Genomic DNA, 56533 nt, shown 5'->3' with positions numbered 1-56533 from the left:
CGGCGCCGTGGTGGTGGACCACCAGCTGCAGGAGGGGTCCGGCGAGGTCGCCGCCCGTACGGCCGAAGCATTGCAGGACCTGGGCCTGCAGCCGGTGGAAATCCGTACCGTTACGGTGGCCGGTGCCGGAATGGGCCCCGAGGCCGCCGCCCGCGAAGCCCGGCATGCCGCGCTGGAAGCCGCAGCCGGAGGGCAGGGTGCGCAGGCAGTGCTGCTGGGCCACACCCTGGACGACCAGGCCGAGCAAGTACTGTTGGGCCTGGCCCGCGGCTCCGGCACGCGGTCCCTGGCGGGTATGCGGCCGGCCCGTCCCGGGGCCGGAAATGCCGTTCTCCTGCGCCCCTTCCTGGAGCTCCGGCGGGCGGAGACGGAAGAAATCTGCGCAGTGGAGGAGCTGGATCCCTGGCACGATCCCACCAACTCCGACCCCTCCTTTGCCCGGTCGCGGACCCGGGTGGAAGTCCTGCCGCACCTTGAGGAAAAACTTGGTCCCGGCGTCGCCGAATCCCTTGCCCGGACCGCTGCCATCCTGCAGTTGGACGCCGACTACCTCGAGGATGTGGCGGAAAGCACCTATGCCTCCCTGGTGGTGCGTGATGGCAGGGACCTGAGCCTGCCGGAGGAGGAATTGCGCGCGCTGGCGCCTGCCATCAGGTTCCGCGTCATCGCCAAGGCAGCGGCCGACGCCGGCGGGCAGCAGCCCAGCTACCGGCGCCTTTTGGCGGCGGAGGCACTGCTGCGGCGGCAAGGTTCCGCCGGTCCCGTGGAGCTTCCGGGCGGGGTGGCGGTGTACAGGTTGTCGCTCGCGCAGCTGGAGGAATCGAAGGACGCTGCCGCAGCAGGGGCCCCGGACGGTACCGGTTCCGTTCCCCGCGAACCCGCGCGCTGTGGGAAGCTAGTATTCCGGCCTCAAAAACCGCCCGCAAAATAGTCGCACCCCGCATCTACACAGGAGCCATTGGTGGATTCAAACGACGTCCAGGCAGATCTCAAGCACGTTCTCTACACCAAGGAACAGATCCAGCAGCGGATCACCGAACTCGCCGCACAGATCGACAAGGACTACGAGGGACGCGAAATCCTCATTGTTGGGGTCCTCAAGGGTGCCGTCATGGTCATGGCCGACCTGGCCCGGGCGCTGCACAGCCACATCTCCATGGACTGGATGGCCGTGTCCTCCTACGGCTCCGGTACGCAGTCCTCCGGCGTGGTGCGGATCCTCAAGGACCTGGACACGGACCTGATGGGCAAGGACGTACTGATCGTCGAGGACATCATCGACTCCGGCCTGACCCTGTCCTGGCTCAAGACCAACCTGGAATCCCGCGGCACCGCCTCCGTGGAAATCTGCACTGCGTTCCGCAAGCCCACCGCGGCCAAGGTGCAGATCGACGTCAAGTACGTGGGCTACGACATCCCCAACGAGTTCGTGGTGGGCTACGGCCTGGATTACGCGGAAAAGTACCGCAACCTGGACTTCGTGGGCACCCTGGCCCCGCACGTTTACGAGTAGGCGCCGGCCGCGGAAAGCCCCGGCCCGCACCGCCCGGCGCACTCCCTTCCGTGTGCCATGCGGCGGAGCGCCGGGCCGATACGCCCACAGGGAACTTTTGCTTTTCGCTATGCGTGATGTACTCCGGACGGTGTATAGCTAGAAGCTGACGCAGCACCATCACGCGCGCAGACTACTCGCCGTGAAGCACTACCGGAAGGGACGGGGTCAGCCCCCGAACAGATGAAAGCTAAGAACTTCTTCAAAGGCCCGGGCATCTGGATCGTCGTTGTGGTCGGTCTGCTCCTAGTGGCTTTTGCAACGCTCGCCCCCGGCGGTGCGGCCCGGATCGACACGGACAAGGGCCTGGAACTGCTCTCCAGCAACAAGGTGGAGCAGGCCAAGATCTTCGACGGTGAAAACCGCGTTGACCTCACGCTGAAGGACAACCTGCAGGTGGACGGGCAGGACAAAGGCAAGAGCGTCCAGTTCTTCTTCGTGGATGCCCGCGCGCAGGACGTGGTGAAGGCTGTCACCGACGCCAAGCCGGCCCAGGGCTTCACGGACCAGCCGATTGAAAGCAACTGGTTCTCGGGCCTGCTTTCCCTCCTGATCCCCGTGATCCTGCTGGGCGCACTCTTCTGGTTCCTGATGACCCGCATGCAGGGCGGCGGCTCCAAAATCATGCAGTTCGGCAAGTCCAAGGCCAAGATGGTCAGCAAGGACATGCCGCAGGTGACCTTCGCTGACGTTGCAGGTGCGGATGAGGCCGTGGAGGAACTGCAGGAGATCAAGGAATTCCTGCAGGAACCGGCCAAGTTCCAGGCCGTCGGCGCCAAGATCCCCAAGGGCGTGCTGCTGTACGGCCCGCCAGGCACCGGTAAGACCCTGCTGGCCCGCGCCGTTGCAGGTGAGGCCGGCGTACCCTTCTTCTCCATTTCCGGCTCCGACTTCGTGGAAATGTTCGTCGGCGTCGGCGCGTCCCGTGTCCGCGACCTCTTCGAGCAGGCCAAAGCCAATTCGCCGGCCATCATCTTCGTGGATGAGATCGACGCCGTCGGCCGGCACCGCGGCGCCGGCATCGGCGGCGGCAACGACGAACGCGAGCAGACGCTCAACCAGCTCCTGGTGGAGATGGACGGCTTCGACGTCAAGACCAACGTGATCCTGATCGCCGCCACCAACCGGCCCGACGTCCTGGACCCGGCACTGCTGCGCCCCGGCCGCTTCGACCGCCAGGTATCCGTGGAAGCACCGGACCTGATCGGGCGCGACCAGATCCTGCAGGTGCATGCCAAGGGCAAACCGATGGCCCCCGGCGTTGACCTGAAGGCCGTGGCCAAGAAGACGCCCGGCTACACCGGTGCGGACCTGGCCAACGTCCTGAACGAGGCCGCGCTGCTCACGGCCCGCTCCAACGCCAACCTGATTGACGACCGCGCCCTGGACGAGGCCATCGACCGCGTCATGGCCGGCCCGCAGAAGCGCAGCCGCGTCATGAAGGAACACGAGCGTAAGATCACCGCCTACCACGAAGGCGGCCACGCCCTGGTGGCGGCAGCCCTGCGGAACTCGGCGCCGGTCACCAAGATCACCATCCTCCCGCGTGGCCGGGCCTTGGGCTACACCATGGTGGTTCCGGAGAACGACAAGTACTCCATCACCCGGAATGAGCTCCTGGACCAGATGGCCTACGCCATGGGTGGCCGCGTGGCGGAGGAGATCGTCTTCCATGATCCCTCCACCGGCGCTTCCAACGACATCGAAAAGGCCACCGGCACCGCACGCAAGATGGTCACCGAATACGGCATGAGCGAACGCGTGGGCGCTGTCCGCCTGGGCCAGGGCGGCGGTGAGCCGTTCCTGGGCCGCGATGCCGGCCACGAGCGCAACTACTCGGACCAGATCGCCTACGTCGTGGACGAGGAAGTGCGCCGCCTGATCGAGCAGGCACATGATGAGGCCTACGAAATCCTCACCGAGAACCGGGACATCCTGGACTTCCTCGCCCTGGAGCTGCTGGAGCGGGAAACCCTCAACCAGGCCGAGATTGCCGACATCTTCCGTGACGTCCGCAAGCGCGACTTCCGCGAAGTGTGGCTGTCCAAGGAGACCCGGCCGGTCCAGCAGGCCGGCCCCGTGGAAAGCCGCCAGGAGCGGGCTGAGCGCGAAGCGCAGGAGGAAGCCAAGAAGGCCCGGATGGATGAGCCGCTGGACGCCCAGCCGCCGCATTCGCAGGGCGTTCCAGAGGATGCTCCGTTTCATGGAGGAACCCCCGACTCGGGGCCTGACACCCTTCGCGGCTAAGCTTTCCCTGTGACTTCCTTCGACGACGACGACGTTTCCGCCTCCGCCGCCTACCCGGCGGAGGCCGGTTCCCACCACTCCAAGAGCGAAAAGGTGGACCGGCCACGGATTGAAGCGGCCGTCCGTGAGATCCTCCTTGCCATCGGCGAGGACCCGGACCGCGGCGGCCTGGTGGACACCCCCAAAAGGGTTGCAAAAGCCTATGCGGAGGTGTTTGCCGGGCTGCACCATGATCCGGCGGACGTCCTGTCCACCACCTTCGACCTGGACCATGAGGAATTGGTCCTGGTGAAGGACATCCCGTTCTACTCCACGTGTGAGCACCACCTGGTGCCGTTCCACGGGGTTGCCCACGTTGGGTACATTCCCTCGCATGACGGCAAGGTGACCGGACTGAGCAAGCTGGCCCGGCTGGTGGACATCTACGCCCGCCGCCCGCAAGTGCAGGAACGGCTGACCACCGAAATCGTCGAGGCGATGGTGCAGTACCTCAAACCCCGCGGTGCCATCGTCGTCGTCGAATGCGAACACATGTGCATGTCCATGCGCGGCATCCGCAAGCCCGGAGCGAAGACCGTCACCAGTGCGGTCCGCGGGCAGCTTCATGATCCGGCCACCCGTGCCGAAGCCATGAGCCTCATCCTCGGAAGGTAACCACAGACCATGGATACACTCGCTGCAGCCCCCGGAACGGGGCCCGCAACATCCCCGCTGCCCATCCTGCGCAAGCCGCGGCCGGCCGCGCGCTTCGAAGACCTGCCCACCGGCCGCACCCTGGTCATGGGCATCCTGAACGTCACCCCTGACTCCTTCAGCGACGGCGGCAAGCATGCGACGGCAGACACCGCCATCGCGGCCGGCCTGCGCATGTTTTACGCCGGCGCTGACATCATCGACGTTGGGGGCGAGTCCACCCGGCCGGGTGCCGACGACGTCACTCCGGACGAAGAGCAGCGCCGCGTGCTGCCCGTGATCGAAGCGCTGGTGAAGGCCGGCGCCCTGGTCAGCATCGACACCACGCACGCCTCCACGGCGGCCGCTGCCCTCAAAGCCGGCGCTGCCATCATCAACGACGTCTCCGGACTGACCATCGAACCCGAGATGGTGGAGCTTGTGGCAACCTCCAGGGTGCCCTATGTCCTCACCCACCGCCGGGGCGACGCCAGGACCATGAACTCGCTCGCCGAATATACGGACGTGGCCGGGGAAGTGGTGGCGGAGCTGGCAGGGGTGCGGGACAAGCTCTACGCTGCCGGCGTCAGCCAGGAACAGATCATCATCGATCCGGGCCTGGGGTTCGCCAAGAACGACGCCCAGAACTGGGAACTCCTGCAAAACCTGGACCAGCTGGACAGCCTGGGGCACAAGGTCCTGGTGGCCGCCTCCCGCAAGCGTTTCCTCGGCACCCTCCTTACCGTCGCCGGAAAGTCCGCCGCTCCGGACGAACGGGACGCTGCCACGGCCGCGATCACGGCGATCAGCGCCAGCCGCGGGGCATGGGCCGTGCGTGTGCACGACGTCGGGTCCAGCCTCGACGCGGTCAAGGTTGCGGCGCGCATGGCGGCGGCACCCTCGACACAAGCCGTACCTAAAACGCAATAGGGCCGGGGGACCCATGGACAGGATTACGCTGACCGGAGTGACGGCAGTCGGCCACCACGGTGTCTTCGATTTCGAACGCCGGGAAGGGCAGCCCTTTGTGGTGGACGCCGTGCTCTACCTGGACTTCACCGGAGCCGCGCAGTCCGACGATGTCCGGGACACCGCCCACTACGGTGAGGTGGCCCAGCGTATTACCGATTGGATCACCGGAGAGCCGCTCAACCTCATTGAGGCACTCGCGGTGCGGATCGCCGAAGGCCTCCTGTCCGAATTCGCCCTCCATGCCGTCGACATCACGGTCCATAAACCGCAGGCCCCCATTGAGGTTCCGTTCGGGGACGTGGCAGTGACGGTCCACCGGGATCGGGCCTCTGCCGTCCCTGCGCCGGCCGGGGCACAGGCATGAACGGAATCTACACCAAGGCCGTGCTGGCCCTGGGAAGCAACCTCGGGGAACGGAATGAGACCCTGACCGAGGCCGTGGCGGACCTCGTGGACCCGCCGGAGGTCCGGCTCCTCGCCGTCTCACCCATCGTCCAGACCAAGGCGGTGGGCGGACCCTCCGGCCAGCCCGACTTCCTGAACATGGTCATCACCGTGGAAACCATCCTCACCCCTGCGGAACTGCTGGAACACTGCCAGGCCGTGGAGAACAAGCACCTCCGGGTCCGCGAGGTCCACTGGGGACCGCGGACGCTCGACGTCGACATCATCACCTACGGAGAGCTCCGCAGCGACGATCCCGTCCTGACCATCCCGCACCCCCGCGCAGCGTCACGCGCGTTCGTCCTCTATCCGTGGTCCCTCATCGAACCCGGCGCCACGCTGAACGGCGAACGGATCAGCACCCTGGCAGTGCAGGCCGACGATTTCAAGGATCTTGCCCCGTTTGACGGTTACGGAGACTTTGACGGCCTGCCCACGGCGGGAGCTGTGGACGAGCGATGAAGCCCATCAACCCGCTGCGTTTGCTGCTGATCTGCGTCATTCTTGCCGTCGCTGGCTGGTCGGCCACGGTTGTCACCAGCCGCTACAGCATGGCCACGCCTGTCCTGCCCTCCACCGCGCTTGCCACCATGGGGGTCATCGTCGTCATCACCTTGATCCTGGGGATCCGGATCCTGAGATGGCGGAACAGCCACCAGCCCAACAGCAAGACGAAGAAAACGCAGCTGGACCCCCTGTTGGCCGCCCGGACCCTGGTCCTGGCGCAGGCGTGTGCGTACGCGGGAACGGTGCTGCTGGGCTGGCACGTGGGCATCTTCCTTGACCAGTTGCGGATCTGGAGCCTGCGTAGCGACCAGGGAATCACCTGGCTGGCCCTTGCCATGGCCGGCGGCGGCCTGGTGATGATCGTGGTGGGACTCCTCGTTGAGCGGTTTTGCAGGATTCCCCCGGAGGACGGCGACACCCCCGGTGCCGACGGGAAGAAGGGCCGCACCGCCCGCGGCGAGGCCGCCGGGGAAGGCGAGTATGCGTACCGAGGCGATTGACCCGCCCGGTATTGCCTGGCAGCGGGTTTCCCCCAAGTACGTGACCGTCCGGCTGGTGGAGTGGGCCCTGGCGAACGTCCTGGCGGTGCTGGTCCTGTCCGCGCCGCTGGTGCTCGTCCTCCTGGGGTGGTGGCGGTGGCCGCCGCTGTGGCTGGCCATCACCGTTCCGGCTGTCACCCTGCTGGTCGCCCTGTGGCGGCTGGTGCTCATCCCGCGGCAGGTCAGGGCCATCGGCTACGCCGAGCGCGACGACGACCTCCTGGTCAGGAGCGGCATCTTCTTCCAGCGCACCATGGCCGTCCCCTACGGCCGAATGCAGTACGTGGACATCGCAGTGGGCCCCGTGGAGCGCGGGCTGGGCCTGTGTACCGTAAAGCTCCATACGGCATCACCTGGCACCAACGCGCGCATTCCCGGCCTCCCGGCGGAGGAAGGGGCGCGGCTCCGCGAACAGCTGGCCGCGCGCGGCGAAGCCAGGCTGGCAGGACTGTGACCACTGACGGCCAGTTGCCCGGAGCGCCCGCGCTCCCACCTGCCGCGGTACCGGAAAGCTACGAAACGTCCGACGGCGATTGGTTGCGCGTGCATCCTGCCTCGCCTTTCGTCCGGGGCTGGGTTGCGCTGGCGGCCATTTTGTTCTTTTTTGGCCGCGACCTCTTTGAGCGGACGCTCCAGGGCCAACCGGTGTTCGAGGACGGGTTTGCCCGCCGTGCACCGTGGCTCCTGGGCGGCGGCGCGGCGGTGCTGGCCGTAGCAGTCCTCGGATTCGTCCTGACCTGGTACTTCACCAAGTACCAGGTCTCCGGCGGCTACGTCCGCGTCAACACTGGCCTCCTCTTCCGCCAACACCGGCAGGCGAGGCTGGACCGGGTCCAGGCAATCGACATCGTGCAGCCGCTGTTGGCCCGCATCTTCGGCCTGGCAGAACTCAAGTTCGAAGTGGCGGACGCCGGCGAATCGGCGGTGCGCCTTGCCTATTTGCGGATCGACGACGCCCGCCGGCTGCGCGCCACCATCCTTGCGCGGGCTTCCGGGGCTGAGGCGGATTCCGGTGCGGGGCCGGCCGCCGGCATCGACGGCGCGGCGCTTGCCGGTCCAGCCGGCCTATCCGCGGCTTCCTTTGGCCCGTACGCATCCGAGGCGCCCGAAATCCAGGTACTTCGCGTGCCGCCGTCGCGCCTTATCGGATCGCTCCTGCTGAGCGAGCAAAGCTTCTTCATTGTGGTGGGCGGCATCGTCTCGGTGCTCCTGTCCGCGCTGACGGACAACCGCGCTTTCTACTTCTACCTGGTGCCCGCCGGGCTGGGCCTCGCCGCAGGTTACTGGAACTTCTTCAACAAGGGCTACAACTTCACCGCCGCGGTCTCGCCGGACGGCATCCGGCTGCGGTACGGACTGCTCGATACGCAGGCGCAGACGCTTCCGCCCGGCCGGATCCAGGCAGTGAAGATCGCCCAGCCGCCGCTGTGGCGTCCCTTCGGCTGGTACCGGATGCAGGTGAACGTCGCCGGCTACGGGACCTCCGGCAACGCGGCCGAAGCGAACACCCGGACCATCCTCCTGCCCGTCGGGAAGTTCGCCGACGTCATGGCCATGCTTTCGCTGGTCCTCCCGGATCCGGGAACCGAACGCCCTGCCGAGGTGTTTGCCGCCGGCCTCGGTGGCACGGGTTCCGACGGCGGATTCACCACCACGCCGCGGCGGGCATGGCTGCTGGCGCCCCTTGCCTGGCGCCGGAACGGATTTGCCGCCACGGACACGGCGCTGCTGATCCGTTCCGGGCGCTGGTGGCGGGACCTTGTGCTGGTGCCCCACCAACGGACGCAGTCGCTGGCAATCCATCAGGGGCCCGTGGCACGCCTGTTCCGGGTGGCCGACCTGGTCCTGCACACGACGGCCGGCCCCGTGGCCCCGAGGCTGACCCAGGCGGGACTGGACGAGGCCCGGCAGCTCTTTGACGAGCAGTCCGCGCGGGCCCGGCTGGCCAGGAGGCGGCAAACCACCGAACAATGGTTGCGGCAGGTTGTTCCGGCAGCGGAACCTGCGGCCGTGCCGGGCACGCCGGTACCCGGGGCGCCGCATCCTGGGACACCGCATCACGGGACACCAGCCCGTGAAGCCCGCACCCACCACGAACAGGAAGGCCAGCAGCATGGCTAAGCCCGGACGCCTCGGCGTTGGAATCATCGGTGCCGGCAAGGTGGGCGCCGTGCTTGGTGCCGCCCTGCGCGCCGCCGAGCACGCCGTCGTGGGGGTCTCGGCCGTCTCCGACGCCAGCCGGGACAGGGCCGAGGCGCTGCTCCCCGGCGTGCCCATCCTGGAAGTGCAGGACATCGTGGAGCGTGCCGAACTGGTGCTGCTGGCGGTGCCCGACGACGCCCTCCCGAACCTGGTGGAAGGGCTGGCGAAGCTTGGCGCCTGGCAGCCGGGACAGCTCGTGGCCCATACCTCGGGCCGGTTCGGCGTGGGCGTGCTGCATCCGGTCCGTGCCGCCGGCGCGGTTCCACTGGCGCTGCACCCGGCCATGACCTTCACGGGCATGAGCCTTGACCTCACCCGGTTGCTTGACTGCACCTTCGGCGTGACGGCCGATGCCGCCATGCTCCCCATCGCGCAGGCCCTGGTGGTGGAGATGGGGGCGGAGCCCGTGGCCATCGCCGAGGCGGACCGGACGCTCTACCATGCAGCCTTGGCCCACGGTTCCAACCATTTGGTCACGCTGGTGGCACAGGCGTCGCAGCTCCTGCGCGAGGTGGGAGTGGAATCCCCCGAGCGGATGCTGGGGCCGCTGCTGCGGGCCACGCTGGAAAACGCGCTGGCCTCGGGGGAGTCCGCCCTGACCGGTCCGGTGGCCCGCGGGGACGTCGGCACGGTGCGTGCACACGCTGAGGCGTTGCGGGAGTACGACGGCGGGGGGCAGGGTGACGTGCTCGCCGCCTACCTCGCGATGGCCCGAGCCACCGCTTTGCGCGCCGAAGGCCGGGGGCTGCTGAAACCTGACCAGCTGAAGGGTCTGCACGAGGCCCTTGATCCGAAGGAAGACTGAATGCCGATTCAACTCGTCACCACGGTGGCCGGCCTGAAAGCCGAAAGTGACCGCCTGCTCACAGCGAAGCAAGGAGTTTCCCAAGGGCTGGTGCCAACCATGGGGGCACTCCACGAAGGCCATGCAACGCTGGCGCGCACCGCCGTCGAGCAGAACGATGTGGTGGTGGCCAGTATCTTCGTCAACCCCCTCCAGTTCGGCGACGCGGTTGACTTGGACCGCTACCCGCGGACGCTTGATGCGGATCTTGCCCTGCTTGAGGAGCAGGGCGTTGACCTGGCGTTCGCGCCCTCCGTGGAAGAGGTCTACCCCGGTGGCGAGCCCTTGGTGCGGATCACTTCGGGCCGCCTGGGGGATAAGTGGGAGGGCGCTTCGCGGCCCGGACACTTTGACGGTGCCCTGACCGTTGTGGCCAAACTGCTGCACTATGGCATGCCGGCGGCAGGTCTTCCGGCTGGCTCTGCAGGTTCCGGCGGGGGCAGCCTGCCGGCGTACCGTGCCTACTTCGGGCAGAAGGACGCCCAGCAGTTGGCCCTGGTCCGGCGGATGGTTGCCGACCTGAATTTCCCGGTGGAGATCGTGGGAGTGCCGACGGTCCGTGCCGAGGACGGCCTGGCGCTGTCCAGCCGGAACCGCTTCCTCTCCGAGGCAGAGCGGGACGCCGCGCTGGTCCTGTCCAGGGCGTTGCGGTTGCTGGAGGAGCGGGCCAAAGCCCACGAACCGCTGGGCATCGATTCCGCGCTGGCGATGGTGGAATCCCAGCCTTTGGTGGAACTGGACTATTTCGATGTGGTGGATCCGGGCACACTTGAACCGCTGGCCGAGAACTGCCGGGAAACACCTTTCCGTGGCGAGGGCCTGGCGCTCATCGCGGCCAAAGTGGGGCCGGTGCGCCTGATCGACAACGTGCCGCTCAGTTCATAGCAGCGGAGCGGAGTGCTGCGGTGCTGGATTTGCCCGGCAGCCCTGCGGGATTGCTTAGGAAACTGGATGGTCCCGGTTGATCATGAGCTGCTCGAGCAGCGCGCGTTCGGGCTGGCCCGGGTTCCTGGCGACGCACCGGCGGAGTCGGGCCCTGGCAAGCTCTTCACCCGGATCCTGGCCACCGAGCAGCTCGTCGATGATTTCCTGGGCCTGCCACCGGAGCGATTCGATGGCGAACTGCCGGACCTCGGCGGGCGTCTCGCCGGACATCCAGGGATCCGGGTCCGACGGGACACTTTGGAACATCCGCTCTGCTGACATTGGGGCCTCCTTGCTCCAAACCGGCGGACCCTTGGTGCGCCTGTGCGGTGTCCTTAAGAACTGCGCAGGGAAAACACTACAGCGGGAAAGACCAGTCTGTCTTCCTCTCGGATAGACTCCAAGTCCTATGAGCACAGAGGCGAAGGTCCCGATATCCGATGCTTCCTCCCCGGCGGGGCCGGAGGGCAGCAGCAATTCCGTGGAACGGATCCTTTCGGTGGCCTACGAACTGTTCTCGCGCAGGGGAATCCGGGACGTTGGCGTCAATGAGCTGATCGACAGGTCGGGGGTGGCAAAAGCCACGTTCTACCGGCATTTCCCGTCCAAGGATTCGCTGGTCCTGGCGTTCCTCGAGCAGCGGGACAAGCTGTGGACCGTGGAAGCGATCGTGTCCCAGGCCCGTCGCCGGGGGCAAACGCCGGTAGAGCGACTGCTGGCGATCTTCGACGTCCTGGGGGAATGGTTTCAGCGCGATGACTTTGAGGGGAGTAGCTTCACCCATGTCCTGCTGGAGATGGGGCCGTCGCACCCCTTGGGGCAGGCCAGCATCAACTACTTGGCGAAACTCCGGGGCCACGTCCAGGCGCTGGCCGAGGAAGCCGGGCTTGTGGACACCGATGGGTTTGCGCGCTCCTGGCAGATCCTGATGAAGGGCGCCATCATCTCGGCCACCGGCGGTGACCTTGACGCGGGGAAACGGGCCCGGCATATGGCGGCCTGGCTGATCGAGCATCACAAGCCGTAGTCGACAGGTGCTGCACGACGGGCTTCAGGACTCACTGCGGGAGCCTATGACCGGACGCCGATGGCGTCCGGGACAAGGGCAAATTGCGTGGCTAGGAATTCGGCCCAGAGTGGATCGTCGGCTGGCAAGTCGTTGAGGTCCACGTACCTGTCGTCGTCGGGTTCCCACTGCGGAGGGTTTTCGAGGCTGGCCTCCAGGCACTGGCATTTACCGGCAGCTTCCCGTTGCAGCCATGGTGGCAGGCTTTCCGGTGGCCAGTGGGTTGGTTCTGAATCCTGTCTTTCGGGTTTGTAGTGGCGTCCGGTGGGTGAGGTCCAGCCCGGTGGGTCTTTGCTCGTGGCCGGGCCGGGGGTCCATTGGCTGTGGTGTTTGAGCCGATGGTGCTTACGGCAGAGTTGTGCCAGGTTGCTGACGTTGGTGGTGCCGCCGTGTTGCCAGGCGGTGAGGTGGTCGGTTTCGTTGTCGGGGGTCTTGTTGGTGCAGCCGGGGAACGTGCATTGGGCATCGCGCAGCCTGATCCAGCGTTTGATGGCCCCCGTGAGCCGGTAGTTCTTCCTGCCGATCTCCAGGGGCGCCCCGTCCCGCGGGTCGACGAGGACCCGGTAGAACGACTCCGCCCCACCGGCGACGAGTTTCCGTGCCATGGACGCCGGAATCGGCCCGAAACCATCCAGGACTGCGGGTTCGTCAGTGAGGCCGAGAAGGGCGAACACGGGCACGGTGACCAGGACGTCGGCCCGCGGGGTGGGAATTTCAGCAAGGCCGGTGCCGGTTCCAGCCCCCAGCAACAGGGATGCGGCGATGTCGGGGCGGAGTTGCGTAAGCGTGCGGGGTTCGTTGGGGCCTTGGAGGCCGCGGGCGGTCGCGGTGGTCCGGTTCCAGATGGCGCACGCGGTATCGCCGGGGAGGTAGAGGGAGACCCAGGCCATGCCGTCCCGGTCGGGGGTGTATTCCATCCGACGATCCGCCACCCCCTTCGCATGGCGCTTTTGGATCGACTCCGGGTGGTGGCGTTCCCGCCAGGCCCGGATCTTGGCCCGGAACCGGGACGGAACCAGTTCAACGGGCGCGGCGCCACGGGCCGGATCGGGTGCGTCGGGGTCGAAGAAATGCGCCACCAGCCCGGCAGCCCCGACAGCGTCAAGGCTCTCGGTTTCGTCCGCGACGACGCGGGCGTGCTGCCAGGACATCACGCCCGCGGCCAAGGCGTTCATGACCAGCGGCAGGGAACAAATCCGGCGGGACTGCTCCACCAGCGCCCCGGCACCGGCGGAACTGATGGTGAGGACCCCTGCGATCTCCTCCACCACCGACATCTGCGCGTACGTGCGGTCCTGGACCGAGGCGTCCGGCGGGGTCATCGCCTCCTGGAACCCGACGGCGTCGGCCGCATCCTGCGCCTTCACCCCTGCAAGCTGCGCCTCCAGCCGGGACGCAACCTCCAGCCGCTCCAACCGGATCTCATACCGCCGCTGCAACACGTCCACACCAGCACCAACACTGGCACCGGCCGCCAGGGAAGCGTCCTCACGCTCCAGCGCATCCAGGGCAGCAACAGAGGCACGAACACCCTCCAACACCACCCCAACACCACCGCTGATTCCCATACCCACATCATCCAGCGACCCACTGACATTTGAAGTCGCCCCTGCTTAATGCGCCTGGCCGCCAACGCCACCCGCTGCCAAAGGTGCCTCGACCCTGCAAGCCCTGTGCCGGCGTCGTACGCCTACCCACGGGATAGCGCCCAAGACAGATAGTCAGCTTGCTTATTACTTTTCTCTTTCCTAGGCTGGAACACGTCAGGCAATCAACTCTCGAGCGGGACCCGACGCGCCCAGACGCTGCGCGGGCCGCTCCAGCGAGGAGGAAAAATGTCAGAGCACAGCATCGCAGGCAAGAAGGTGGCATTCCTGCTGACTGATGGAGTGGAACAGGTGGAACTCACCAGTCCCTGGCAGGCCGTAAAGGATGCCGGCGGCGAACCCACCCTCATCGCCCCGAAGAGCGGCAAGCTGCAGGGCTACGACGGAACGGAAAAGGGCGATACCTTTGACGTCGACCTCACTGTCGCGGACGCCAACGCCTCCGATTTCGACGCGCTGGTACTTCCGGGTGGCGTGGTGAACGCAGACCACCTCCGCGTCGACATGGACGCGCAGAGCTTCACCCGCAGCTTCTTCGAACAGCACAAACCGGTGGCATCGATCTGCCACGGACCGTGGCTGCTCATCGAGGCCGGAGTCATCCGGGGCCGGAACGTCACGTCCTACTTCACGCTCGAAACCGACCTGAAGAACGCCGGCGCCAACTGGACGGACCAGGAAGTTGTGGTTGACCAGGGCCTGGTGACCAGCCGCAACCCCGACGACCTTCCGGCGTTCAACAGCAAGCTGATTGAGGAAATCTCCGAAGGCCAGCACGCAGGGCAGACCGCCTAAAGGGAGGCCCTAATGTTCCCTCGGGGGTAGAAAGAACCCATGCGGAGGAATTACTCCAGCGGGTAGAGTGTTGGAATCTGCAGCGGCGCCGGCCGCGCATCACTCTTAAAACACCCCTGAGGGAACACCCATGTCTACCGAAGTCTCTCCGAACGCCAGCGGACAGTCCGCCCCTGACCAGGGACCCGGCGAAGGAATCCGCCAAGGAAACCCGTCCGCCGCACCGGAGAAGATGTCCCGGGAGTCCGTGACCATCATCAGCACGCTGCTGGTGGCGACGTTCGTGGTGATCCTCAACGAGACCATCATGAATGTCGCCCTGCAGCGGCTCATGGTGGACCTCCGGGTGGACGCGCCCACCGTCCAATGGCTGTCCACCGGATTCATGCTCACCATGGCCGTGGTCATCCCCACAACCGGCTTCATCCTCCAGCGCCTCTCCACCAGGGCGGTCTTCATGCTGGCCATGGGCCTGTTCGCCGGTGGAACGGCACTCGCTGCGGTGGCGCCGGGATTCGAAGTCCTGCTCCTGGCCCGCATCGTACAGGCCGGCGGCACCGCCATCATGCTGCCGCTGCTGATGACCACCATCCTCACCCTTGTCCCCCTTGCCAAGCGCGGTGCGGTCATGGGCAACGTCAGCATTGCCATCTCGGTGGCGCCGGCCATGGGCCCCACGGTCTCCGGGCTGATCCTTGAGCACTTCACCTGGCGCTTCATGTTCGTCTTCGTCCTGCCCGTGGCCCTCGCCGCGCTGGCCATCGGCGCCAAATACCTCACCAATGTGGGAGAAGTGGAGAAGGGAAAGCTCGACGTCCTGTCCGTGATCCTCACCGTCCCGGCCTTCGGTGGCCTGGTCTACGGGCTCAGCCAGATCGGCGGCGGCCATGGCGGCCAGGCCGGCCCCAGTGCCGGAGCCATCGCTGCCCTTGCGATTGGTGTCGCTGCGCTGACGGTGTTCGTGCTGCGCCAGGTCCGGCTCCAGAGGGCCGCCGCGCCGCTGCTGGACCTTCGCGCGTTCAACTTCCGGATGTTCACCGTCTCGGTCCTGCTGATGGTGGTGGCCATGATGGCGCTGTTCGGCGGCGTCATCCTGCTCCCGCTCTACCTGCAGGAAGTCCGTGGCCTGGGGTCGCTCGAGACTGGCTTGGCGCTGCTTCCCGGCGGCCTGGCCATGGGCCTGCTCGGCCCCGTCATCGGCCGGGCATTCGACAAGGTAGGCCCGCTGCCGCTCACCGTCACCGGTTCCATCCTCATGGTGGTGACGCTCTGGCAGTTTTCAATGGTCGACGCCGGCACGGCGGTTTGGTGGATCATCACCCTGCACGTCGGGCTGAGTTTCGGCCTGGCCCTGCTGTTCACCCCCGCCTTCACCACCGGGCTGAACCCACTTCCGCCGCACCTGTACTCCCACGGCTCGGCGATCATGAGCACCACCCAGCAGGTGGCCGGCGCCGCCGGCACGGCGCTGCTGGTGTCAATCTTCGCCGTGGTGAGTGCGACGTCGGGGCTCGTCGCCGGGATGAGCGCCGCCTTCATGACGGCAACGGTCATAGCCCTTGCCGCCCTCGTGCTGTCCGCGATGATGCGCAAGACTGAAGGTGCCGGACCGGGCCACGGGCCAGCACACTAGCCGGCGAAGAAGTCGCTCAGTTCCTTGATCAACTTGTCAGGGGCCTTGATGGCGCCGTCGTGGCCGAAGCCGGGCAGGATGGTGTAGCTGGAGCCGGAGAGGACATCGTGGATCTGGCCGCACGCGATGCCGAAGTAGGCCGGGCTCTTTTCGCCCACCACAATCAGCGTCTCCAAGGGGAGCGCCTGGAACGGTTCGGCCGGCATGTCGGCGGCGATGATCGCCTTGATTTCGCGGACGCCGGTGCGCATCAGCTCGCGCTGCTGCTTGCCCTCCGTGGTGCCCGCGGTCAGCTTGTTGGCCAGGGTCAGCATGGAGAGCGGCATTCTTGATGAGAAGGAGCCGCCGGCTTCCAGGCCGCGTTGGATGACGGCGAGGGCGCGGTCGTGGTCGCCTGCCGCGATTGCGCGCTCGTACTCCACAATCCAGTCCGCAGTGACGCTGCCGTTCACGGAGACCGCGGGGTCGTAGACCGCCAGACGTTCCACCGGAAGGGTCCGCGCGGCGTGCAGGGCAACGGCGCCGCCAAAGCTGTGGCCAAAGACATCCGTGCTGGAGGTGTGCTTCATGACGGTGTCCAGGTCACGGATATCCACGTCCAGCGTGTAATCCTCGGGCTGGGGGGACGACGATCCCCGGCCTCGCCGGTTGAACGTGTGCACCGGCCGGCCCAGGCCGGCGCTTAGTTTCTGGGCAAATTTGGTGTAGTCCGCGGCCGTGACCATTGAAGGCGGCACCACCACCACGCCCGACCCTGCCGAAGCCAGTTCCGCGCCGGTGGAGAAGAGCTCAATCGTGCCGCCGTCGGGGGTCCTGATGTTCTCTCGCGTCATGCTCCGAGCCTAGCCGAGCAAGTGGTTGCAGGCATCCCGGCCGGTTCGGCCGGAATCAGGCGAGCCGCCCGATCAGCTCCCTGCTGGCCGTGCGGATGGCCGGGAGCTCCGCGCCGAGTCCACAGAGGATGAGCCCGGCATCCGCCGCCTGCAGAGCCGATTCCGCGTTGGTGGCTCCATCGGCGCGAAGGTAGATCAGCGATTCGACCAGGCGGAAGGTGAAGTCGCCGCCGTCCGGTCCGGAGGCGGTGGCAGACAGGCCGTTGCCAAGTTCCCCGTATAGCCGCCGCAGTTCGTGCCGGTCGGCCAGGAACCGGGCAAAGCGGGTGCTCCTGACCTCGGGCAGGTGGTACAGCACGCCAAGGTTCCAGCGTGCGCTGCACAGCTGCGTGCCGTCATAAAGCGCGACGGCGTGCAGCCGGCTCCCGGCCGGGCTTTCGGTTCCTTCGCTGCCAGCGGGCAGCGCGGCCACGGCCCGGGCAAACTCCAGGCCGCCGGACACCGTTCCCTCGAGCAGGTCCTCAAGGATGTCGTCCTTGGTCTTGAAGTGGTGGTAGAGCGATGACTGCCGGATGCCGACGGCATCCGCGATGGACCGGGTGGAGGTGCTGGCGAAACCCTGGGTGGTGAACAGTTCCGCCGCGGCGTCGAGGATTTCGTCGCGAGCGGTGGCGCCTGGCCGTGATGGCTGTTGGTGGCGGGGGCGTCCCGGTCCGGCGTAAGTCACCGACTCATTCTTGCACCGCAAGGCGGCCTCGAAGGTGCCCTGCTGGAACGGTGAGGGGACGGAAATGTCCACGAAACAAGATGTCTATCCGCCTTTTACAGAGGTGAAACTGTTTGGGGACATCGCGCTGGAAAACTATCAAGTGACCGGTAATCCGCAGCCTTCGGCCGAGCGCTGCACTGCCGGAAGGCTTCGCCCCCAAGATCCCTTTCCAGCCCGGAGATTCCCATGACATCCACCGTTCTCCCCGCCGTCCACCAGGACGATGCAGACCTGACGTCCCTTGGCTACCAGCCCACCCTGCACCGAAAGCTCGGCCGCTACGCTTCCTTTGCCGCCGGTTTCTCCTTCGTCTCCATCCTCACCACCATCTTCCAGCTCTTCGCCTTCGGCTACTCCTTCGCTGGTCCCGCGTTCTTCTGGACCTGGCCGGTAGTGCTGGTGGGCCAGCTGCTCGTGGCCCTCAACTTTGCCGAACTCGCCGCCCGCTACCCGCTCTCCGGAGCCGTCTACCAGTGGGCGCGCCGCGTCGGCGGGGAAGCCGTGGGCTGGTTTGCCGGCTGGTTCATGGCCATCGCGCAGGTGGTCACCGCGGCAGCCGCAGCCATTGCCCTGCAGGTGGTCCTGCCCCAGCTGTGGGACGGATTCCAGGTGGTGGGCGGTGACCCGGCCCTCAACACCGTCACCGGGGCTTCCAACGCCGTGATCCTGGGCGCCGTCCTGCTGGTGGCCACCACCATCATCAACTCCCTGGGCGTCAAGCTCATGGCGCACGTGAACTCCGTCGGTGTCACCTGCGAAATCGTCGGCGTCGCAGCCGTGATCCTGGCCCTCATCAGCGCGGCCCAGCGAGGTCCGGACGTGGTGGCGGACACCACCGTCCTTGAGGGCTCGGACATCGGCGCCGTGGGAGCCTTCCTGGTCTCGGGGCTCATGGCCGCCTACGTCATGGTGGGCTTCAACTCGGCCGGGGAGCTCTCCGAGGAAACCAAGGACCCGCGCCGCACCGCCCCTCGGACCATCCTCTCCGCCCTGCTCATCTCCGGCATCGGGGGCGCCCTGATGATCATCACCGCCCTGATGGCCGCACCCAGCCTCGACGACGGCCGCCTTGCCACCGAAGGCCTGCCCTACGTCCTCACCGCAGTCCTGGGCACCTTCTGGGGCAAAGTGCTGCTGGTTGACGTTGCCATCGCCATCTTCGTCTGCACCCTGGCGATCCAGACCGCCGGTTCCCGGCTCGTTTTCTCGATGGCCCGCGACGGCAAGCTCCCGGCGTCGGCCCTGCTCTCCTCCGTCCACCCCACCCGTGGGACGCCCATGTGGCCTTCCATCGTGATCGGCGCCCTTGCAGTTGCCGTGCTGGCCATCAACGTCGGCAACGCCGCCCTGTTCACCACACTGTGCAGCGTCTGCATCGTGATGGTTTACATCGCCTACCTCCTGGTCACCGTCCCGCAGCTGGTCAGCCGCCTCCGCGGTGACTGGGGGCGGGTGGGCCAGACCATGCCGGCAGGCCTCTTCTCCCTGGGCCGCTGGGGCCTTCCGGTCAACATCCTCGCCGTCCTCTACGGAGGCATTATGGTGGTCAACCTCGCCTGGCCCCGGCCCGAGGTGTACGACCCCTCCGGCGACAACGGGCTGCTCCTGTGGTCCGCGCCGCTGATGGTCGCCGCCGTCCTGCTCCTGGGCGTCTGGGTCCGGCGCAGGAACCTCGCAGCCGCCAAAGCCTGACGCCCACGTCCCCCTATCGTTCCCGACCTAAACCAGGACTCGACCATGACACAGACCATCGAAACGGCAGCCACCGGCACCGCCACCACGGCCGGCGCCCGCGCCCACGCCAGGGACCAGCACGGCAAGACCGCCGAAACCATGCGCTTCGTCCCGCCTGCCTCCGCGCCAGGGCGCCTCCTGGCTGGAATGCCCGACGCCGAGTCCCCCTCATGGGCGGAGTCCGTCGCCTTTGGCCGCTACACCACCATGTCCCTGGCGCGCGGCACCCGGGTCCGGCTCACCGATACCGCCGGCGACGCCTGCGTGCACGCCCTCCTGTACCGCGCCGGTGCCACCCACGAACGATTGAACGTCGCCGACACCGTCAAGGTCCCGTGGCAGGCCTATCCCGCTGCCGGGCACCCGCTGCTGTCCGACGCCGGCCGGTTGATGGCCACCATCGTGGCCGATACCTCCTCCCGGCATGATGCCCTGACGGGTGCCACCACCCTCACCGGCAACACCGCGAAATACGGCGCCGGAGCAGTCCACAGCGCATCCCCGGCAGCGCGCGAACTGCTCACGCTGGGCGCCCTGAAAAACGGGATGGGTCCGCGGGACGTCGCTCCCTCGCTGTCCCTCTTCAAGGGGATCGCCGTTGACCCGGCCGGCAGCATCACCTTCACCGGCAGCGCCGGCCCGGGTGCCGCCGTCGAACTCCTTCTCCACCTGGACGCCGTCCTGGTCCTGGCCAACACCGCGCACCCGTTGGACCCCCGCCGGGAGTTCACCGGAACCGCCGTGGACATCCTGGCCTGGCACGCGCCGCAGGACCTTCGCGAACTCGAAGCAGGCCGCCTGGTTGGCCCGCTGGCTCCGGAACACCTGCAGGCCCTGCTCAACACCGAACACGATCTCACCGCAAGGAACGCCCGATGAACACCGCCATTGAGACCCGCCCGGACGCTGCAGGAACGGCACTCGCCCCCGGCACCGTGATCCTGGATGAATTCGTAGCAGCCCGCGGTCCCTGGTCTGCAGTGGTGGCAGCCGGAGACGTGCTGACCATCGTGGACCTGGAAGGCAACCAGGCCGTTGACTGCCTGCTCTACGCCGCCGGGGACACCACCGTGCGCTACTCGGCGGCAGCCACCATCGCCGCACAGCAGTCCATCGTCCTCACCACCGGTTCGGTCCTGCGCGCCGACACCGGCGCTGCCCTGATGACCGTCGTGGCAGACGAAGTGGGGGTGCACGACACCATCGGCGGCGCCTGCTCGCAGGAATCCAACACCCTCCGCTACGGCCAGCACACCCGGGAACAGCACGCCTGCGTGGAGAACTTCCTGATCGAGGGCTCCCGCTGGGGGCTGGGCAAGCGGGACCTGGTGTCCAACATCAACTGGTTCATGAATGTCCCGGTGGACCCGGATGGCGCCCTGGGGATCGTCGACGGACTGTCCGCCCCCGGCAAGCGCGTTGCGCTGAAGGCGGAGGTGGACACCTTGGTGCTCGTCTCCAACTGCCCGCAAATCAACAACCCGTGCAATGGCTTCAACCCCACGCCAGTCCGCATGATCGTCACCCGTCCGGAGGCTGCACTGTGACCACTACAAAACTCTTTGACACCCTCCTGATCGCCAACCGCGGCGAAATCGCGTGCCGCATCATCGAATCCGCCAGGAAACTGGGGCTGCGCACCATCGCCGTCTTCTCCGAGGCCGACCGGGGTGCCAAGCACGTCCGGCTCGCCGACGAGGCGGTGCTGCTGGGGCCCGCGCCCGCCAAGGAGTCCTACCTGCGGGTGGAGGCGATCCTGGCCGCGGCAAAGGAAACCGGCGCCGGTGCCATCCACCCGGGTTACGGCTTCCTGTCCGAGGACGCCGCCTTCGCCGAGGCCGTGGAAGCGGCCGGCCTGGTCTTCGTCGGTCCCACCCCCGAACAGCTGCGGATCTTCGGAACCAAGCACACCGCACGCGACGCCGCACGGGCGGCGGGGGTGCCCATGATCGCCGGTTCCGGCCTGCTTGACGACGTGGATGCCGCCGTCGCGGCCTCCGCAACCATTGGGTTCCCGCTGATGCTCAAGGCCACCGGCGGTGGCGGCGGGATCGGCATGACGGTCTGCCGCACGGAGGCCGAGCTCGTGGACAGCTTCCCCCGCGTGGCCCGCCTGGCAGGTGCCAGCTTTGGCACCGCAGGGGTTTTCGCCGAACGGTATGTGGAGAACGCCCGGCACGTGGAGGTCCAGGTCTTTGGAGACGGCCAAGGCCGGGTGGTCAGCCTGGGCGACCGGGACTGCTCCCTCCAGCGCCGCCACCAGAAAGTCCTCGAGGAGGCCCCCGCCCCGGACCTGCCCGCCGATCTGCGCGAGGAACTGCACCGCAGCTCCCGCGCCCTCTGCGCCTCCCTCAACTACCGCTCCGCCGGCACGGTGGAGTTCGTCTACGACTCCGCCCGCAAGGAAGCCTCCTTCCTGGAAGTCAACGCCCGGCTCCAGGTGGAGCACCCGGTCACCGAGTCCGTCACCGGGGTGGACCTGGTGGAATGGATGCTCCGCCTGGCCCAGGCCGGCGCCAAAGCCCACACGGTGTTGGCGGACGTGCCGGATGCGTTGCCGGTATCCGGGCACGCCGTGGAGGCCCGCGTTTACGCCGAAGACCCGGCGCGCGGCTTCCAGCCCAGCGCCGGAACCGTCACCAACGCCGCCTACCCGGGGCCGGCGGAAGCACGCGTGGATGCCTGGGTGGAAACGGGCACCGACGTCTCCACCAACTACGATCCCCTCCTGGGCAAAATCATCACTTCCGGCGCAAGCCGCACCGAGGCCTTCGACCGCCTCGCCGTTGCGCTGGGCAACACCCGGATCGATGGCATTGAGACCAACTTAGGGCTGCTCCGCGCCGTGAGCGGCATGGACGTGGTCCGCGCCGTCGAGCACTCCACCAGCACCCTGGACAACGTGGGGGACCCCGAGCCGCGGATCACCGTGGAACGACCCGGGCTGCAGACCAGCGTGCAGGACTGGCCTGGACGTACCGGGCTCTGGCAGATCGGCGTTCCGCCCAGCGGCCCCATGGATGACCTCTCCTTCCGCCTGGGCAACACGGCGCTGGGAAACCCCGAAGGAGCCCCGGGCCTGGAGTTCACCATGACTGGACCGAGCCTGGTGTTCACGCAGGCCACCACCGTCTGCGTCACCGGCGCGGAGGTCACGGTGACCGTGGACGGCGCGGAGGTGCCCGCGTGGACCCCCGTGACCGTCCCTGCAGGCGGGACGCTCGACGCCGGCACGGCCACCGGCAAGGGCCTGCGCGGCTACATCCTGTTCCAGGGCGGCCTGGACATTCCCGCCTACCTGGGCAGCGCGTCCACCTTTACCCTGGGCCAGTTCGGCGGCCACGCCGGGCGGGTGCTGCGCGCCGGCGACGTACTTCGCACGGTCACGGTGGACGGGGTACCGGCCGCAGGGCCGGCCGCAGCGGTGCCCGACGACAGCCGCCCAGTCCTCGTGTCCACCTGGGAACTGGCCGTGGCCGAGGGCCCGCACGGCGCCCCCGAGTTCTTCCAGCGCGAAGACATCGAGGAACTGTATGCCGCGGAGTATGAGGTGCACTTCAATTCCGCCCGCACCGGCGTCCGGCTGATCGGCCCCAAACCCCGCTGGGCACGGACCGACGGCGGCGAGGCCGGCCTGCACCCCTCCAACATCCATGACACCGCCTACTCGGTGGGCGCCCTGGACTTCACCGGCGACACCCCCATCCTGCTTGGCCCGGACGGGCCCAGCCTGGGCGGGTTCGTCTGCCCCGTCACCGTGGTCACGGCCGAACGCTGGAAGCTTGGCCAGCTCCGCCCGGGGGACAAGGTCCGGTTCGTGCCCATCAAAGCCAGCCAGGCGCCGTCGGCCGCTGACTTGGGACCCGGGCGCCAGCTGGTGCTCCCTGGTGACGCCGGCTGGTCCGGCAGTGCCGCCCTGAAGCTTCCGGCAGGGGCAGCGGCAGCGCCGCGGCCGGCACGCGGAGATGGCGACGACGGCGTGCTGGGCCGGGTGCCGGAAGGTTCCGGCCGGCCCGCGGTCACGTACCGCCGCTCCGGCGATGACAACCTGCTGGTGGAGTACGGCGAGATGGTGCTGGACCTGGGCCTGCGCGCCCGGGTCCACGCCCTGCACCAGCACATCGAAGCGCTCCGGGTGCCCGGCATTGTTGACCTGACCCCGGGAATCCGGTCGCTGCAGATCAAGGTGGACCCGTCCGTCCTGTCCACCCGCCGGCTGCTGGGCCTGGTCCAGGAGGTCGAGGCGGCCCTGCCGGCGAGCTCCGAGCTGGTGGTTCCCAGCCGCACCGTCCGGCTGCCGCTGTCCTGGGACGACCCCGCCACCCGCGAGGCGATCGAACGCTACATGGCAGGCGTCCGCGATGATGCACCCTGGTGCCCGTGGAACATTGAGTTCATCCGCCGGGTCAACGGCCTGGACTCCGTCAATGACGTCTTCGACACCGTCTTCAACGCCGAATACCTGGTCCTGGGCCTGGGCGACGTGTACCTGGGTGCGCCCGTGGCCACGCCGCTGGACCCGCGGCACCGCCTGGTCACCACCAAGTACAACCCGGCGCGCACCTGGACCCCGGAGAACGCGGTGGGCATCGGCGGCGCCTACATGTGCATTTACGGGATGGAGGGCCCCGGCGGCTACCAGTTCGTGGGCCGCACCACCCAGGTGTGGTCCCGGTACGCCGATGCCGCTCCGTTCGAACCCGGATCGCCCTGGTTGCTCCGCTTCTTCGACCGGATTTCCTGGTACCCCGTCAGCCCGGAGGAACTCCTGGACCTGCGCGCCGACATGGCGGCCGGCCGCGGCCGCGGCGTGGAGATCGAGGACGGCAGGTTCTCGCTCGCTGAGCACGAACAGTTCCTGGCCGAAAACCGCGTGTCCATCGAGGTGTTCCGGGACAAGCAGGGCGCGGCCTTCGCAGTGGAACGGCAGGCCTGGGCTGACGCCGGCGAGTTCGACCGTGCCGAGGCGCTCGCCGCCGCGGCCGCCCCTGAATCGGATGACGTGGTTGTTCCGGACGGCGGGTCGCTGGTCTCCGCTCCGTTCGCCGCGAGCGTCTGGAAGGTGGATGTGGCCGAGGGCGACCGCGTGGCCAAGGGGCAGCCCCTGGTGTCACTGGAGGCAATGAAAATGGAAACAGTCCTGGAGGCGCCGTGTGACGGTGTGGTGCTCCGGGTCCTGCCCATGGCGGGTTCGCAGGTGGTTGCCGGCGAGGCAGTGGTTGTCCTCGGCGGCAGCGACCTCGCGCCGCTCGAGCTGAAGGACCTGGAACTGGAAGGGGCAACGGTATGAACCCGGCACCCGCCGGCGCCGCCACGCGGCGCGCCGAAGCAGCACTGGCCGCGGTTGACGCCGTGGACCGCCCGGAAATCTGGATTACGCTCCGCGGCCGCGAGGACGTCGTGGCCGAAGCGGCAACCATCGACGCCGCCGTTGCCCGGGGTGCCCACCTGCCGCTGGCCGGGCTGGTGCTGGCCGTCAAGAACAACGTTGACGTGGCCGGGATCCCCACCACGGCTGCCTGCCCCGGCTTCGCCTACGTGCCGGAGCAGGATGCCGAAGCCGTGGCGCGGCTCCGCGCCGCCGGTGCCCTGGTCCTGGGCGCAACCAACCTGGACCAGTTCGCCACCGGGCTGGTGGGGACGCGCAGCCCCTATGGCGCCGTCCGGGACTCCCGCCGGCCGGAGTACATCTCCGGCGGGTCCAGTTCCGGGTCCGCCGTGGCCGTTGCGCTGGGGCTGGTGGACATCGCCATCGGCACCGACACCGCAGGCTCCGGCCGGGTTCCCGCCGGGTTGCAGGGCATCGTGGGCATCAAGGGAACGCTTAACCTGGTGTCCACGGCAGGGGTGGTGCCGGCCTGCCGGTCCTGGGACGCCGTCACGATTTTCGCCCGGGACCTGGCCTCGGCCGAGTTGGCCATGGGCATCATGGCCGGCGGTGCCCGCGCGTGGCCCGCGGACACAAAGCTCGGAGCGCCGTCCCGGCCCCGGGTGGCCTACCCCGCGAGCCTCCCGGCCCTGCCGCCTGGGTGGGCTGCGGAATTCCAGCGGCAGGTTGACCGCCTGCGCTCCAGCGGGGTGGATGCCGAAGCGATCGAATTCGACGCGTTCCTGCAGGCAGCACGGCTGCTCTACGACGGAGCGCTGGTGGCCGAACGCCACGCTGCAGTGGGGGACTTCCTGGCAAGGCACGACGCCGGCACGGACGGCCGTGCGGGCATCGATCCCACCGTGGAAGGCATCATCCGGGCTGCCGGTACGGTGTCCGCCTCCCGGTACGTCGCCGACACCGCCAGGCTGGAGGAATTGAAGGCCACCGCCATGGCCCGCCTCCAGGGCTTCGATGCCCTCCTGGTTCCGACGGCACCGTTCCACCCCACCTTGGCCGAGGTGGCCGCGGATCCGGTGGGGGTGAACTCGTTGATGGGCACCTACACGAATTTCTGCAACCTGTTCGATCTTTGTGCCGTGGCTGTCCCGGCCGGCGAGGTGGATGGCGCCCAGTTCGGCGTCACGGTGGTGGGCCGGGCGTTCGATGACGCTGTGGCGGCGGACATCGCCCGCCGGCTGGAAACCATTCCGGCGACGCCTGGACTCTTCGCGGCCGGGGCGGCGGCGGGCGCCGGAGGACTGGAGGCAGCCGCAGGAGCCGCCCGGCCGTCGTCGCCCATTCCCTGGCCGGTCGCCGCCGGCGCAACGGCCCTGCCGCTGGTGGTGGTGGGCGCGCACCGCAAGGGCCAGCCGCTGGCCCGGGAGCTTGAGGAACTCGGCGCCTTCTGGGACGGGCCCGTCCGCACCGCTGCGCGCTACCGGATGGTGGCACTGGATACCGTTCCGCCCAAGCCCGGCGTGTACCGGTCCGAGAACGGCGCGGAACTGGTGGGGGAGAAGTGGCTGCTCTCACAGGCTGCCTTGGGGACATTCCTGGCCTCGCTCCCTGAACCCATGCTCCTGGGATCCGTGCGGCTGGCGGACGGCACCACCGCCGTCGGGTTCGCCTGTGATGCCGTTGCCGCCGCCGGCGGGGAGGACATCACCGCCTGGGGTGACTGGCTGGCGGACCGAAGCATAGAGCCGAAGCCCCGGACGGTGTGGCGGGACTTGGGGGAGGCCGCCCTCGCGGGGTTCAGCCGCGGTGGACGGGAATAGCTCCGGAGGAATCCGGGCGGGGCTTTCCGTCCGCACCTTCGTCCTTGAAGTACGCCGAGATGTCAGCCACGAGCTCTTTGACCGCTGCCGGGATGGACCCGTGGAAGCATTTGGGCGAGAGCTGGTGGGTGCTGCCCGGAACGGCTGCGTGCAGCCGTTCCGCGGTCACCTTGTAATAGTCGGGGCTCTTCCCGCCGGCCATGAAATGCGTGCCGGACGGCAGCACGCTGAAATCGCGGGCGTGGTCTTTTTCGTTGAAGGCCGCGCGCAGCTCACCCACTCCGCTGGGCATCACCTCGCGGAACAAGGTGTTCACCTTGGTCCGCGACAGCACGGCCATCAGGCCAGCCAGCACGGGATCGGGGATCCGTGCCATGACGGAGCCGGGGCTGGTGGCCTTCTTCATGTACGCCAGGGCGCGGCCAACCCTGCCGTTGTTGACGGCATCCTCGAATCCGTCCAGCCAGGCGGTGTCGATGCTGCCGTCGATGTTCACCGCGGCGTCGTACACCGCGAGTTTGTCCGGCACGTACCCGGTGCCGGTGAACTCCTGTACGGCATTGAGCGCCACCGCCCCACCCAGGCTGTGGCCCAGGATGTTCCGGGCGCCGGTGGCATCCATCACGGTCCGCACGTCCTCGATCTCGGTGGCCATGGAGTAGCCCGGCGGCTGCTCGGAGGAGTTGCCACGGCCCCGGCGGTCATAGACGTCAACAGCCCAGCCATCACCCAGGCCCTTCGCGAGCTCAATGGAGAACGGCCGGTAGATCAGGGCAGTGAGGAACGCTCCACCGATCAACAGCACCCGCTTTTCGCCAGGAGCATCCTCGGTGCCGTAGCTGTATAAAGCCAGCCTGCCGGCGTCGTGCGTTGGAAGTACCCGTTCTTTCACCCGGCCATCCTAGGGTGCAAGCCTGCAGGGCAGCTGAAAGTCCCGCAAGCCAAATCCCGGTAAACTTGATGATTGTGACTTCCCAAAACACCCCCGCGCCCAAGAATGCCCCAGAGCCCATCGACGCCAGCGAGCAGATGCGGATCCGCATGGAGAAGCGCGCCAAACTTCTTGAGCGCGGCACGGAGGCCTACCCCGTGGGAGTGGAGCGCACGCACTCGCTCGCCGAGATCCGGGAGAAGTACGGCCACCTTGAGGCTGACGAGACCACGGGCGACACCGTAGGCGTTACCGGCCGCGTGGTCTTCGTCCGCAACACCGGCAAGCTCTGCTTCGCCACCTTGCAGGAGGGCGGCACCGACGGCAAGGGGACGCGCCTGCAGGCCATGCTGAGCCTGGCCAACGTGGGCGAGGAAGCGCTCGCGGATTGGAAAGCACTGGTGGACCTGGGCGACCACGTGTTCATCAAGGGCGAGGTCATCTCCTCCCGCCGCGGAGAACTGTCCATCATGGCCGACTCCTGGTCCATGGCCTCCAAGGCCCTGCGCCCGCTGCCGGTGCTGCACGCGGACCTGAACGAGGAAACCCGTGTCCGCCAGCGCTATGTGGACCTGATGGTCCGCGACGAGGCCCGCGAAATGGTCTACACCCGCGCCGCCATCACCCGGTCCATCCGCGAGACGCTGTTCCGTCACCGCTACGTGGAAGTGGAGACCCCCATCCTGCAGCTGGTCCACGGCGGTGCCCTGGCGCGGCCGTTCGAGACCCACATGAACGCGTTCGACCAGAAGATGACCCTGCGCATCGCCACCGAGCTTTACCTCAAGCGGGCAGTCGTGGGCGGCATCGACCGCGTCTACGACATGGGCCGCGTGTTCCGCAACGAAGGCGTGGACTCCACCCACAGCCCTGAGTTCACCACGCTCGAGTGCTACGAGGCCTGGGCGGACCAGTTCGTTATGGCCGAACGCATCAAGGAGATCATCCTCGACGCCGCGGACGCCGTGGGTGCCGGGCGTGTCCTCCAGACCGAAGCGGGGGAGATCAACCTCGACGGCGAGTGGACCTGGCTGGCCGTCTACCCGGGGCTTTCCGACGCCGTTGGGCAGGAAATCACGCCGGACACCCCTGCTGAGGTGCTTCGGGAAATCGCGGCCAAGCACGAGGTCAAGGTGGATCCCAAGTGGGACGCCGAGAAGCTGGCTGTGGAGCTCTTCGGTGAGATCGTGGAGCCCACCCTGCTGAACCCCACCTTCGTCTACGACTACCCGCCCTCGGCCCAGCCGCTGGCCCGCCCGCACCGTGAAGACGGCCGGCTGATCGAGGCCTGGGACCTGATCATCGGCGGCATGGAACGCGGCACCGCGTTCTCCGAACTGATCGACCCCGTGATCCAGCGCGAACGGCTTACCGAACAGTCACTGCACGCAGCGGCCGGCGACGTCGAGGCCATGCAGCTGGACGAGGACTTCCTGCGCGCCCTCGAGTACGGTGCCCCGCCCATGGGTGGCATCGGCCTGGGCATCGACCGCCTGGTGATGCTCTTCACCGGCGCCGGGATCCGCGAAACCATCCTCTTCCCCTTATTGAAGCCTGAAGGGCACTGACCATGGAGTACGTAGCAGTTATCCTTCCCTCTCTTGTGGTGGGCCTGCTGTTCTGGTTTGCCATGAAGGCGATCTTTAATGCGGACAAGGCTGAACGGCAGGCGGAAGCGCGCGCCCAGGCCGAAGCTGATTCGCTTGCCGTGCGGCCCACGGACCGCCAAGGTCCCGAATCAAAATAGCTAAAAACCCCCTACTTTCTGCCTTTATCCCCAAGGAACCATTAGGCGCTTTGACGCGTTGCCAAGATAAGAGTCATACTTTTTTCGGGAAACATCCTGCTTTTCTGAAAACCGACTTTCCAGCAAGAGGAAGACTTTAATGGCACAGAAAGTAAACATCATCCTCGTTGATGATCTGGATGGGGGATCCGCAGACGAGAATGTGAAGTTTGGCCTCGACGGGGTCAACTATGAGATTGACCTGTCCGCAGCCAATGCCGCTGAACTTCGGTCTTCACTGGAGAGGTTCATCACTGCCGCACGCAAGGCATCCGGCGGCCGCGCCCAGCGGGCAAAAGCCGCCCCGGGGGGCCGCAGCCACGATTCGGCGCAAATCCGGCAATGGGCCCGGGATAACGGGTACACCGTTAACAGCCGCGGCCGAATTCAGGCCGAAATCCAGGAAGCCTACCAAAAGGCAAATTCCTAGGTACGCGCGTCGCCTGACTAAAAAGCCCTGCTTCCCAAGTTCGGGAGGCAGGGCTTTTGGCTGGCTGCAGGTATTTAGCGGTACGGGCGTAATTACTCCCGCGCCCCGGCCGGGGATTCACCGCTGTGCGATCCACGGCGCAGCAGGCTGCCGGCAGCAAACTGCTCGGCGACATAGAACACGAAAGGCGGAATATCACCCGTTTTCGCCAGTGCCACTCCACACCCGGCACTGGCGAGGGCCAGCGCTGCCGCTTCCTTTTTCCGGTGCGGCAAGGTTGCCAGGGTGCCGGACAGGGACCCGAGCGCGAGCACATGCAGCCACGCATAGGCGTAGAACGGCCACGCCGGGAAGCGGCGAGCCGCGAAGCGCTCCAGGTCCGACGCACGCATTGCAAGTTCGGACACAAAAAACGGCGCCCCGGCGGCAAGTGCGACGGCGGCTGTGCCGGCGAGTGCCCTGCTCCTTCCGGGCGGGAGGGCCAGTGCCAGCCGGGCAAACGCCGCGGGCATGGCAGCCGTCCCCGCCGCGGCCACATGTTGTCCGGCCACCCACCAGCGCTGCCCTTTACGGAGCATCTCGAGCCGCCGCGCAGCGTCGGGTTCCAGGTATACCCCCGGCACCGGGCTGATGCCGGCCAACCAAACCGCACCCGCGGCGAGGGCAACCCCCGCCGGGCGCCTGACGCGTTCCAGGTCCACCTGCGACATGTTCCCGCCCTTCCCGCTGATTCACGGTGCCCTTGTTGCTCCCGCTGGAGCGTTTAAGGCCGCCATTAGGGCCAAGAATGGCCCATCACCCGGCGTGGGACAAGGGCTGCCTGGAGGGCTCGTCTGTCCGCTGATGCCCGGCCGCCGGAGTCCGTGGAAGGCGGCGCGGCAATATTCCCGGACGACCCATGTTTCCCCTGTGGCGAACACGCTCCACAACACAGGGGCGGCCACGTAGCATCAAAGTACGTCGTAGCTAGGAGTGTGGCGAAATGTTTGAGCGATTTACGGACCGTGCCCGTCGCGTAGTTGTGCTTGCCCAAGAAGAGGCACGCATGCTGAACCACAATTACATCGGTACCGAACACATCCTCTTGGGTCTGATCCATGAGGGTGAGGGCGTTGCCGCCAAAGCTCTTGAGTCCTTGAGCATTTCGCTCGACGGCGTTCGCGAGCAGGTGCAGGAGATCATCGGGCAGGGCCAGCAGGCTCCCTCCGGCCACATCCCCTTCACCCCCCGTGCCAAGAAGGTACTGGAGCTCTCGCTGCGCGAAGCCCTCCAGCTGGGCCACAACTACATCGGCACGGAGCACATCCTGCTCGGCCTCATCCGCGAGGGTGAAGGCGTTGCCGCGCAGGTGCTGGTCAAGCTCGGCGCCGACCTCAACCGGGTCCGCCAGCAGGTCATCCAGCTCCTCTCCGGCTACCAGGGCAAGGAAACCACCGGCGCAGGCGTCGGCGGCGGACAGCCCGAGGGCGCTCCCGCCGGGTCCGTGGTCCTGGACCAGTTCGGCCGCAACCTGACCCAGGCTGCGCGCGAGAACAAGCTGGACCCGGTCATCGGCCGCGAGCAGGAAATGGAACGCGTCATGCAGGTCCTTTCCCGCCGTACCAAGAACAATCCAGTCCTCATCGGCGAGCCCGGCGTCGGCAAGACGGCCGTCGTCGAAGGCTTGGCCCAGGCGATTGTCCGCGGCGACGTTCCGGAGACCATCCGTGACAAGCAGCTGTACACCCTGGACCTTGGCTCCCTGGTGGCAGGCTCCCGCTACCGCGGTGACTTCGAAGAGCGCCTGAAGAAGGTCCTCAAGGAGATCCGCACCCGCGGCGACATCATCCTGTTCATTGACGAGATCCACACCCTGGTGGGTGCCGGTGCCGCCGAAGGCGCCATCGACGCAGCCTCGATCCTCAAGCCCATGCTGGCCCGCGGCGAGCTGCAGACCATCGGTGCCACCACGCTGGATGAGTACCGCAAGCACATCGAGAAGGACGCTGCCCTGGAGCGCCGCTTCCAGCCGATCCAGGTCAAGGAACCCTCCGTGGCGCATGCCATCGAGATCCTCAAGGGCCTGCGTGACCGGTACGAGGCACACCACCGCGTCACCATCACCGACGGCGCCCTGGCCTCCGCTGCAAGCCTGGCCGAGCGCTACATCTCGGACCGCTTCCTTCCGGACAAGGCCATCGACCTGATCGACGAGGCCGGCGCCCGGCTGCGCATCCGCCGCATGACCGCTCCGCCGGAGCTCAAGGCCATGGACGAGCGCATCGCCAAGCTGAAGATGGAGAAGGAATCCGCCATCGACGCGCAGGACTTCGAAGGCGCCGCTTCGCTCCGCGACAAGGAACAGAAGATGATCTCCGAGCGCGCGGAGAAGGAACGCCACTGGAAGTCCGGCGGCATGGATGACATCTCAGAGGTGGATGAGGATCTCATCGCCGAGGTGCTGGCCAACTCTACCGGCATCCCCGTCTTCAAGTTGACCGAGGAAGAGTCCTCGCGCCTGCTCAAGATGGAAGATGAACTGCACAAGCGCGTCGTCGGCCAGGACGAGGCCATCAAGGCACTGTCCCAGGCTATCCGCCGTACCCGTGCAGGGCTCAAGGACCCCAAGCGCCCCGGTGGCTCGTTCATCTTCGCCGGCCCCACCGGCGTCGGCAAGACCGAGCTCGCCAAGGCACTCGCCGAGTTCCTGTTCGGTGAAGAGGACGCCCTCATCACGCTGGACATGTCCGAGTACTCCGAGAAGCACACCGTTTCGCGGCTCTTCGGTGCCCCTCCGGGCTATGTGGGCTACGAAGAGGGTGGCCAGCTGACCGAGAAGGTCCGCCGCCGTCCGTTCTCCGTGGTGCTGTTCGACGAGGTTGAGAAGGCCCACGCGGACCTCTTCAACTCGCTGCTGCAGATCCTGGAAGACGGCCGCCTGACCGACTCCCAGGGCCGCGTGGTGGACTTCAAGAACACCGTGATCATCATGACCACCAACCTGGGTACCCGGGACATCTCCAAGAGCGTTGCCACCGGCTTCCAGTCCGGCACCGACACGCAGACCGGCTACAACCGCATGCGTGCCCGCGTCACGGAGGAACTCAAGCAGCACTTCCGCCCCGAGTTCCTGAACCGTGTTGACGACGTCGTGGTGTTCCCGCAGCTCACCCAGGACGAGATCATCGAGATCGTGGACCTGTTCGTGACCCGCCTGGAGAAGCGCCTCAAGGACAAGGACATGGGCATCGAGCTCACCAAGGCCGCCAAGGTGCTCCTGGCAACCCGCGGCTACGATCCCGCCATGGGTGCCCGGCCGCTGCGCCGCACCATCCAGCGCGAGATCGAGGACCAGCTCTCCGAGAAGATCCTCTTCGGCGAGATCCACACCGGCGACATCGTCGTGGTGGATGTCGAAGGCGAAGGCGACGACGCGAAGTTCACCTTCGCCGGCAACGCCAAGCCGCGCATCCCGGAAATCGCCCCGAGCGTCTAAGTTCCACAACGCAAGCCCCGCTGCTCCGCAAGGAGCGGCGGGGCTTCCGCATTGTGATCGGCGGCACAAACCATGTTGAATCGGGGCATGGCTAATCAGAATCCGGCGATCCCGGACGAGCAACCACTGACCCCCTTCCACGACCTCGACCACTACCTGTCCATTCCGCGGGTAAGCGGCCTTGCCCTGAGTCCCGACGGCTCCCGGCTGGTGACCACCGTCAGTACCCTGAACGGCAAGGGCACCGAATATGCCAGTGCGCTGTGGGAGCTGGACCCGGCGGGGCAAAAGCATGCCCGGCGCATCACCCGCAGTGCCAAGGGCGAGGCCGGCGCGGCGTTCGCCGCGAACGGCGATGTCTACTTCACATCCGCGCGGCCCGATCCGGACAGCCCCGATGAAGAGCCGGTCAACGCCCTCTGGCTCCTTCCGGCAGACGGCGGGGAAGCAAGGGTGGTCCTCAGCCGGCCCGGCGGCGTCGGGAAGGTGATGACCGCCAGGAACGCTGATGCGGCATTCGTGGCCGCCGAGGTCCTGGCAGGTTCCGCGGATGAGGAGGACGACGCCGAACGGCGCAAATCCCGCAAGGACAAAAAGGTTTCGGCCATCCTGCACAGCGAGTACCCGGTGCGATACTGGGACGCCGACCTGGGTCCCGGCCAGCCGCGGATCTTCGCCGTGGAAACCGGCGAAGAAAAGGAGCAAGGGAAGCCCAAAACCGTTGACGCCACTGCGCCCCTGGTCCTGCGCAACCTTACGCCCGCTGCCGGCCCGCGGCTGAGGGAAGCTGAGACAGTGGTCAGCCCGGACGGGAAGACCGTTTACAGCAGCTATACCAGACCCCTCGCCAGGGCGGACAGCCGCTCCGTCCTGGTGGCGGTGGATGTGGCATCGGGAAGCCTCAAGGTGCTCCTGGACCAGGCGGGCATGAGCTATTTCCCGGGTCCGGTCAGCCCGGACGGCAAGACCCTGGTGGTGCTCAGCGAAAGCGACTCCACCCCGCAACAGGCTCCAGAGATCAGGATGCACCTCCTGGACGTCTCCGGCGGAGCGGGGGAGCCCGGCGGCCTCCAGCCCCTTGCCCACGATTGGGACCGCTGGCCCAAGCCGGCAGCGTGGCTTCCAGACGGGTCCGCCCTCCTGGTCACAGCCGACGACGACGGCGCGTCGCCGGTTTTCCGGGTCAGCGTTCCGGCGGCTGCGGCTGAGGTGGGCATCGCCCGGGTGACGCAGGACGCTGCCGCCTACTCCGACGTCGTAGTCTCCCCGGATGGCCGTTATGCCTACGCCCTGCGCAGCTCGTACGAATTCCCGCCCGAAGCCGTGCGGATCGACGTGGCCACCGGGGAAACCACCCGCCTGCCGGCACCTGCCGAACGGCCGTCCCGCCCGGGCCGGCTGGAGCGGATTGCCGCCACGGCTCCGGACGGCTCCCGGGTTCCGGCCTACCTGGCGCTGCCTGAGGGCGCATCAGCAGAGGCGCCCGCGCCGATGCTGCTCTGGATCCACGGCGGCCCGCTGGGATCCTGGAACGCCTGGACCTGGCGGTGGAACCCGTGGCTCCTGGCGGCAAAGGGCTACGCGGTGCTGCTGCCGGACCCGGCACTGTCCACGGGCTACGGCCAGGCCTTCATCCAGCGCGGCTGGGGAGCCTGGGGCAAGGCGCCGTTCACGGACCTCATGGCCGTCACGGACGCCGCAGTGGAACGGCCGGACATCGATGAAGCCCGGACCGCTGCGATGGGAGGCTCCTTCGGCGGGTACATGGCCAACTGGGTGGCGGGGAACACGGACCGGTTCAAGGCCGTGGTCACCCACGCCAGCCTGTGGGCGCTGGACCAGTTTGGACCCACAACGGATGCCTCGCAGTATTGGCTGAAGGAAATGACCGAAGAGATGGCGCTGGAGAATTCACCGCACCTGCACGCGGAGAAGATCAGTTCGCCCATGCTGGTGATCCACGGCGACAAGGACTACCGCGTGCCCATCGGGGAAGGCCTGCGGCTCTGGTACGAGCTCCTGTCCAAGTCCCGGCTGGCAGCGGACCAGGACGGGCAGACCCCGCACCGGTTCCTCTACTTTCCGGACGAAAACCACTGGGTCCTCCAGCCCCAGCACGCCAAGGTCTGGTACCAGGTGGTGGAGTGGTTCCTGGCAAAGAACGTCCTGGGCCAGGAGCTCGAGCTGCCCGCGGAACTGGGGCTGTAGGCTCCCGGCCGCTCCTGCGCCTCGTAGGATTGCCTAGTGACCGACTCCTTCCACATCCGCCCAGCACGCACCAGCGACGTCCACGCCATCAAGAAGCTTGTGGCTCCCCTGGCTGAGGAGCGCATCCTTATGGCGAAGGAGACGGTGGCGTACTACGAGAGCCTGCAGGAGTTCCGCATCGCTGAGTCCAGCGACGGCGAAATGATCGGCTGCGGGGCCCTGCACGTCATGTGGGAGGACCTCGCTGAAATCCGAACCCTTGCCGCGTCCGGGCAATGGCGCGGCAAGGGAGTGGGGCACGTCCTGGTGGAAAGCCTGCTGGAGGAGGCCCGGGCCCTCGGGGTGTCCCGGGTCTTCTGCCTGACCTTCGAGGTGGACTTCTTCAAGCGCCACGGCTTCGAGGTGATGGCGGACCAGTCCGCCGTGGACCCGGAAGTATATTCGGAGCTCCTGCGTTCGCATGACGAAGGTGTGGCCGAATTCCTCGACCTGGCGCGGGTCAAGCCCAACACCCTTGGCAACACCCGGATGATCCGCACCCTCTAGGAAGCCGGGCCTTCCACCAGGGCAAACGCCTGTTTGCTTTATTCGAATTGATGGATAAACTTCTGGAGGCCGGTATGTGGGGGGCCTCAGGAAAGGGACAGTCATTGGGGGCTGTCCCTTTGCTGCGTCCCGGACCGGTTGCCCTGGCGGGCGGCCGGAAAACCGGGGCCGGAGGAACCTACCGCCAGCCGTGATGCCGGTAGTAGGGTCGGAGACACATCCTTCAGGAGCACAGCCAGGAGCACCGCCATGAAGAAACTCATCAACGATCCAAAATCCGTCGTCCAGGAATCTGTGCAGGGCTTCGGCCTGGCGCACGCCGGACTGGTCACCGTCAGTGAAGACCCCATCTACATCACGCGCAAGGACGCGCCAGTGGACGGCAAGGTGGGGCTGGTTTCAGGCGGCGGCAGCGGGCACGAGCCGCTGCATGCCGGTTACGTGGGACAGGGAATGCTCGACGCCGCGGTGCCCGGGGCTGTGTTCACCTCACCTACCCCGGACCAGATCCTTCCCGCCACCCTCGCCGTCAACTCAGGTGCCGGCGTCGTGCATATCGTCAAGAACTACACCGGGGACGTCCTGAATTTCGAGACGGCGGCCGAGCTGGCCGAGGCTGAGGGGGTGAGCGTCCGGACCGTACTGGTCAACGACGACGTCGCGGTGGAGGACTCGCTGTACACCGCCGGCCGCCGAGGGGTGGGCGGCACCGTCCTCGTGGAGAAGATTGCCGGTGCTGCCGCCGAGCGTGGCGACAGCCTGGACGCGGTGGCCGCCATCGGCGAACGGGTCAACGCCAACGTCAGGACCATGGGCGTCGCACTGTCGGCCTGCACGGTGCCGCACGCGGGCACGCCAAGTTTCGACCTCGCCGACGACGAGATCGAAATTGGGATCGGTATCCACGGCGAACCCGGCCGGCACCGGATTCCCATGGAAGACGCCGACAGCATCACCAACCGCCTGCTGGAACCCGTGCTGGCCGACCTCAAGATCAGTTCCGGGGACAAGGTCCTGCTTTTCGTCAACGGCATGGGCGGCACGCCGCTGAGCGAGTTGTACATCGTGTACCGGCGGGCAGTGCAGGTCCTGGCTGACGCGGGCGCCACCGTGGAACGGACACTGGTGGGCAACTACATCACCGCACTGGAGATGCAGGGCTGCTCCATCTCGGTCCTCCGGCTCGACGACGAGCTCACGGAACTCTGGGACGCCCCCGTGCACACCGCCGCCCTGCGCTGGGGCGTGTAGCCGTGGTGCTTGATGCAAACTGGGCCGTGAAGTGGCTGACGCTGTGCGCGCAGGCCATGGCTGAACACCGCGTCGAACTCATCGAGCTGGACCGCGCCATCGGGGACTCTGACCACGGCGAGAACATGGACCGCGGCTTCCAGGCGGTCCTTGCCAAACTGGGCGAATCGACGCCGGAGACGCCGGGGGCCGCGCTGAAGATGACCGCCATGACCCTGATGTCGAAGGTGGGCGGTGCCGCCGGCCCCCTTTATGGGACCGCGTTCCTTCGCGCTGCCACCGCCCTGGGTGATTCCGCAGAAATTGATGCCTCCGCCTGGGCAGGCGCCCTGGCAGCGGCCCGGGACGGGATCGTGGCGCGCGGCAAGGCTGAGTCCGGGGACAAGACCATGGTGGATGCGTGGACGCCGGCGGTTGATGCTGCCCGCGCGGCAGCCGACGGCGGCAGTACGGATGTTCTGGGCGTCCTGGTGGCCGCCGCTGAGGCTGCCGAGGCAGGGGCGGTGGCCACCGACCCCATGGTGGCGCGGAAAGGCCGCGCCAGCTACCTTGGCGAACGCAGCGCTGGCCACCGGGACCCCGGGGCAGCCTCCAGCGCTTTGATCCTGCGCGCGGCCGTTGGGGCAGCTGCGTGACCGTAAGCATCGTGGTGGTGTCCCATAGCGCAAAGATTGCCGACGGCGCCGTGGAACTGGCCGCCCAAATGGCACCGGACGTGGTGATCCTGCCAGCCGGCGGCACCGATGATGGCAGAATCGGCACCAGCTTGGAGAAGGTCCTCGCCGCCCTGGAAGCAGCCAGTGGGCAGGCGGCAGGGGCTGGTGCGGAGGGCACCGTCGTGCTCACGGACCTGGGATCAGCAGTGATGACCGCGGAATCGGCCCTCGAGTTTTTGGAGAACCCCGAGGGCGTCCTGCTCGCCGACGCACCACTGGTGGAAGGACTGGTGGCCGCGGCCGTCGCCGCGCAGGGTGGAGCAGATGTGCAGGCGGTCCGGAAGGCGGCCGAAGGCGCGGGGATCCCCGCCGGCCAGCCGGCACCGGCCGCCGGCGGAACGGACCACCTTGAATCTCCCACCAGCGCCGCCCCTGACTTCACCGGCGATTTCGAACTGGTCAACCAGGCAGGCATGCACGCCCGGCCCGCCGCGAAAGTGGCAGGCGGCCTGGCCTCCCTTGACGCTGAGGTCACCATCAACGGGGTGGACGGAGCGTCCATGACCGGCCTGATGACGCTCGGGGCAGGCAAGGGTACGGTGCTGCACGTTGAAGCCTGGGGCGCCGACGCGGAAAAGGCCGTGGAGTATGTCGGGGGCCTGGTGGAGGCCGGCTTCGGCGAGCCCTGAGCCGCCAAACGGTTCCTGCGAATAAGCTCGATGCCATGGAACGGCCGCTCGCAGAAAACTCCCAGGAAATCGAAGTGCTGGACGGCCAGGCCTCCGTGGAGGAACTGCTCGCCGAACTCGGCTTCGACTGGAGCGCTGAGCCGGTGGCCGGAGGACCGCTGCCCGGAAACCCCGAGGGCGATACCTTCACCCAGCCGGCGCTTTTCTAGCCCAGCGGCTTTTGGGGTACGGGCTGCTGGTGCAGCCCGCCGCCGTCCAGCGTGAGGGATGCCGACAGGAACTTTCCGCACTGCTCACCGAATGGATACAGCGCCTGCGGACGGAACTCCAGGGTGCGGACGGCCATCGCCGTCCCGTCGGAAGCCGTGCCGGAAGCGGTCACCACCATGGGTGATTCCGTAAGCGTCTCCAGCATCAGCGTTGCCACCTTGGTTCCGTCCGGGGATGCGGTGGCCGAACAGGCACCCTCTTCGGTGCACCCTGGACCCACGGAGGAGCTGCCGGCGCGCAGTTCGGCGTCGAACTCCTTGCAGGTGCCGTCCTGGCAGGCCCGCAGGTGCAACGTGCGCACCTGGGAGGAGTAGCCGGCGGTGACTGTCACGGTCACGGCGGTGGCCTGCGCAATCGCCGGGCAGGCGCTGCCGGCCGGCCCGCAGGCGGAAAGGAGCGCCGCAGCCATCCCCAATGCCACCAGCAGTCCCGGCTTGTGCATGCCTTCAGGCTACCGCCCCGGCGGGACACTCAGCCCATCGGGAAAATGCCGATAAACCAGAACGACGCCACCGCGAAGACGGCGAAAAACGCGATCAGGCACCCCGTGGCGGTACGTGGCTCCGATGACACTTGGAGTGACTCATTGGGATCCGCCGGGTTGTAGGCCACCTCGATCAGAGCGCCCGGCACAGGCGGCTGCACCCCGGATATCTCCGACTTGCCCATGAAGAGGGTGCCGCGCGGGTCCGTGAACTGGTACGTGGGGAAGTGGCGGAGGTTCCTGCTGGCGCCGCCAATGCCGCTGGTCCAGCCGGTGGCGCTGCCGGTGACCGTTGCCTGCGCCTTCGGCCAGGACGCCATTTGCTGTTGCTGGCGCCTGGTCCTGCGGGCCGCGTAGAGCAGCGAAAATACCACGCCGGCAACGAACAGCGCCCACACGATGTACAGAATGGTCTTCACGTTTCCCCCGGTTCCGGTCACCAAGAAGTATGCCATCCCGGGCGGGCACCCCGGCGGGTCAGGCTGGAAGCTGGTAACCGCCGTCGTGCATCTCCGCCAGCCCGTCCGCCAGCAGCCCCGCCAGCGCCCGTTCCAGCTGTTCAGGCGCGGAGTTGAGCCGGTGCAGCGCGGCCAGCGGCACGCCGATCCCTTCGGGGGCGAAGCCAAGGTCGGCGGGTTCACGCTGGAACATGTCCGGCGGCACCGGCGATTCCGCCAGCCGGAGCACGGCCATCACGGCGCCGCGGACCTGGCGGTCGGTGCCGTGCCATGCCTGCCCCTTGGGAACGTACGACGGCGGGGGCTCACCCGCCGCCAGCCAGGCGCAGGAGTCCTTGACCGGGCAGGCGGCGCACTTCGGCGCCCGGGCGGTGCACACCAAGGCCCCAAGTTCCATCACCGCGGCGTTCCAGCGCACGGAGGTATCGTCGTCGTCCGGCAGCAGGGCAGCGGCCAGGCGCATCTCCGCCGCCGTCAGCGCAGGGGCGGGCAGTGCGACGCCGGACACCAGCCGGGCGTGCACCCTGCGGATGTTGGTGTCCACCACCGTTTCCCGGCGGCCGTACGCGAAAGCTGCCACCGCGGCGGCCGTGTAGCTGCCCACCCCGGGAAGGGCCAGCAGCTCGGCGTGGGTGTCCGGGACCCTGCCGCCGTGGTCCTGCACGATCGCGGCCGCTGCGGCGTGCAGCCGCAGCGCCCGGCGGGGGTAGCCCAGCCGGCCCCAGGAACGGACGGCTTCCCCTGCCGGTTCGCCCGCCAGCCCGGCGGGGGTGGGCCAACGCTTGAGCCACTCCTGCCACACGGGGAGGACCCGGACCACCGGGGTTTGCTGCAGCATGATCTCGCTGACCAGGACGCCCCACGGGGAGCAGCCGGGTTCACGCCAGGGCAAATCGCGGGCAATGCCGGCGAACCACCCGTTGATCCGTTGGTGGAGCTGGTCCAGTTCTGCATTGTCCGCCCGGGCAGGCGTGATGGGGGAGGTTTGAGTGTCGATGCCAACACTGTAGTGGATGGGTTCGCGCGGGCGGCAAACCGGTTGTGACGAGAGCGATGCGGATGCGGCGGCGTGGTGGCAGTGCAGATCCGGTGGGTTTCCCTAGCCTAGGAGGATGGGCAGGCAAGGCAATTCATCAGCGCGCGGCACGGCAGCGGGTTCCAGCAGCGTCCGGAAACCGAGTGCCGCCGTGTACCGGCGGCGGCGCCTGGCGGCCGGCGGCGCGCTCCTGCTTGCAATCGTGCTGGTGGTCAGCGGTTTCGCGCTCGCCGGTGCCTTCCGCGGCGGTTCGCAGCAGGCCTCATCCACCCAGCCCTCCTCCACCGATTCCGCCTCTGCGGCTTCGGCAGGCGCCCCCTCAGCTTCGGCCCCGGCAACTCCATCCGCCTCACCGACGCCCACTGTGGCGCCGACCCCCACCTGCAACCAGAACCTGGTGACCGTCACGGCCGCCACCGACAAGCCCTCCTACGGCCCGGGCGAAAACCCGCTGCTCACCCTGAAAGTGACCAACGGCGGCACCGTCCCCTGCGAGGTCAACATCGGAACCTCACAGATGGAGTTCCTGGTCACCAGCGGCGCTGACCGGATCTTCTCTTCGAAGGACTGCCAGGCTTCGAGCGAGGACCTGGTGAAGGTGATTGCGCCGGGCGCCAGCGAAACCGCCAACTTTCCGTGGGGCAGGAACCGCAGCGCCGATGGCTGCAAAGCCGTGGCCGCCGCCCCCGGTGGCGGCGGGGCGTACTACATCTTCACCGCGAAACTCGGTTCGCGTGCCAGCCCCAAGGCTGTCTTCCAGCTGAACTGAGCTGCCCCTTCATCGATTGCTGCGCAACTGTCGCTTTCAGGCTCCATAACGACAACGACGGAGCAATCGATGGGCGTCATCCCACGGATGGGGATTTCAGAGGAAGCGGTCCAGGAGGCTGGCCTCTGCCATCCGGCTCAGGCCTTCGCGCACAGTGCGGGCACGCTGGTCACCGATCCCGTCAACGGTCATGAGGTCGTCAATGGTGGCAGCCATCAGGAACTGCAGGCCGCCGAAATGGTCCACCAGGCGGTCGGCCACGGCCTTGGGAACTGCCTTCAGGCCGGACAGCAGCCGGTATCCGCGGGGCTGGACCACTGCATCGAGGTTGGCTTCCCCGCCCGCGAAACCAACAATGGCCGCGATCTTGCCCAGGTCGATCAGTTCCGTGGGGCCAAGGTTGACCAGTTCGTGGACGGCTTTGTCGATGTCATCCGCGGAGGCATTGGGGCTGGCATAGTCGCGGATAATAACGTCGCTGCCGGGCCCCCTTCCCACGGTGAGTTCGTCGAGCTGGAGGGAGAGCAGCCGGCCGTCCTCGCCGAGTTCCAGCACATACTGTGAAATTTCCTCGGAGATGCGGCGGACCATTTCCTGCCGCTGAAGGGTGACTGCAACGTCCCGCACCGTCACCATTGCTTCGATTTCCAGCGCGGACAGCGAACTGGTGACCTGGTCCAGCCGGGCACGGTACCGCTCCAGGGTGGCGAGGGCCTGGTTGGCGCGTGCCAGGACGTTTTCGGAACCCTCCAGGACATGCCGCAAACCGTTAACGTACAGGGCGATGATCTGCATGGACTGGCTGACGGAGATGACAGGCACTCCGGTCTGCTTGGCCACCCGTTCCGCCGTGCGGTGGCGGGTGCCTGACTCCTGTGTTTCGATGCTTGAGTCCGGGACCAGTTGGACGGCTGCGCGCAGGATATTGCCGGCGTCCTTGTCGCAGACGATGGCACCGTCCATCTTCGCCAGCTCCCGCAGGCGGGTGGGCGAAAACTCGATGCCGATATCGAAGCCGCCGGAGCAGATGGAATCGATGGTGCGGTCGGAGCCCAGGACGATCAGTGCGCCCGTGCGCCCCCGGAGGATCCGTTCCAGGCCGTCGCGGAGGGGAGTTCCGGGTGCAACCCGGCCCAGCGTGGCCCTCAGCGATTCTTCGGGGCTCCGCGCCATAGGTGTTTCCCTTCGAAGGTGCGGACCGCCGCCCGCAGGAATGCCGGCATCTGCAGTTGTCCGGCAGGACCAAAAAGTGCTCTGGTTCCCGCAAGCTCAATGATAGGGGTAAGAAGCCTAAGTTCCGCACGGGCAAGCCCCAAAGTGCCTCATTAGGGGGTGGGCCGGACTGCGGGGAAAGTGCAGTCCGGGCCACGCACCCGATGGGTACTTTTCGTGCTCCCGGCCCGCGGCCGGGATCTCCGCTCAGGCCGCCCCGGCCAGCGGCGTCACCGTTTTAGTGCTGCTGTCCCATAGCCGCGCCGCCGCGCATCGGCCGTCGATGCGCAGGTCCAGCAGGTCCAGGGCCGTTCCCAGCTGGTAACCGGGGATGCGGCGGGAGATGGTGGCGTGCGGAGTCCAGGCGCCCGGCAGCGTCAGCGGCTGCGCACCGGAAAGACCTTGGTGCAGGCGCCGGTGCAGGTCCAGCAGCGGAGCGGTTGGCAGGACCGCGCGGGCCAGCACATATTTGCCCGGGCCGGACGGAAAAACGATGGCTCCGGAAAACGTCAGGTCCAGGGGCAATGCTGCCCAAGGTCCTTCCTGCCCGGCCTGCAGGTCCATGCCTGCGGCGAGCGTGACGTGCGGGCTGTTGCTGGGGGAAATGTGCGCGGCCAGGCTTGGGAGGCCGGCGGCCTCGAGCCTCGCCCAGTCGGCCCGGAGGAGGGCGTCGGTGCTGTCATCAAAGACCAGTTCGATGCTGCGCATAAGCCCATCATGCCGGTCCTGCGGGGTGGCCGGGGAAACGTCAGCGCTTGCGGTCCCGGAGCATCCGCTCCAAATCCCGGCTGACCTTCGAAAGGGACGCCGCCCGGAGCGCTTTGTGCTCGGCCGCGGTCTGGACGCCGCGTTTTCGCTGCGGGGCTGACGGAAGGGCAGCAGCAGACCCCTGCGTGGCCGCACCAGCCGGGCCGGCGGCCAGGTTGGTGGCGAGCGGATCGAAGAAGAGGTTGCCCGGGAAAATGGCGCCATGGATCATGCGCCAAAGCTAACGGCCCGGCATTTCGAGGCTTTGAACGTCCGGTTTCGCCCGCGTTAAGCGCGGCCGGGACCGGTTTGCGGCCCTGCGATAAACTTGTACTTTGGCCCTCTGCCAATGACATTCCCGCCCGTGAGCCGCAGTGCAGAACCCGAAAGGCCCTGGGCAGCCACAACCGCAGCGAAAGTAGCACCGTGTCCCAAGATGTCCTGACCCCCGCCCGGATCTCCGAGATTCACAAGGAGGCGGGCCGCCGCAGGACCTTCGCCGTCATTTCCCACCCTGACGCCGGCAAGTCCACGCTCACGGAGGCCCTCGCCCTGCATGCCAAGGTGATCGGTACCGCGGGAGCCTCCAGCGGCAAGGCCAACCGCAAGGAAACGGTCTCGGACTGGATGCAGATGGAGAAGGACCGCGGAATCTCCATCAGCTCCGCCGCCCTGCAGTTCTCCTACCGGGACACTGTCATCAACCTGCTGGACACCCCCGGCCACGCGGACTTCTCGGAAGACACCTACCGCGTGCTCGCCGCCGTCGACTGCGCCGTCATGCTGGTGGACGCCGCCAAGGGCCTGGAAACCCAGACCATGAAGCTCTTTGAGGTCTGCAAGCAGCGGAACCTGCCCATCATCACCGTCATCAACAAATGGGACCGTCCCGGCCTGGACGCGCTGGCCCTGATGGACGAGATCACCGAACGCACCGGCCTGCAGCCGATGCCGCTGACCTGGGCCGTAGGGATCTCCGGCGACTTCCGCGGCGTCTGGGACCTCCGGAACGACCGCTTCGCCCGGTTCCAGCGCAACAACGCCGGAGCCCAGATTGCCATCACCGAGTACTTCACCCCCGAGGAAGCAGCCGAGGACCAGGGCAGCAACTGGTCCGACGCCGTCGACGAAGCGGGTCTGGTGATCGAGTCAAACCTGGACTTCGACGTCGAGGCCTTCCACGGCGGAAAGGCCACCCCAATCCTGTTCAGCTCCGCAGCGCTGAACTTCGGCGTGAAGGAACTGCTGGACGCACTGGTTGACTTCGCCCCGCCGGCCGCGCCCCGCCCGGACATCGACGGCAAGCCGCGACCGGTCGAATCGCCGTTCTCCGGCTTTGTGTTCAAGGTCCAGGCGGGCATGAACAAGGCGCACCGCGACCACGTGGCCTTCATCCGCGTCTGCTCCGGCGTCTTCGAGCGCGGCATGGTGGTCACCCAGACCCGCACCGGCAAGTCCTTCGCCACCAAGTACGCCCAGCAGGTCTTCGGCCGCGAACGCGAGGTCATCGACGAGGCCTACCCTGGCGACGTGGTTGGCCTGGTCAACGCTTCCTCGCTGCGCGTGGGCGACAGCCTGTTCCTCGAGGAGGCGGTGGAGTACCCGGCCATCCCGCTGTTCGCCCCCGAGCACTTCCAGGTGGCCCGGTCCAAGGACCCCAGCAAGTTCAAGCAGTTCCGCCGCGGCATCGAGCAGCTGGAACACGAAGGCGTCATCCAGCTGCTCCGCTCCGACCTCCGCGGAGACCAGGCGCCGGTGCTTGCCGCCGTCGGGCCTATGCAGTTCGAAGTGGTGGAGGACCGCATGGCGCACGACTTCAGCGCCCCCATGCGGCTGGAGCGCCTGCCCTACTCGCTGGCCAGGATTTCGACGGCGGATGCCATGCCCGCGCTGGCAAACGTTCCGGGCGCCGAGGTGCTCTTGCGGTCCGACGGCGAATACCTCGCTTTGTTCAACGACGTCTGGGCGCTGCGCAGGATCGAGAAGAACCACCCTGACCTGACGCTGCTGCCCATCGGCACGCACAACCCGGCGAAGTAAGGCACTTGTGGAAACTCCTGCACCCCGCGCCGTAGTAACCGGCGCCGGAACCATCAATCCCCTTGGTTCCACGGTCAAGGAAACCTGGGAAGCCCTGCTGGACGGCCGCTCCGGAATCACGGCGCTGGACCAGGACTGGGCGGAACAGCTGCCGGTCCAAATGGCCGGCCAAGTCACGGCTGACCTTTCGGAGCACCTCAGCACCCGCGAAATGAAGCGGATGGACCGCTGCGGCCAGCTCGCCCTGGTTGCGGCCCGGGAGGCCTGGACGCAGGCCGGCAGCCCCGACGTGGACCCTGAACGGTTCGCGGTGGTGATCGGGTCCGCTTACGGCGGACTGGGTTCCACCATCGAGCAGGACCGGGCACTGAACCAGTCAGGTCCGCGCAAGGTGTCGCCCCATACCCTGACCCGGCTGATGGTGAACGGCCCGGCCGCGTGGGTGTCCATCGACCTCGGTGCCCGCGGGGGCGCCCGGACGCCTGTCAGCGCCTGCGCCTCCGGGGCTGAGGCGATTGTGCAGGCGGCAGAGCTGATCCGCTCCGGTGCTGCCGACGTCGTGATTGCCGGCGGTGTGGATGCTTCCGTCAATGACCTGGTGATCAGCGGCTTCGCCCAGATCCGTGCCCTGTCCACCCGTTCGGATGACCCGCAGCGGGCCTCGCGTCCCTTCGACGGCGGCCGGGACGGCTTTGTGCTCGCCGAGGGCGCCGGAGTGGTGGTGCTGGAGAGCGAGGAGCACGCCCGTGCCCGCGGTGCCGCCGTCCTTGGGGCCGTGGCCGGCGGAGCGGTGACTTCCGATGCCAACGACATTGTGGCCGCCGATCCCGCGATGCAGCGGCGGGTCATGCAGAAGGCACTGGATGCGGCAGGCATGCAGCCGGCTGACATCGGCTTCGTGCATGCACACGCCACGTCCACCCCGGTGGGCGACCGGCTGGAAGGCCAGGCGATCAATGCAGTCTTCGGCGCCTCCGTGCCGGTCACGTCCACGAAGGGGCACACCGGACACCTGTTGGGCGGCGCCGGTGCGCTGGCCGCCGTCGTGGTCCTCGAAGCCCTGCGCACCGGACACCTGCCCGGGACGCTGAATGTGGAGTCGCTGGACCCGGAAGTGGACCTCAACGTCGTGACCGAAAACTCCCTGGCCTTGGCTGCCGGATCCCCGCGTGCCGGCCTGGTCAACGCGTTCGGCTTCGGTGGACACAGCGTTGCCCTGGTGATCGCCGGCGCCTAGGCAGACGCCGAACACGCCGGAATGGTGCGGGGACGCCGGAACCCTCCGGCGTTCCCGCACTGTACCGGCGATCCGGAGGGAGCGGGCCATCCACGCAGGTCTTCTAGCTGGCTGCCAGGCCCTCAACCAGTGCATCCAGGATGGGCAGCTGGCCCTTCACGAGTTTGGTCCGGGCCTCCTGCTCCGGGAACCAGCGGGCGTCGTCAATTTCGGGATAGTGCTGGATTTTGCCGGACCCCTTGGGCCATTCCAACGGGAACGTGTTGCTGGAGACCACCTCAGGGGCGAAGCCGGCTTCGGCGGCATAGGCGGTGATGAGCTTTCCCGAGGACTGCCGGAACTCGCCCAGCAGCCGGTAGTCGGCCTCCGGGGCCGCGGTCCCCATCTCTTCTGCAAACTCCCGCAGCGCCGCGGCCAGCGGATCCTCGCCGTCGGCATACTCACCTTTTGGAATGGACCAGGCGTGGGTGTCCTTGCGCGCCCAGAAGGGACCGCCCATGTGGGCGATCCACACCTGCAAGCCATCCCGGGCCCCCGCGGGAGTGGCGGAGTCCTGTTGGTACAGCAGGATGCCTGCGCTTCGAATGGGCATTGGGTCTCCGGATCTTCAGAAAAGTGCAGTTGCCGTCCGCCGTTAACGTGGAGTTCACGGCGCTGCTCTAGGTTATTCCTTCAGGCACATTGCCAGTCACTCCGCTCGAAAGGAGCACTCGTGGCCAACATTGCTGAGGTTTTGGGACGGCTTACGCCGGAAGAAGTGGACGAGCTCCGCAGCCTTGGTCCGCAGGGCCACCTGCCGCGGCATCTGGTGGATGCCCTGGACCGCGCGGCCGGGGGCACGGGCTCGGGCCGGGGATACTATGTGGCAAACGGCAACGTCAGCGCCACCGGCGGCCCGCTGCTGGTGCTGCGCAGCGACGTTTCCAGTTGGCTGGCCGGCGCCCCGTCCTGAATTGCGCTGCCCGCAGCCCTTTCCCGGCTTTGGGGGCTGGCAAGGTTCCGGGCTGGCTAGGCGTGCGGCAGGGTGAACGTTGCCGTGGTGCCCACGCCGGGCTCGCTGTCCAGGCTGATGGAACCTCCGTGGCCTTCGACGATGGTCTTGCTGACGGGCAGTCCCAGGCCGGCGCCCGGGATGGCCGTTTCGCGTGACCGCGCTGAACGGAAGAACTTGGTGAACGCCTGTTCCTGCTCTTCGGCGGTCATCCCCAGCCCGGTATCGGTGATGGAGCAGGCCATGCCCGAGCCGGTGCTGAGGGCCCGGGCCGTGATGGTGCCGCCGTTGGGGGAGTACTTGATGGCATTCGAGAGCAGATTCCGGAACACCTGGCTGATCCGCTCCGGGTCCACCCTGGCGGGGAGCGGCTCCTCCGCCTCGAGCACCAGCTGGAGCCCGTTGCCGGCCGCCTTGGGCTGGGCGGCGTCAACCTCCAGCGCCAGCAGGCGGGCCAGGTCCGTCTCCTCGAGTGAGAGGTCAACGCGCTCGGATGCGACGGCGATGAGGTCATTGACCAGGTTCAGCAGGTGTTCTGCGTTCCGGCGCACCACATTGAGCTCCTCCCTGACGTCCTCGTGGCCGGGTTCGTCCAGGACCAGTTCCAGGTAGCCCAGGATGGAGGTCAGCGGTGTCCGCAGCTCGTGAGAGACAGTGGCAACGAAGTCGTCCTTGGCGGCCAGCGCACTCACCAGGCTGGTGACGTCAACGAAGGTAATGACGGCACCGGCTCCCTGGCCACCCACCGGCGGGAAACCATGCGAGCTCACGGAGTAGGCATTCTGCCGCTCCGGAGGGCCGGCCCAGTACAGCTCGTCCGCAAAGGCGTCCCCGGCCGCGGCCCGCGCTGCGGGTAGAAGGCCCGCTGGTACGGGGGTGCAACGGTCCGCCATCAGCAGGCCCTGCCCGCCGGAAGGATCCACGACGCCGGCCAGGGCAGGGTCCGTGCGCATGGCCTTGTTTGCCAGCACGGTGCGGCCCCGGGCATCCACCACCCACACGCCCACACCCACGGCCTTCAGCACTGCGTCGAGCAGGCCCTGGCGGCGGACGCTTTCGTCCAGGGTGCGCGCCAGGTCCTGCTCATCCTGAACGATCCGCGCGCGATGCCGGCGGAGGGTGGTGGCAACGACGTGGGCGCTGACCGCGACGACGGCCATTACCAACGGGAGGATGAGGACACGGATCATTGATCCGCCCGCCGGTACAGAGCCCTGGAGGAATGAGGGGGCCACCGTACTGAGGACGGTTCCCACAATGGCCAGGACGGGCATGTACGGCCGGACCTGCGCAGAGAGCCAAATGACGGGGAAGAGCAGCGTCACGCTCAGGACACTGAAGGCCGGGCCTCCCGCCTCGCGCGTGAACCCGATGGCCAGGCAGTCGAGGAGCGGAATAACGGCGAAGGCGCTTGCCGGGAGCCTGCCCCACGGGATGGCAACGCATGCGGCCGCGATGGCCACATGGAACAGCAGGGCCGACATGAACGGGTTGCTGGCCAGCGTCGCGGGGCTGAAGGCGGCCGCGGCAAGTACCACCAGTCCGACAGTCGCCGAGACCGGCAACTGGCACACCGCCATGCGTCTGCGCGCACTGAGGCCCCCGATCAGGCTATCCAGACGGTCCGACACCACAGGCTGCATGGGTGCCCTGCGTGCCTGGGCGGCAACGTCTGCGACGCCCTGCTGTTCCTGCATCACCAAGCTTCCCCCAGCACAGAAATCAACGACCTCCGTCTGCCTGGAGGTTCTGCACCTAGAGTACCCGCCGGGAAACCGGGCGGCCGCCAGGGCCCTACGACCGCCAGGCGTGGGCTGCTAGCCGATTAACAGGCTGAGCGCCTCCGTCAGGTGCTCCACTTCCCGCACCGAGAAGCCGGCCGGCACAGGCCCCGGCCCCGTGTGGCTGGCAGGAACCACGGCGTGCGTGAACCCCAGCCGGTGGGCCTCCTGGATGCGCTGGTTGATCCCGGGAACGGGCCGGACCTCGCCGGCCAGGCCTACCTCGCCAAAGGCAATCAGGCGGATGGGCAATGGCTTGCGTGCTTTGGCTGAGGCCACGGCAAGGGCGACGGCAAGGTCCGTGGCAGGTTCACTCAGCTTCACCCCGCCCACGGTGGCAACGTAGGAGTCATCCTTGTGCAGCAGGGTGCCCGCACGCTGCTGCAGCACGGCCAGCAGCATGGACACCCGCGAGCTGTCCAGGCCGCTGGTGGCGCGGCGCGGCTGCGAGTTGGGGCTTTCGGCGAGCAGCGACTGCACCTCCGCCAGCAGGGGACGGCGCCCCTCCATGGTGACCGTGATGCAGGTCCCGGAGACAGGTTCCTTGGTGCGGCTGACGAACAGTCCGGACGGATCGGCCAGGCCCTCGATGCCGTTCTCATTGAGGTCGAAGCACCCGACGTCGTCGGTAGGCCCATACCTGTTCTTCACCGCGCGCAGGAGCCGCAGCCGGGAGTGCCGCTCTCCCTCGAACTGGCACACCACGTCCACCAGGTGTTCCAACAGGCGGGGTCCGGCGATGGATCCGTCCTTGGTGACGTGACCGACCAGCAGGGTGGTCATGTTCCGCCGTTTGGCGGCCGCAATGATCGATGCCGCCACCTCGCGGACCTGGGATACGCCGCCGGCGCTGCCGTCGACATCGGCGCTGCTGAGGGTCTGCACGGAGTCCACGATCAGCAGCCGCGGTTCGATCTTTTCCACCTGCCCCAGGGCCTGCCCCAGGTCCGTTTCCGCCGACAGGTACAGGGATTCTGCGACGGCGTCGATCCGCTCGGCGCGCAGCTTCACCTGGGCAGCCGACTCTTCGCCGGTGACGTAGAGGACATCCTGGGCAGTCCGGGCGAACTTGGCGGCCACGTCCAGCAGCAACGTGGATTTTCCGACGCCGGGTTCGCCAGCGAGCAGGATGACAGCGCCGGGAACCAATCCGCCGCCCAGAACCCGGTCCAGTTCGTCCACGCCGGTGGGAAGGAAAGCCGCCGTGGTGGCGTCCACATCGGCAATCCGGCGCGCAGGCTCCACGACTGTCGTGGCCGCCGTCGTCCGCGCCACGGCGGTGCCCGTTTCCTCAACCGTGCCCCAGGCCTGGCACTCGCCGCAGCGGCCCACCCACTTGGCCGTGGTCCAGCCGCACTCGGCGCATTTGTACGCGGGCGCCTTGGACGCCCGGGATGTCTTTGTTGCCATGCGTCCAACCCTAGTGGCGGCCACAGACACTAAAGCGCGGGCAGGACGTCCCTGGCCTCGGCGGCGTCCATGCCGGTGGCTTCCAGGAGGTCCACCATCAGCGGCCGGAACAGCATGACGACGGTTTCGCCTTCCAGCCGCTGGACCTCCAGCAGTTTGGGATGCAGGCGAAGGGCGATCTCGCTCAGGTCCCGACGGGCAGTGCGCAGGTGGGCGCGGCGCACTCCTTCATGCGTCTCCGCGAGCCCCAGCGACAGCTCGTCGATGGCGGCGGCCGTCTCCTGCAGCACCCCGGCGATGCTGTCCGTCGCCTCATCCGAGAGCGCTGTGTGGTTGATGGCGCTGGTCAGCCGGCGGGCGAACACGCGGCTGTTCCTCAGGGCAAGGTCGATGAAATCCAGGGACTGCTTCAGCCGGTCCAGTTCATCGCGGTGCCGGCGGTAGGCGGGAGCCAGGGTGGCAACCTCGCCGGACGCGCGAAGGGACTGGCGCATGGCATCCACGAGGGGCTGGCAGTTCCTGCCGCGGATCAGGGCGTGCCAGGCCTGCGTGGAGTCACTGTTCACCAGCGCGCCGGCGCATTCCCGCAGTACCTCCGCCAGTTCATGCAGCAGCTTCCGCACATCCCGGCGCGGCTCCTGGCGGGGATCCTTGGGCACCAGGATGGTCACCAGCAGGGCGAACATGCCGCCCACCACAGCATCGATACTGCGGGTGAACGGGCCACCGGACGGTGCCGGGAGCAAGACCACCAGCAGCGACTGCAGCGCCAGTTGGGTGGTGAAGATGTTTCCGCTGTCCAGGAACCGGGCCAGCAGGATGGAGAAGAGGAGCACGACGGCGGCCACCCAGATGTCGCCCCCCAGCCAGTGCAGGAGCAGGTCACCGACGGCGATGCCGATGGTGCAGCCCAGGCCGACTTCCATCACCCGCCGCAGCCGGGGCTCACGGGAAAACCCCAGGGCGATCAGGGACGAGGTGGCGGCGAAGAGCGGCCCGGTGTGGCCAAGGATGTACTCCGCGAAGGCGTAGGCGCCCACGGCGCAGACCGTCATCTGGATGGCAGGGACAAACGAGTTGCGGCTGCGGATCAGCCCGGTCCGGACCCGGCTGCGCAGGAACCGCTTAGTTGTTGAGAGTCCTGCTGGGATGGCCATGGGTCCAATACTATTCAGCGCCGATCCCCTGCCCTGCTCAGGTGCACTACGACCACGCGTGTGATCTGCGCAATGGTGACCCGGCATTTGTCAGCCAAAATCCCGCCGTCGTTAATCCTCCGTTCACTTTGGACAGCCCATCCCGTTACCTGCGGCCCATAACTTACTTGAAGGTACAAAACGTACGCATCGCGCAGCAGGGTTCTCCGTCCCTGTCCCGCACCTGAATAACCCTGGAAGGGGTACATCTAGTGAAGGCACTCCGCTTCGGCCGCCACGCGGCTATCGCTGTTATCGCAGTCGGCGCACTCGCGCTTACCGCCTGCGGTTCAGACAACGCCACGAACACCGCGCCTGCAGGCTCCCAGTCCGCCGGCGGCCCCAAGGTCACCGGCACGCTGACCGGCATTGGTTCCTCCGCCCAGGGCGCAGCCATGGACGCCTGGAAGACCAACTTCGCCTCCGCCAACTCCGGCGCCACCGTGCAGTACTCCCCGGACGGCTCCGGTGCGGGCCGCAAGGCAATCCTGGACGGTTCGGCCCAGTTCGCAGGCTCGGACGCCTACCTGAAGGATGATGAATACGCCTCGTCCAAGTCCGTCTGCGGACCAGACGGCGCCATCAACGTTCCCGTCTACATCTCCCCGATCGCCGTGGCCTTCAACGTTCCCGGCGTCACCGACCTGAAGCTGGACGCCACCACCGTGGCCAAGATCTTCCGCGGCCAGATCGCCAAGTGGAACGACCCCGCCATCGCTGCCCTGAACGCCGGCGTTACGCTGCCGGACCTGAAGGTCACGCCGGTAAACCGCTCCGACGACTCCGGCACCACGCAGAACTTCACTGACTACCTGTCCGCCGCCGCGTCCGACGTCTGGACCGACCCGGCCGCCGGCATCTGGCCCGCCAGCCTCAAGGGCGAAAACGCCAAGGGCACCTCCGGTGTGGTCAAGACCGTCACCGACACCCCCGGTGCCGTGACCTACGCTGACGATTCCGCCGTCAGCGGCAAGCTGGGCGTTGCCCAGATCAAGGTGGGCGACTCCTTCACCAAGATCTCCGCCGACGCTGCTGCCAAGGCAGTGGACGCCGGCCAGCCCGTCGCCGGCCGCGCCGCCAACGACCTCTCCATCAAGCTGGACCGCAAGACCACCATCGCCGGCGCCTACCCGATCGTCCTGGTGTCCTTCCACGTCCTGTGCACCACCTACGACAAGCAGGAGACCGTTGACCTGGTCAAGGCCTTCGAGCACTACGTAGTTTCCTCCGAAGGCCAGAAGGCTGCAGCAGACTCTGCTAAGTCCGCCCCGCTGTCCTCCGACCTCGCAGCAAAGGCCGCCAAGGCCATCGACTCGATCAAGGTCAAGTCCTAGCCAACGCTGTAAAACCGGGTTCCCCGCCTGCCGGATGGCAGTGCGGGGAACTTGGCTTTGCACCCCGCTTCCTTAATCCAGCAACGAATCGAAGGGCCGTCGAATGACCGCCACCTCCCTGACCAGTACCCAGGGCGCCGGGCGCGCCGGGGACAAAGTCTTCTCCGGTGCCACGCTCGCCGCCGGGTGCCTGATCCTCGCCGTCCTCTTCGGCGTCGCTCTCTTCCTGGTAGTCCAGGCAATTCCCGCGCTGACCGCGCCCGCAGACAAGATCCAGGGCGGGCAGGGTTTCTTCGCCTACATCTGGCCCATCGTGATCGGCACCCTGATCGCCGCAGCCATCGCGCTGGTGATCGCCACCCCCATCGCCATCGGCGTGGCGCTGTTCATCTCCCACTTCGCACCCCGCCGCCTCGCCTCCGGACTCGGCTATGTAGTGGACCTGCTCGCCGCAATACCCTCCGTGGTCTACGGCGCCTGGGGTGCCGCTTTCCTTGCCAAGGAGATCTCCCCGGCGTACGGCTGGCTCGCGGCAAACATGGGCTGGCTCCCCATCTTCCAAGGCCCTGCGTCCAGCACGGGCAAGACCATCCTTACCGCGGGCATCGTCCTCGCCGTCATGGTCCTGCCCATCATCACCTCGCTGTCCCGCGAGATCTTCCTGCAGACCCCCAAACTGCATGAGGAAGCTGCCCTCGCGCTCGGTGCAACCCGCTGGGAGATGATCCGGATGGCCGTGCTGCCCTTCGCCCGTCCGGGCATCATCAGCGCCATCATGCTGGGCCTGGGCCGCGCACTCGGCGAGACCATGGCCGTTGCCCTGGTGCTCTCCTCCGGTGCCCTGACCGCCAGCCTGATCCAGTCCGGAAACCAGACCATCGCCGCCGAGATCGCCCTGAACTTCCCCGAAGCCAGCGGCCTCAAGGTCAGCACCCTGATCGCCGCGGGCCTGGTGCTGTTCGTCATCACCCTTGGCGTGAACATGATCGCGCGCTGGGTCATCACCCGGCACAAAGAATTCTCGGGAGCCAACTAAATGACCTCCACGCTTACCCCGGTCCGCAGCAAGCGGTCTGCCCTCACCAAGGGCCAGCTGCCCAAGTATGCACCCTATGCAGTGCTCGTCGGAGCCCTGATCGTCGGGGCCGCCATCCTCGCCCTGATCGGCTTCAACCCGTTCGGCTGGGGCCTGGTCTCCGCGATCCTGTTCGCCGTTGGCCTGGTTTCCTGGAGCGCCGCCGTGGAAGGCTCCCGCAAGGCCAAGGACAAGCTGGCCACCTGCCTGGTGGTCGGCTCGTTCCTGGTGGCATTGCTGCCCCTCGTCTCGGTGATCTGGACCGTACTGGTCAACGGCATCCCCGGACTTATCGACCCCGGATTCCTCACCACCTCCATGAACGGGGTCACCGGCGCCTTCGACAACAAGGCCGTGGAAAGCGGCGCCCCGGTGATGGGCGGCATCTACCACGCCCTCCTGGGCACGGTGCAGATCACGCTGCTGGCCACCGTCATCTCCGTTCCCGTGGGCCTGCTCACGGCCATCTACCTGGTGGAGTACGGCCACGACGGCCGCCTGGCCAAGGCCATCACGTTCTTCGTGGACGTCATGACCGGCATCCCGTCCATCGTGGCCGGCCTGTTCGCAGCCGCGTTCTTCTTCGCGGTGGTGGGCCCGGGCACCAAGACTGGTGCGGTCGCCGCCGTCGCGCTTTCCGTGCTGATGATCCCCGTGGTGGTTCGCTCCAGCGAGGAAATGCTCAAGATCGTCCCCAACGAGCTCCGCGAGGCCGCCTATGCCCTGGGCGTCCGCAAGTGGCGGACCATCCTCAAGGTGGTTATCCCGACGGCGATCTCGGGCATCGCGTCCGGCGTCACCCTGGCGATCGCCCGGGTTATCGGTGAGACGGCGCCCATCCTGGTCACCGCAGGCTTTGCCACCAGCATCAACTCCAACGTGTTCGGCGGCTGGATGGCCTCGCTTCCCACGTTCATCTACACCCAGATCCTCAACCCCACCTCGCCCTCCAACCCGGACCCGTCCTCACAGCGGGCCTGGGGTGCGGCGCTGGTGCTGATCATCCTGGTGATGGTCCTGAACCTGGTGGCGCGCCTGATCGCCCGGATCTTCGCCCCCAAAACGGGCCGGTAGCCAGACCAGCCGCATCTTCCGCCCCACCCGTGGCGGATCCTAGACTTCAATCCATACCCAGTAAGTGAAGGAACACCATGTCTAAGCGCATCGACGTCAAGGACCTGAACGTGTACTACGGCGATTTCCTCGCCGTTGAGGACGTCAGCATCAACATCGAGGCCAAGTCCGTCACCGCGTTCATCGGCCCCTCCGGCTGCGGAAAGTCCACCTTCCTCCGCACCCTGAACCGCATGCACGAGGTCATCCCCGGCGCCCGCGTCGAGGGCGAGGTCCTGCTGGACGGCGACAACCTCTACGGACCCGGCGTGGACCCTGTCACCGTGCGCTCGCAGATCGGCATGGTCTTCCAGCGGCCCAACCCGTTCCCCACCATGTCCATCCGGGACAACGTGCTGGCAGGCGTGAAGCTGAACAACAAGAAGATCTCCAAGGGTGAGGCCGACGTCCTGGTGGAACGCTCGCTCAAGGGCGCCAACCTGTGGAACGAGGTCAAGGACCGGCTGGAGAAGCCCGGCTCCGGCCTCTCCGGCGGCCAGCAGCAGCGCCTCTGCATTGCCCGTGCCATTGCCGTGGAGCCGCAAGTGATCCTCATGGATGAGCCCTGCTCCGCCCTGGACCCGATCTCCACCCTGGCCATCGAGGACCTCATCAACGAGCTCAAGGACCAGTACACCGTGGTGATCGTGACCCACAACATGCAGCAGGCCGCGCGTGTGTCCGACAAGACGGCGTTCTTCAACATCGCGGGCACCGGCAAGCCGGGCAAGCTGATCGAGTACGGCGATACCCACACCATCTTCAGCAACCCCGTGCAGAAGGCCACCGAGGACTACGTTTCCGGCCGCTTCGGGTGAGCCATTGGCGCCGCTGGCGATCTACTGACGGGTTTAGTACGCTTATCTAGATACTTTCGGAACTAGTAGTAAGCCCGCTAAAGGAGTTTTGCCATGACGCA

55 protein-coding genes (2 of these 55 running past the window's edge) are annotated in these 56533 nt (G+C 67.2%); 39 read left to right on the top strand and 16 right to left on the bottom strand.

Annotated features, from left to right (window positions below; all coding sequences use genetic code 11):
- From tilS to NIBR502771_RS03955, 12 genes are all read left to right on the top strand, one after another.
- On the top strand, nt 1-931 hold the 3' portion of the coding sequence (gene tilS, locus NIBR502771_RS04010; protein WP_210411389.1) for a tRNA lysidine(34) synthetase TilS. It extends 143 nt beyond the left edge of the window; 931 of the gene's 1074 nt are visible here — the last part of the coding sequence; its start codon lies beyond the left edge, outside the window; it ends in the stop codon at nt 929-931.
- Nucleotides 932-961: 30 nt separating this feature from the next.
- Entirely contained in the window at nt 962-1513 is a 552-nt protein-coding gene (hpt, locus tag NIBR502771_RS04005; protein WP_141158593.1) for a hypoxanthine phosphoribosyltransferase, read from the top strand.
- A gap of 222 nt (nt 1514-1735) precedes the next feature.
- Nucleotides 1736-3799, top strand: coding sequence for an ATP-dependent zinc metalloprotease FtsH (gene ftsH / locus NIBR502771_RS04000; RefSeq protein ID WP_141158592.1), 2064 nt, complete (start codon nt 1736-1738; stop codon nt 3797-3799).
- Between the two features lie 9 nt (nt 3800-3808).
- Nucleotides 3809-4453: a GTP cyclohydrolase I FolE gene (folE, locus tag NIBR502771_RS03995; protein ID WP_141158591.1), complete on the top strand. Its 645-nt coding sequence runs from the start codon at nt 3809-3811 to the stop codon at nt 4451-4453.
- A 9-nt stretch (nt 4454-4462) separates the two neighbouring features.
- A complete protein-coding gene (gene folP, locus NIBR502771_RS03990) occupies nt 4463-5401 on the top strand; it encodes a dihydropteroate synthase (protein ID WP_141158590.1) in 939 nt (312 codons plus the stop codon).
- Between the two features lie 13 nt (nt 5402-5414).
- Nucleotides 5415-5807 carry a dihydroneopterin aldolase gene (gene folB / locus NIBR502771_RS03985; protein ID WP_141158589.1) on the top strand — a complete coding sequence of 131 codons (393 nt, stop codon included), beginning with the start codon at nt 5415-5417 and terminating at the stop codon, nt 5805-5807.
- Complete coding sequence (folK, locus tag NIBR502771_RS03980; protein WP_141158588.1) at nt 5804-6349, top strand: 2-amino-4-hydroxy-6-hydroxymethyldihydropteridine diphosphokinase; 546 nt, start codon at nt 5804-5806, stop codon at nt 6347-6349. The genes folB and folK overlap by 4 nt, the downstream gene beginning before the upstream one ends.
- Entirely contained in the window at nt 6346-6894 is a 549-nt protein-coding gene (locus tag NIBR502771_RS03975) for a DUF3180 domain-containing protein (RefSeq protein WP_141158587.1), read from the top strand. The genes folK and NIBR502771_RS03975 overlap by 4 nt, the downstream gene beginning before the upstream one ends.
- Nucleotides 6875-7387 carry a PH domain-containing protein gene (locus NIBR502771_RS03970; protein WP_141158586.1) on the top strand — a complete coding sequence of 171 codons (513 nt, stop codon included), beginning with the start codon at nt 6875-6877 and terminating at the stop codon, nt 7385-7387. Before NIBR502771_RS03975 ends, NIBR502771_RS03970 begins: the two co-directional genes overlap by 20 nt.
- Entirely contained in the window at nt 7384-9054 is a 1671-nt protein-coding gene (locus NIBR502771_RS03965; RefSeq protein WP_141158585.1) for a PH domain-containing protein, read from the top strand. The genes NIBR502771_RS03970 and NIBR502771_RS03965 overlap by 4 nt, the downstream gene beginning before the upstream one ends.
- Nucleotides 9047-9940: a Rossmann-like and DUF2520 domain-containing protein gene (locus NIBR502771_RS03960; RefSeq protein ID WP_141158584.1), complete on the top strand. Its 894-nt coding sequence runs from the start codon at nt 9047-9049 to the stop codon at nt 9938-9940. Before NIBR502771_RS03965 ends, NIBR502771_RS03960 begins: the two co-directional genes overlap by 8 nt.
- A complete protein-coding gene (locus NIBR502771_RS03955; RefSeq protein ID WP_141158583.1) occupies nt 9941-10864 on the top strand; it encodes a pantoate--beta-alanine ligase in 924 nt (307 codons plus the stop codon). It begins immediately after the preceding gene.
- Nucleotides 10865-10918: 54 nt separating this feature from the next.
- Here the strand turns inward: NIBR502771_RS03955 and NIBR502771_RS03950 are convergent, their stop codons facing one another.
- Nucleotides 10919-11185: a hypothetical protein gene (locus tag NIBR502771_RS03950; RefSeq protein ID WP_141158582.1), complete on the bottom strand. Its 267-nt coding sequence runs from the start codon at nt 11183-11185 to the stop codon at nt 10919-10921.
- Between the two features lie 127 nt (nt 11186-11312).
- On the opposite strand from NIBR502771_RS03950, the gene NIBR502771_RS03945 reads away from it, so the two are divergent.
- Nucleotides 11313-11930 (top strand): TetR/AcrR family transcriptional regulator, encoded by a 618-nt coding sequence (locus NIBR502771_RS03945; protein WP_141158581.1) that lies wholly within the window; start codon nt 11313-11315, stop codon nt 11928-11930.
- 44 nt (nt 11931-11974) lie between these two features.
- Here NIBR502771_RS03945 and NIBR502771_RS03940 read toward each other — a convergent pair whose 3' ends face one another.
- Complete coding sequence (locus tag NIBR502771_RS03940; protein ID WP_141158580.1) at nt 11975-13537, bottom strand: HNH endonuclease signature motif containing protein; 1563 nt, start codon at nt 13535-13537, stop codon at nt 11975-11977.
- Between the two features lie 267 nt (nt 13538-13804).
- On the opposite strand from NIBR502771_RS03940, the gene NIBR502771_RS03935 reads away from it, so the two are divergent.
- Complete coding sequence (locus tag NIBR502771_RS03935; protein WP_141158579.1) at nt 13805-14371, top strand: type 1 glutamine amidotransferase domain-containing protein; 567 nt, start codon at nt 13805-13807, stop codon at nt 14369-14371.
- Between the two features lie 130 nt (nt 14372-14501).
- A complete protein-coding gene (locus tag NIBR502771_RS03930; protein WP_141158578.1) occupies nt 14502-16004 on the top strand; it encodes an MDR family MFS transporter in 1503 nt (500 codons plus the stop codon).
- Here the strand turns inward: NIBR502771_RS03930 and NIBR502771_RS03925 are convergent.
- On the bottom strand, nt 16001-16837 hold the full coding sequence (locus NIBR502771_RS03925) for an alpha/beta fold hydrolase (protein WP_141158577.1): 837 nt from the start codon (nt 16835-16837) through the stop codon (nt 16001-16003). The genes NIBR502771_RS03930 and NIBR502771_RS03925 overlap by 4 nt on opposite strands.
- A gap of 55 nt (nt 16838-16892) precedes the next feature.
- A complete protein-coding gene (locus tag NIBR502771_RS03920; RefSeq protein WP_141161398.1) occupies nt 16893-17564 on the bottom strand; it encodes a TetR/AcrR family transcriptional regulator in 672 nt (223 codons plus the stop codon).
- 228 nt (nt 17565-17792) lie between these two features.
- On the opposite strand from NIBR502771_RS03920, the gene NIBR502771_RS03915 reads away from it, so the two are divergent.
- Genes NIBR502771_RS03915 through atzF form a run of 5 tightly spaced genes read left to right on the top strand, consistent with a single transcriptional unit; the run spans nt 17793 to nt 26489 of the window.
- Nucleotides 17793-19298 carry an amino acid permease gene (locus NIBR502771_RS03915; RefSeq protein ID WP_141158576.1) on the top strand — a complete coding sequence of 502 codons (1506 nt, stop codon included), beginning with the start codon at nt 17793-17795 and terminating at the stop codon, nt 19296-19298.
- 45 nt (nt 19299-19343) lie between these two features.
- A complete protein-coding gene (locus NIBR502771_RS03910; RefSeq protein ID WP_141158575.1) occupies nt 19344-20219 on the top strand; it encodes an urea amidolyase associated protein UAAP1 in 876 nt (291 codons plus the stop codon).
- Nucleotides 20216-20887, top strand: a complete 672-nt coding sequence (locus tag NIBR502771_RS03905) for an urea amidolyase associated protein UAAP2 (protein WP_141158574.1) — start codon at nt 20216-20218, stop codon at nt 20885-20887. The genes NIBR502771_RS03910 and NIBR502771_RS03905 overlap by 4 nt, the downstream gene beginning before the upstream one ends.
- Nucleotides 20884-24630 (top strand): urea carboxylase, encoded by a 3747-nt coding sequence (gene uca, locus NIBR502771_RS03900; protein ID WP_141158573.1) that lies wholly within the window; start codon nt 20884-20886, stop codon nt 24628-24630. Before NIBR502771_RS03905 ends, uca begins: the two co-directional genes overlap by 4 nt.
- Entirely contained in the window at nt 24627-26489 is a 1863-nt protein-coding gene (gene atzF, locus NIBR502771_RS03895) for an allophanate hydrolase (protein ID WP_141158572.1), read from the top strand. The genes uca and atzF overlap by 4 nt, the downstream gene beginning before the upstream one ends.
- Here atzF and NIBR502771_RS03890 read toward each other — a convergent pair.
- Nucleotides 26467-27381: an alpha/beta fold hydrolase gene (locus NIBR502771_RS03890; protein ID WP_246839803.1), complete on the bottom strand. Its 915-nt coding sequence runs from the start codon at nt 27379-27381 to the stop codon at nt 26467-26469. The genes atzF and NIBR502771_RS03890 overlap by 23 nt on opposite strands.
- A 68-nt stretch (nt 27382-27449) precedes the next feature.
- Between NIBR502771_RS03890 and lysS the strand changes: the two genes are divergently transcribed.
- The 3 genes from lysS to NIBR502771_RS03880 all read left to right on the top strand — a co-directional run bounded on the left by lysS (nt 27450) and on the right by NIBR502771_RS03880 (nt 29636).
- Nucleotides 27450-28988 carry a lysine--tRNA ligase gene (gene lysS, locus NIBR502771_RS03885; protein WP_141158571.1) on the top strand — a complete coding sequence of 513 codons (1539 nt, stop codon included), beginning with the start codon at nt 27450-27452 and terminating at the stop codon, nt 28986-28988.
- Nucleotides 28989-28990: 2 nt separating this feature from the next.
- The gene (locus NIBR502771_RS20660) at nt 28991-29167 is read left to right on the top strand and encodes a hypothetical protein (protein WP_168223198.1); all 177 of its coding nucleotides are present in this window, start codon (nt 28991-28993) and stop codon (nt 29165-29167) included.
- Nucleotides 29168-29306: 139 nt separating this feature from the next.
- The gene (locus NIBR502771_RS03880; protein ID WP_141158570.1) at nt 29307-29636 is read left to right on the top strand and encodes an Lsr2 family protein; all 330 of its coding nucleotides are present in this window, start codon (nt 29307-29309) and stop codon (nt 29634-29636) included.
- Between the two features lie 92 nt (nt 29637-29728).
- Here NIBR502771_RS03880 and NIBR502771_RS03875 read toward each other — a convergent pair whose 3' ends face one another.
- Nucleotides 29729-30346, bottom strand: coding sequence for a hypothetical protein (locus NIBR502771_RS03875; protein ID WP_141158569.1), 618 nt, complete (start codon nt 30344-30346; stop codon nt 29729-29731).
- 272 nt (nt 30347-30618) lie between these two features.
- Between NIBR502771_RS03875 and NIBR502771_RS03870 the strand changes: the two genes are divergently transcribed.
- The 7 genes from NIBR502771_RS03870 (at nt 30619) to NIBR502771_RS20655 (ending at nt 38670) form a co-directional block, all read left to right on the top strand.
- The gene (locus NIBR502771_RS03870; RefSeq protein ID WP_141158568.1) at nt 30619-33111 is read left to right on the top strand and encodes an ATP-dependent Clp protease ATP-binding subunit; all 2493 of its coding nucleotides are present in this window, start codon (nt 30619-30621) and stop codon (nt 33109-33111) included.
- 87 nt (nt 33112-33198) lie between these two features.
- Nucleotides 33199-35319, top strand: a complete 2121-nt coding sequence (locus NIBR502771_RS03865) for a S9 family peptidase (protein ID WP_141158567.1) — start codon at nt 33199-33201, stop codon at nt 35317-35319.
- A gap of 36 nt (nt 35320-35355) precedes the next feature.
- Nucleotides 35356-35865: an amino-acid N-acetyltransferase gene (locus NIBR502771_RS03860; protein WP_141158566.1), complete on the top strand. Its 510-nt coding sequence runs from the start codon at nt 35356-35358 to the stop codon at nt 35863-35865.
- A 249-nt stretch (nt 35866-36114) separates the two neighbouring features.
- Nucleotides 36115-37116: a dihydroxyacetone kinase subunit DhaK gene (dhaK, locus tag NIBR502771_RS03855; protein WP_141158565.1), complete on the top strand. Its 1002-nt coding sequence runs from the start codon at nt 36115-36117 to the stop codon at nt 37114-37116.
- Between the two features lie 2 nt (nt 37117-37118).
- Entirely contained in the window at nt 37119-37751 is a 633-nt protein-coding gene (gene dhaL / locus NIBR502771_RS03850; protein ID WP_141158564.1) for a dihydroxyacetone kinase subunit DhaL, read from the top strand.
- Nucleotides 37748-38461: a dihydroxyacetone kinase phosphoryl donor subunit DhaM gene (gene dhaM / locus NIBR502771_RS03845; protein WP_141158563.1), complete on the top strand. Its 714-nt coding sequence runs from the start codon at nt 37748-37750 to the stop codon at nt 38459-38461. Before dhaL ends, dhaM begins: the two co-directional genes overlap by 4 nt.
- A gap of 35 nt (nt 38462-38496) precedes the next feature.
- The gene (locus tag NIBR502771_RS20655) at nt 38497-38670 is read left to right on the top strand and encodes a hypothetical protein (RefSeq protein ID WP_168223199.1); all 174 of its coding nucleotides are present in this window, start codon (nt 38497-38499) and stop codon (nt 38668-38670) included.
- On the opposite strand, the gene NIBR502771_RS03840 is transcribed toward NIBR502771_RS20655, so the two are convergent.
- The 3 genes from NIBR502771_RS03840 to NIBR502771_RS03830 are packed head-to-tail and all read right to left on the bottom strand — an operon-like array spanning nt 38667 to nt 40511.
- Nucleotides 38667-39173, bottom strand: a complete 507-nt coding sequence (locus NIBR502771_RS03840) for a hypothetical protein (protein WP_141158562.1) — start codon at nt 39171-39173, stop codon at nt 38667-38669. The genes NIBR502771_RS20655 and NIBR502771_RS03840 overlap by 4 nt on opposite strands.
- 29 nt (nt 39174-39202) lie before the next feature.
- Complete coding sequence (locus tag NIBR502771_RS03835) at nt 39203-39634, bottom strand: DUF3592 domain-containing protein (RefSeq protein WP_141158561.1); 432 nt, start codon at nt 39632-39634, stop codon at nt 39203-39205.
- A gap of 58 nt (nt 39635-39692) precedes the next feature.
- Nucleotides 39693-40511 carry an A/G-specific adenine glycosylase gene (locus NIBR502771_RS03830; protein WP_246839880.1) on the bottom strand — a complete coding sequence of 273 codons (819 nt, stop codon included), beginning with the start codon at nt 40509-40511 and terminating at the stop codon, nt 39693-39695.
- A gap of 274 nt (nt 40512-40785) precedes the next feature.
- Between NIBR502771_RS03830 and NIBR502771_RS03825 the strand changes: the two genes are divergently transcribed.
- Entirely contained in the window at nt 40786-41478 is a 693-nt protein-coding gene (locus NIBR502771_RS03825) for a hypothetical protein (RefSeq protein ID WP_141158559.1), read from the top strand.
- Between the two features lie 96 nt (nt 41479-41574).
- On the opposite strand, the gene disA is transcribed toward NIBR502771_RS03825, so the two are convergent.
- The 3 genes from disA to NIBR502771_RS03810 all read right to left on the bottom strand — a co-directional run bounded on the left by disA (nt 41575) and on the right by NIBR502771_RS03810 (nt 43669).
- Nucleotides 41575-42651 (bottom strand): DNA integrity scanning diadenylate cyclase DisA, encoded by a 1077-nt coding sequence (disA, locus tag NIBR502771_RS03820; RefSeq protein WP_141158558.1) that lies wholly within the window; start codon nt 42649-42651, stop codon nt 41575-41577.
- 246 nt (nt 42652-42897) lie between these two features.
- Nucleotides 42898-43398, bottom strand: a complete 501-nt coding sequence (locus NIBR502771_RS03815) for a 2'-5' RNA ligase family protein (RefSeq protein ID WP_141158557.1) — start codon at nt 43396-43398, stop codon at nt 42898-42900.
- Between the two features lie 40 nt (nt 43399-43438).
- Complete coding sequence (locus tag NIBR502771_RS03810; protein WP_141158556.1) at nt 43439-43669, bottom strand: hypothetical protein; 231 nt, start codon at nt 43667-43669, stop codon at nt 43439-43441.
- 194 nt (nt 43670-43863) lie between these two features.
- Here NIBR502771_RS03810 and NIBR502771_RS03805 point away from each other — a divergent pair, with 194 nt between their 5' ends.
- Together NIBR502771_RS03805 and NIBR502771_RS03800 are read left to right on the top strand one after the other, a co-directional pair.
- Nucleotides 43864-45477 carry a peptide chain release factor 3 gene (locus NIBR502771_RS03805; protein WP_141158555.1) on the top strand — a complete coding sequence of 538 codons (1614 nt, stop codon included), beginning with the start codon at nt 43864-43866 and terminating at the stop codon, nt 45475-45477.
- A gap of 7 nt (nt 45478-45484) precedes the next feature.
- Nucleotides 45485-46714 (top strand): beta-ketoacyl synthase, encoded by a 1230-nt coding sequence (locus tag NIBR502771_RS03800; protein WP_141158554.1) that lies wholly within the window; start codon nt 45485-45487, stop codon nt 46712-46714.
- Between the two features lie 103 nt (nt 46715-46817).
- Here NIBR502771_RS03800 and NIBR502771_RS03795 read toward each other — a convergent pair whose 3' ends face one another.
- Nucleotides 46818-47306, bottom strand: a complete 489-nt coding sequence (locus tag NIBR502771_RS03795; RefSeq protein WP_141158553.1) for an NUDIX domain-containing protein — start codon at nt 47304-47306, stop codon at nt 46818-46820.
- Nucleotides 47307-47426: 120 nt separating this feature from the next.
- Between NIBR502771_RS03795 and NIBR502771_RS03790 the strand changes: the two genes are divergently transcribed.
- Entirely contained in the window at nt 47427-47666 is a 240-nt protein-coding gene (locus NIBR502771_RS03790) for a hypothetical protein (protein WP_141158552.1), read from the top strand.
- 56 nt (nt 47667-47722) lie between these two features.
- Here NIBR502771_RS03790 and NIBR502771_RS03785 read toward each other — a convergent pair whose 3' ends face one another.
- The 3 genes from NIBR502771_RS03785 to NIBR502771_RS03775 all read right to left on the bottom strand — a co-directional run bounded on the left by NIBR502771_RS03785 (nt 47723) and on the right by NIBR502771_RS03775 (nt 52053).
- Nucleotides 47723-49402 (bottom strand): HAMP domain-containing sensor histidine kinase, encoded by a 1680-nt coding sequence (locus NIBR502771_RS03785; RefSeq protein ID WP_246839802.1) that lies wholly within the window; start codon nt 49400-49402, stop codon nt 47723-47725.
- Between the two features lie 120 nt (nt 49403-49522).
- Nucleotides 49523-50896: a DNA repair protein RadA gene (gene radA / locus NIBR502771_RS03780; protein ID WP_141158550.1), complete on the bottom strand. Its 1374-nt coding sequence runs from the start codon at nt 50894-50896 to the stop codon at nt 49523-49525.
- A gap of 29 nt (nt 50897-50925) precedes the next feature.
- Complete coding sequence (locus tag NIBR502771_RS03775; RefSeq protein ID WP_141158549.1) at nt 50926-52053, bottom strand: aromatic acid exporter family protein; 1128 nt, start codon at nt 52051-52053, stop codon at nt 50926-50928.
- Between the two features lie 251 nt (nt 52054-52304).
- On the opposite strand from NIBR502771_RS03775, the gene pstS reads away from it, so the two are divergent.
- From pstS to NIBR502771_RS03750, 5 genes are all read left to right on the top strand, one after another.
- Nucleotides 52305-53426 (top strand): phosphate ABC transporter substrate-binding protein PstS, encoded by a 1122-nt coding sequence (pstS, locus tag NIBR502771_RS03770; RefSeq protein WP_141158548.1) that lies wholly within the window; start codon nt 52305-52307, stop codon nt 53424-53426.
- A 103-nt stretch (nt 53427-53529) separates the two neighbouring features.
- Nucleotides 53530-54462 carry a phosphate ABC transporter permease subunit PstC gene (pstC, locus tag NIBR502771_RS03765; protein ID WP_141158547.1) on the top strand — a complete coding sequence of 311 codons (933 nt, stop codon included), beginning with the start codon at nt 53530-53532 and terminating at the stop codon, nt 54460-54462.
- Entirely contained in the window at nt 54463-55575 is a 1113-nt protein-coding gene (gene pstA, locus NIBR502771_RS03760; protein ID WP_141158546.1) for a phosphate ABC transporter permease PstA, read from the top strand.
- A gap of 77 nt (nt 55576-55652) precedes the next feature.
- Nucleotides 55653-56432, top strand: a complete 780-nt coding sequence (gene pstB, locus NIBR502771_RS03755; protein WP_018763202.1) for a phosphate ABC transporter ATP-binding protein PstB — start codon at nt 55653-55655, stop codon at nt 56430-56432.
- Nucleotides 56433-56525: 93 nt separating this feature from the next.
- A protein-coding gene (locus NIBR502771_RS03750; RefSeq protein ID WP_141158545.1) for a hypothetical protein crosses the window boundary here: on the top strand, nt 56526-56533 show its 5' end (the start). The gene runs 400 nt beyond the window's last position; only the first 8 of its 408 coding nucleotides appear in the window; the start codon lies at nt 56526-56528; its stop codon lies beyond the right edge, outside the window.

The sequence above is a fragment of the Pseudarthrobacter sp. NIBRBAC000502771 genome, from assembly GCF_006517215.1.
Classification (GTDB): domain Bacteria; phylum Actinomycetota; class Actinomycetes; order Actinomycetales; family Micrococcaceae; genus Arthrobacter; species Arthrobacter niigatensis.
Note: the sequence above shows the minus strand (reverse complement) of the source record. Positions and strands in the feature narration are given on the sequence as shown.

Excerpts from the sequence above, each read along its gene's own strand:
- ftsH (WP_141158592.1), top strand. The coding sequence starts at position 1,736 with ATGAAAGCTAAGAACTTCTTCAAAGGCCCGGGCATCTGGATCGTCGTT.
- folP (WP_141158590.1), top strand. The coding sequence starts at position 4,463 with ATGGATACACTCGCTGCAGCCCCCGGAACGGGGCCCGCAACATCCCCG.
- folB (WP_141158589.1), top strand. The coding sequence starts at position 5,415 with ATGGACAGGATTACGCTGACCGGAGTGACGGCAGTCGGCCACCACGGT.
- folK (WP_141158588.1), top strand. The coding sequence starts at position 5,804 with ATGAACGGAATCTACACCAAGGCCGTGCTGGCCCTGGGAAGCAACCTC.
- NIBR502771_RS03975 (WP_141158587.1), top strand. The coding sequence starts at position 6,346 with ATGAAGCCCATCAACCCGCTGCGTTTGCTGCTGATCTGCGTCATTCTT.
- NIBR502771_RS03970 (WP_141158586.1), top strand. The coding sequence starts at position 6,875 with ATGCGTACCGAGGCGATTGACCCGCCCGGTATTGCCTGGCAGCGGGTT.
- NIBR502771_RS03960 (WP_141158584.1), top strand. The coding sequence starts at position 9,047 with ATGGCTAAGCCCGGACGCCTCGGCGTTGGAATCATCGGTGCCGGCAAG.
- NIBR502771_RS03955 (WP_141158583.1), top strand. The coding sequence starts at position 9,941 with ATGCCGATTCAACTCGTCACCACGGTGGCCGGCCTGAAAGCCGAAAGT.
- NIBR502771_RS03950 (WP_141158582.1), bottom strand. The coding sequence starts at position 11,185 with ATGTCAGCAGAGCGGATGTTCCAAAGTGTCCCGTCGGACCCGGATCCC.
- NIBR502771_RS03945 (WP_141158581.1), top strand. The coding sequence starts at position 11,313 with ATGAGCACAGAGGCGAAGGTCCCGATATCCGATGCTTCCTCCCCGGCG.
- NIBR502771_RS03940 (WP_141158580.1), bottom strand. The coding sequence starts at position 13,537 with ATGGGAATCAGCGGTGGTGTTGGGGTGGTGTTGGAGGGTGTTCGTGCC.
- NIBR502771_RS03935 (WP_141158579.1), top strand. The coding sequence starts at position 13,805 with ATGTCAGAGCACAGCATCGCAGGCAAGAAGGTGGCATTCCTGCTGACT.
- NIBR502771_RS03930 (WP_141158578.1), top strand. The coding sequence starts at position 14,502 with ATGTCTACCGAAGTCTCTCCGAACGCCAGCGGACAGTCCGCCCCTGAC.
- NIBR502771_RS03925 (WP_141158577.1), bottom strand. The coding sequence starts at position 16,837 with ATGACGCGAGAGAACATCAGGACCCCCGACGGCGGCACGATTGAGCTC.
- NIBR502771_RS03915 (WP_141158576.1), top strand. The coding sequence starts at position 17,793 with ATGACATCCACCGTTCTCCCCGCCGTCCACCAGGACGATGCAGACCTG.
- NIBR502771_RS03910 (WP_141158575.1), top strand. The coding sequence starts at position 19,344 with ATGACACAGACCATCGAAACGGCAGCCACCGGCACCGCCACCACGGCC.
- NIBR502771_RS03905 (WP_141158574.1), top strand. The coding sequence starts at position 20,216 with ATGAACACCGCCATTGAGACCCGCCCGGACGCTGCAGGAACGGCACTC.
- atzF (WP_141158572.1), top strand. The coding sequence starts at position 24,627 with ATGAACCCGGCACCCGCCGGCGCCGCCACGCGGCGCGCCGAAGCAGCA.
- lysS (WP_141158571.1), top strand. The coding sequence starts at position 27,450 with ATGATTGTGACTTCCCAAAACACCCCCGCGCCCAAGAATGCCCCAGAG.
- NIBR502771_RS20660 (WP_168223198.1), top strand. The coding sequence starts at position 28,991 with ATGGAGTACGTAGCAGTTATCCTTCCCTCTCTTGTGGTGGGCCTGCTG.
- NIBR502771_RS03880 (WP_141158570.1), top strand. The coding sequence starts at position 29,307 with ATGGCACAGAAAGTAAACATCATCCTCGTTGATGATCTGGATGGGGGA.
- NIBR502771_RS03875 (WP_141158569.1), bottom strand. The coding sequence starts at position 30,346 with ATGTCGCAGGTGGACCTGGAACGCGTCAGGCGCCCGGCGGGGGTTGCC.
- NIBR502771_RS03870 (WP_141158568.1), top strand. The coding sequence starts at position 30,619 with ATGTTTGAGCGATTTACGGACCGTGCCCGTCGCGTAGTTGTGCTTGCC.
- NIBR502771_RS03865 (WP_141158567.1), top strand. The coding sequence starts at position 33,199 with ATGGCTAATCAGAATCCGGCGATCCCGGACGAGCAACCACTGACCCCC.
- dhaK (WP_141158565.1), top strand. The coding sequence starts at position 36,115 with ATGAAGAAACTCATCAACGATCCAAAATCCGTCGTCCAGGAATCTGTG.
- NIBR502771_RS20655 (WP_168223199.1), top strand. The coding sequence starts at position 38,497 with ATGGAACGGCCGCTCGCAGAAAACTCCCAGGAAATCGAAGTGCTGGAC.
- NIBR502771_RS03840 (WP_141158562.1), bottom strand. The coding sequence starts at position 39,173 with ATGCACAAGCCGGGACTGCTGGTGGCATTGGGGATGGCTGCGGCGCTC.
- NIBR502771_RS03830 (WP_246839880.1), bottom strand. The coding sequence starts at position 40,511 with ATGCTGCAGCAAACCCCGGTGGTCCGGGTCCTCCCCGTGTGGCAGGAG.
- NIBR502771_RS03825 (WP_141158559.1), top strand. The coding sequence starts at position 40,786 with ATGGGCAGGCAAGGCAATTCATCAGCGCGCGGCACGGCAGCGGGTTCC.
- disA (WP_141158558.1), bottom strand. The coding sequence starts at position 42,651 with ATGGCGCGGAGCCCCGAAGAATCGCTGAGGGCCACGCTGGGCCGGGTT.
- NIBR502771_RS03815 (WP_141158557.1), bottom strand. The coding sequence starts at position 43,398 with ATGCGCAGCATCGAACTGGTCTTTGATGACAGCACCGACGCCCTCCTC.
- NIBR502771_RS03810 (WP_141158556.1), bottom strand. The coding sequence starts at position 43,669 with ATGATCCATGGCGCCATTTTCCCGGGCAACCTCTTCTTCGATCCGCTC.
- NIBR502771_RS03795 (WP_141158553.1), bottom strand. The coding sequence starts at position 47,306 with ATGCCCATTCGAAGCGCAGGCATCCTGCTGTACCAACAGGACTCCGCC.
- NIBR502771_RS03785 (WP_246839802.1), bottom strand. The coding sequence starts at position 49,402 with ATGCAGGAACAGCAGGGCGTCGCAGACGTTGCCGCCCAGGCACGCAGG.
- radA (WP_141158550.1), bottom strand. The coding sequence starts at position 50,896 with ATGGCAACAAAGACATCCCGGGCGTCCAAGGCGCCCGCGTACAAATGC.
- NIBR502771_RS03775 (WP_141158549.1), bottom strand. The coding sequence starts at position 52,053 with ATGGCCATCCCAGCAGGACTCTCAACAACTAAGCGGTTCCTGCGCAGC.
- pstC (WP_141158547.1), top strand. The coding sequence starts at position 53,530 with ATGACCGCCACCTCCCTGACCAGTACCCAGGGCGCCGGGCGCGCCGGG.
- pstA (WP_141158546.1), top strand. The coding sequence starts at position 54,463 with ATGACCTCCACGCTTACCCCGGTCCGCAGCAAGCGGTCTGCCCTCACC.
- pstB (WP_018763202.1), top strand. The coding sequence starts at position 55,653 with ATGTCTAAGCGCATCGACGTCAAGGACCTGAACGTGTACTACGGCGAT.